At 44.1% G+C, this 57,671-nt stretch carries 46 protein-coding genes, 1 tRNA gene and 1 other RNA gene (1 of these 48 running past the window's edge); 28 read left to right on the top strand and 20 right to left on the bottom strand.

Annotation, left to right across the window (positions count from 1 at the left end):
• Positions 1-67: transfer RNA gene (locus R7044_RS03490), tRNA-Tyr, on the bottom strand.
• 292 nt (positions 68-359) lie between these two features.
• Between R7044_RS03490 and R7044_RS03495 the strand changes: the two genes are divergently transcribed.
• Both R7044_RS03495 and vmeF read left to right on the top strand, forming a co-directional pair.
• Complete coding sequence (locus R7044_RS03495) at positions 360-1,454, top strand: efflux RND transporter periplasmic adaptor subunit (protein WP_005378593.1); 1,095 nt, start codon at positions 360-362, stop codon at positions 1,452-1,454.
• Positions 1,454-4,567, top strand: coding sequence for a multidrug efflux RND transporter permease subunit VmeF (gene vmeF, locus R7044_RS03500; RefSeq protein ID WP_064353731.1), 3,114 nt, complete (start codon positions 1,454-1,456; stop codon positions 4,565-4,567). The genes R7044_RS03495 and vmeF overlap by 1 nt, the downstream gene beginning before the upstream one ends.
• An 80-nt stretch (positions 4,568-4,647) precedes the next feature.
• Here vmeF and R7044_RS03505 read toward each other — a convergent pair whose 3' ends face one another.
• Positions 4,648-5,223 (bottom strand): porin family protein, encoded by a 576-nt coding sequence (locus tag R7044_RS03505; RefSeq protein WP_053307492.1) that lies wholly within the window; start codon positions 5,221-5,223, stop codon positions 4,648-4,650.
• Positions 5,224-5,437: 214 nt separating this feature from the next.
• Between R7044_RS03505 and R7044_RS03510 the strand changes: the two genes are divergently transcribed.
• Positions 5,438-5,755, top strand: a complete 318-nt coding sequence (locus tag R7044_RS03510; protein ID WP_005378586.1) for a DUF1244 domain-containing protein — start codon at positions 5,438-5,440, stop codon at positions 5,753-5,755.
• 61 nt (positions 5,756-5,816) lie between these two features.
• On the opposite strand, the gene R7044_RS03515 is transcribed toward R7044_RS03510, so the two are convergent.
• Positions 5,817-6,911, bottom strand: a complete 1,095-nt coding sequence (locus tag R7044_RS03515) for a PLP-dependent cysteine synthase family protein (protein ID WP_005389952.1) — start codon at positions 6,909-6,911, stop codon at positions 5,817-5,819.
• 140 nt (positions 6,912-7,051) lie between these two features.
• On the opposite strand from R7044_RS03515, the gene R7044_RS03520 reads away from it, so the two are divergent.
• Both R7044_RS03520 and R7044_RS03525 read left to right on the top strand, forming a co-directional pair.
• Positions 7,052-7,516, top strand: coding sequence for an Lrp/AsnC family transcriptional regulator (locus R7044_RS03520; protein ID WP_025998626.1), 465 nt, complete (start codon positions 7,052-7,054; stop codon positions 7,514-7,516).
• Between the two features lie 457 nt (positions 7,517-7,973).
• Positions 7,974-11,015, top strand: coding sequence for a cadherin repeat domain-containing protein (locus tag R7044_RS03525; RefSeq protein ID WP_182039600.1), 3,042 nt, complete (start codon positions 7,974-7,976; stop codon positions 11,013-11,015).
• Between the two features lie 68 nt (positions 11,016-11,083).
• Here the strand turns inward: R7044_RS03525 and tesB are convergent, their stop codons facing one another.
• Positions 11,084-11,944: an acyl-CoA thioesterase II gene (gene tesB / locus R7044_RS03530; protein WP_005378575.1), complete on the bottom strand. Its 861-nt coding sequence runs from the start codon at positions 11,942-11,944 to the stop codon at positions 11,084-11,086.
• Between the two features lie 240 nt (positions 11,945-12,184).
• Between tesB and R7044_RS03535 the strand changes: the two genes are divergently transcribed.
• Positions 12,185-12,619 (top strand): YbaY family lipoprotein, encoded by a 435-nt coding sequence (locus tag R7044_RS03535; protein ID WP_005378572.1) that lies wholly within the window; start codon positions 12,185-12,187, stop codon positions 12,617-12,619.
• A gap of 30 nt (positions 12,620-12,649) precedes the next feature.
• On the opposite strand, the gene R7044_RS03540 is transcribed toward R7044_RS03535, so the two are convergent.
• Positions 12,650-12,952 carry a DNA base-flipping protein gene (locus R7044_RS03540; protein WP_033905036.1) on the bottom strand — a complete coding sequence of 101 codons (303 nt, stop codon included), beginning with the start codon at positions 12,950-12,952 and terminating at the stop codon, positions 12,650-12,652.
• A 257-nt stretch (positions 12,953-13,209) separates the two neighbouring features.
• Here R7044_RS03540 and R7044_RS03545 point away from each other — a divergent pair, with 257 nt between their 5' ends.
• The 7 genes from R7044_RS03545 to udp all read left to right on the top strand — a co-directional run bounded on the left by R7044_RS03545 (position 13,210) and on the right by udp (position 21,509).
• Positions 13,210-13,953 carry a hypothetical protein gene (locus R7044_RS03545; RefSeq protein ID WP_005389942.1) on the top strand — a complete coding sequence of 248 codons (744 nt, stop codon included), beginning with the start codon at positions 13,210-13,212 and terminating at the stop codon, positions 13,951-13,953.
• Positions 13,954-14,105: 152 nt separating this feature from the next.
• Entirely contained in the window at positions 14,106-16,109 is a 2,004-nt protein-coding gene (locus tag R7044_RS03550; protein WP_017634751.1) for a GGDEF domain-containing protein, read from the top strand.
• A 137-nt stretch (positions 16,110-16,246) separates the two neighbouring features.
• Positions 16,247-16,343: signal recognition particle sRNA small type (gene ffs, locus R7044_RS03555), an RNA gene on the top strand.
• 212 nt (positions 16,344-16,555) lie between these two features.
• Positions 16,556-17,290, top strand: coding sequence for an RNA methyltransferase (locus R7044_RS03560; protein ID WP_005378485.1), 735 nt, complete (start codon positions 16,556-16,558; stop codon positions 17,288-17,290).
• 247 nt (positions 17,291-17,537) lie between these two features.
• The gene (locus R7044_RS03565; protein WP_005378483.1) at positions 17,538-17,957 is read left to right on the top strand and encodes a CBS domain-containing protein; all 420 of its coding nucleotides are present in this window, start codon (positions 17,538-17,540) and stop codon (positions 17,955-17,957) included.
• Positions 17,958-18,129: 172 nt separating this feature from the next.
• The gene (locus R7044_RS03570; protein WP_053307489.1) at positions 18,130-20,436 is read left to right on the top strand and encodes a zinc/cadmium/mercury/lead-transporting ATPase; all 2,307 of its coding nucleotides are present in this window, start codon (positions 18,130-18,132) and stop codon (positions 20,434-20,436) included.
• A gap of 314 nt (positions 20,437-20,750) precedes the next feature.
• Complete coding sequence (gene udp / locus R7044_RS03575; RefSeq protein WP_005378479.1) at positions 20,751-21,509, top strand: uridine phosphorylase; 759 nt, start codon at positions 20,751-20,753, stop codon at positions 21,507-21,509.
• A 157-nt stretch (positions 21,510-21,666) separates the two neighbouring features.
• Here the strand turns inward: udp and R7044_RS03580 are convergent, their stop codons facing one another.
• Positions 21,667-22,827, bottom strand: a complete 1,161-nt coding sequence (locus tag R7044_RS03580) for a DUF1887 family protein (protein ID WP_005378476.1) — start codon at positions 22,825-22,827, stop codon at positions 21,667-21,669.
• Between the two features lie 163 nt (positions 22,828-22,990).
• Positions 22,991-24,982, bottom strand: coding sequence for a methyl-accepting chemotaxis protein (locus R7044_RS03585; RefSeq protein ID WP_225455360.1), 1,992 nt, complete (start codon positions 24,980-24,982; stop codon positions 22,991-22,993).
• 269 nt (positions 24,983-25,251) lie between these two features.
• Here R7044_RS03585 and hinT point away from each other — a divergent pair, with 269 nt between their 5' ends.
• The 7 genes from hinT to R7044_RS03620 all read left to right on the top strand — a co-directional run bounded on the left by hinT (position 25,252) and on the right by R7044_RS03620 (position 31,465).
• Positions 25,252-25,602, top strand: coding sequence for a purine nucleoside phosphoramidase (gene hinT / locus R7044_RS03590; RefSeq protein WP_005378473.1), 351 nt, complete (start codon positions 25,252-25,254; stop codon positions 25,600-25,602).
• Positions 25,603-25,671: 69 nt separating this feature from the next.
• On the top strand, positions 25,672-27,069 hold the full coding sequence (locus R7044_RS03595) for a COG3014 family protein (RefSeq protein WP_025766940.1): 1,398 nt from the start codon (positions 25,672-25,674) through the stop codon (positions 27,067-27,069).
• Positions 27,069-27,461: a YcfL family protein gene (locus R7044_RS03600; RefSeq protein ID WP_064353738.1), complete on the top strand. Its 393-nt coding sequence runs from the start codon at positions 27,069-27,071 to the stop codon at positions 27,459-27,461. The genes R7044_RS03595 and R7044_RS03600 overlap by 1 nt, the downstream gene beginning before the upstream one ends.
• Before the next feature lie 66 nt (positions 27,462-27,527).
• Positions 27,528-28,118: a penicillin-binding protein activator LpoB gene (gene lpoB, locus R7044_RS03605; RefSeq protein WP_005378467.1), complete on the top strand. Its 591-nt coding sequence runs from the start codon at positions 27,528-27,530 to the stop codon at positions 28,116-28,118.
• A gap of 24 nt (positions 28,119-28,142) precedes the next feature.
• Positions 28,143-29,024, top strand: a complete 882-nt coding sequence (gene thiK / locus R7044_RS03610; RefSeq protein WP_213870119.1) for a thiamine kinase — start codon at positions 28,143-28,145, stop codon at positions 29,022-29,024.
• 75 nt (positions 29,025-29,099) lie between these two features.
• Entirely contained in the window at positions 29,100-29,642 is a 543-nt protein-coding gene (gene ycfP / locus R7044_RS03615) for an alpha/beta hydrolase YcfP (RefSeq protein WP_213969462.1), read from the top strand.
• Positions 29,643-30,175: 533 nt separating this feature from the next.
• Positions 30,176-31,465, top strand: coding sequence for an NAD(P)/FAD-dependent oxidoreductase (locus R7044_RS03620; RefSeq protein WP_005378463.1), 1,290 nt, complete (start codon positions 30,176-30,178; stop codon positions 31,463-31,465).
• Between the two features lie 76 nt (positions 31,466-31,541).
• On the opposite strand, the gene R7044_RS03625 is transcribed toward R7044_RS03620, so the two are convergent.
• The 4 genes from R7044_RS03625 to R7044_RS03640 form a co-directional block, all read right to left on the bottom strand.
• On the bottom strand, positions 31,542-32,090 hold the full coding sequence (locus R7044_RS03625; RefSeq protein WP_005378462.1) for a GNAT family N-acetyltransferase: 549 nt from the start codon (positions 32,088-32,090) through the stop codon (positions 31,542-31,544).
• Positions 32,091-32,250: 160 nt separating this feature from the next.
• Positions 32,251-33,018 (bottom strand): peptidoglycan binding protein CsiV, encoded by a 768-nt coding sequence (locus R7044_RS03630; protein ID WP_021707672.1) that lies wholly within the window; start codon positions 33,016-33,018, stop codon positions 32,251-32,253.
• A gap of 7 nt (positions 33,019-33,025) precedes the next feature.
• Entirely contained in the window at positions 33,026-36,487 is a 3,462-nt protein-coding gene (mfd, locus tag R7044_RS03635) for a transcription-repair coupling factor (RefSeq protein WP_033905041.1), read from the bottom strand.
• Between the two features lie 5 nt (positions 36,488-36,492).
• Positions 36,493-37,062 carry a hypothetical protein gene (locus tag R7044_RS03640; RefSeq protein ID WP_017634743.1) on the bottom strand — a complete coding sequence of 190 codons (570 nt, stop codon included), beginning with the start codon at positions 37,060-37,062 and terminating at the stop codon, positions 36,493-36,495.
• 249 nt (positions 37,063-37,311) lie between these two features.
• Here R7044_RS03640 and lolC point away from each other — a divergent pair, with 249 nt between their 5' ends.
• From lolC to lolE, 3 genes are read left to right on the top strand one after another with little or no spacing between them, the layout of a single operon-like run.
• Positions 37,312-38,520 (top strand): lipoprotein-releasing ABC transporter permease subunit LolC, encoded by a 1,209-nt coding sequence (gene lolC, locus R7044_RS03645; protein WP_031778997.1) that lies wholly within the window; start codon positions 37,312-37,314, stop codon positions 38,518-38,520.
• On the top strand, positions 38,513-39,220 hold the full coding sequence (lolD, locus tag R7044_RS03650) for a lipoprotein-releasing ABC transporter ATP-binding protein LolD (protein ID WP_054700735.1): 708 nt from the start codon (positions 38,513-38,515) through the stop codon (positions 39,218-39,220). Before lolC ends, lolD begins: the two co-directional genes overlap by 8 nt.
• Before the next feature lie 2 nt (positions 39,221-39,222).
• Positions 39,223-40,467 carry a lipoprotein-releasing ABC transporter permease subunit LolE gene (gene lolE, locus R7044_RS03655; RefSeq protein WP_186584400.1) on the top strand — a complete coding sequence of 415 codons (1,245 nt, stop codon included), beginning with the start codon at positions 39,223-39,225 and terminating at the stop codon, positions 40,465-40,467.
• A 148-nt stretch (positions 40,468-40,615) separates the two neighbouring features.
• Here the strand turns inward: lolE and R7044_RS03660 are convergent, their stop codons facing one another.
• Complete coding sequence (locus tag R7044_RS03660) at positions 40,616-41,125, bottom strand: DUF2062 domain-containing protein (RefSeq protein WP_005387834.1); 510 nt, start codon at positions 41,123-41,125, stop codon at positions 40,616-40,618.
• Positions 41,126-41,133: 8 nt separating this feature from the next.
• Between R7044_RS03660 and R7044_RS03665 the strand changes: the two genes are divergently transcribed.
• Genes R7044_RS03665 through kdsB form a run of 5 tightly spaced genes read left to right on the top strand, consistent with a single transcriptional unit; the run spans position 41,134 to position 47,097 of the window.
• Positions 41,134-43,389, top strand: a complete 2,256-nt coding sequence (locus R7044_RS03665) for a DNA internalization-related competence protein ComEC/Rec2 (protein WP_042522133.1) — start codon at positions 41,134-41,136, stop codon at positions 43,387-43,389.
• A gap of 31 nt (positions 43,390-43,420) precedes the next feature.
• Positions 43,421-45,169 carry a lipid A ABC transporter ATP-binding protein/permease MsbA gene (gene msbA / locus R7044_RS03670; protein WP_042522131.1) on the top strand — a complete coding sequence of 583 codons (1,749 nt, stop codon included), beginning with the start codon at positions 43,421-43,423 and terminating at the stop codon, positions 45,167-45,169.
• 5 nt (positions 45,170-45,174) lie between these two features.
• Positions 45,175-46,182, top strand: a complete 1,008-nt coding sequence (gene lpxK / locus R7044_RS03675) for a tetraacyldisaccharide 4'-kinase (protein ID WP_054729263.1) — start codon at positions 45,175-45,177, stop codon at positions 46,180-46,182.
• Entirely contained in the window at positions 46,163-46,342 is a 180-nt protein-coding gene (locus tag R7044_RS03680; RefSeq protein ID WP_005378451.1) for a Trm112 family protein, read from the top strand. The genes lpxK and R7044_RS03680 overlap by 20 nt, the downstream gene beginning before the upstream one ends.
• Positions 46,342-47,097 (top strand): 3-deoxy-manno-octulosonate cytidylyltransferase, encoded by a 756-nt coding sequence (gene kdsB / locus R7044_RS03685; RefSeq protein ID WP_053349434.1) that lies wholly within the window; start codon positions 46,342-46,344, stop codon positions 47,095-47,097. Before R7044_RS03680 ends, kdsB begins: the two co-directional genes overlap by 1 nt.
• Before the next feature lie 78 nt (positions 47,098-47,175).
• On the opposite strand, the gene R7044_RS03690 is transcribed toward kdsB, so the two are convergent.
• The 8 genes from R7044_RS03690 to pflB all read right to left on the bottom strand — a co-directional run.
• A complete protein-coding gene (locus R7044_RS03690) occupies positions 47,176-48,735 on the bottom strand; it encodes a SpoVR family protein (protein ID WP_005378449.1) in 1,560 nt (519 codons plus the stop codon).
• A gap of 11 nt (positions 48,736-48,746) precedes the next feature.
• The gene (locus R7044_RS03695) at positions 48,747-50,018 is read right to left on the bottom strand and encodes a YeaH/YhbH family protein (RefSeq protein ID WP_005378448.1); all 1,272 of its coding nucleotides are present in this window, start codon (positions 50,016-50,018) and stop codon (positions 48,747-48,749) included.
• A 47-nt stretch (positions 50,019-50,065) separates the two neighbouring features.
• Positions 50,066-52,000, bottom strand: a complete 1,935-nt coding sequence (locus R7044_RS03700) for a PrkA family serine protein kinase (RefSeq protein ID WP_005378447.1) — start codon at positions 51,998-52,000, stop codon at positions 50,066-50,068.
• A gap of 493 nt (positions 52,001-52,493) precedes the next feature.
• Positions 52,494-52,994, bottom strand: coding sequence for a YfbU family protein (locus R7044_RS03705; RefSeq protein ID WP_005378446.1), 501 nt, complete (start codon positions 52,992-52,994; stop codon positions 52,494-52,496).
• Positions 52,995-53,130: 136 nt separating this feature from the next.
• On the bottom strand, positions 53,131-53,796 hold the full coding sequence (locus R7044_RS03710) for an energy-coupling factor ABC transporter permease (protein WP_005378445.1): 666 nt from the start codon (positions 53,794-53,796) through the stop codon (positions 53,131-53,133).
• Between the two features lie 154 nt (positions 53,797-53,950).
• Entirely contained in the window at positions 53,951-54,691 is a 741-nt protein-coding gene (gene pflA / locus R7044_RS03715; protein ID WP_005378444.1) for a pyruvate formate lyase 1-activating protein, read from the bottom strand.
• Positions 54,692-54,902: 211 nt separating this feature from the next.
• Positions 54,903-55,880 (bottom strand): lipid A deacylase LpxR family protein, encoded by a 978-nt coding sequence (locus R7044_RS03720; protein ID WP_053303245.1) that lies wholly within the window; start codon positions 55,878-55,880, stop codon positions 54,903-54,905.
• Between the two features lie 153 nt (positions 55,881-56,033).
• Positions 56,034-57,671 carry the 3' portion of a formate C-acetyltransferase gene (gene pflB, locus R7044_RS03725; protein WP_005378442.1) on the bottom strand. Its footprint extends 639 nt past the window's final position, so 1,638 of the gene's 2,277 nt are visible here — the last part of the coding sequence; its start codon lies beyond the right edge, outside the window; the stop codon is at positions 56,034-56,036.

Genomic DNA, 57,671 nt, shown 5'->3' on the forward strand with positions numbered 1-57,671 from the left:
GGACGGATTCGAACCATCGAAGGCAGTGCCGGCAGATTTACAGTCTGCTCCCTTTGGCCACTCGGGAACCCCTCCAGAGGATTTTTATACTTAGTAAGATGTTTTCCCAACTCATCTCCCAAGTGCGGAGCGAATCATAGCAAACTCGCTCAGGCTGTAAAGCGTTTTTCTTACGTTTTTACGTTGAATGCTGTCTTTTTGGGCAAAGATGGTAGAAAGTCAGCGTTTTGTTTGTCCTTTGAACAGAAGAGAAGCGCGCTTTTTACTTGAATTTACACTACTTGACGTTAAACACCGTATCTACTGATAAACTGTAAGCAGTTTAATGACATAAGTTTATTCGTTTAGAAGTCAATATCATGAGCATGAAAGCCACGTTATCGTTATCTGTTTTAACGCTTTCTATATTACTGAGTTCTCCATCGGTTTGCGCTGCGATGCGAGGAGGCTCAGCGGTTACCGTTGTGACTGAACAAGTAGAAACGCACGAGATCAATCAATCCTTAACTCTTATCGGCAAATTAAAGGCAGCGGAGTCTGTGGTTGTCGCATCGGAAGTCGCCGGCAAAGTGAATCAAATCGCTGTTAAAGCGAATCAAAATGTCCAGCAAGACCAGCTATTAATTAAGTTAGATGACGATAAGGCTCAAGCCGCTTTGATTGAGGCAAAGGCGTACCTTAAAGATGAACAGCGTAAGTTAAAAGAGTTCCAACGTTTGGTTAAGCGGAATGCGATTACTCAAACTGAAATCGATGCACAAAAAGCCAGTGTTGAAATAGCACAAGCGAGGCTTGATGCTGCTCAAGCCAATTTAGCTGACCTCCATATTACTGCCCCATTTTCTGGCACTGTTGGTTTTATCGATTTTAGCCGCGGCAAAATGGTCAGTGCGGGTACTGAACTTTTGACGTTGGATGATCTTTCCGTCATGGAACTGGATTTACAAGTACCGGAGCGCTATTTATCGATGCTTTCTATTGGTATGGAAGTCATCGCTAAAACCAGTGCATGGGGTAGCCAGACCTTTACTGGTCAAGTCACAGGTATTGATACGCGGATCAGCGCCGAAACACTGAATCTTCGCGTGCGTATTGAGTTTGATAACCCAGAAAATCAATTGAAGCCGGGCATGTTGATGAACGCTTCACTAGCATTTCCTGCTATTAAGGCGCCAATCATTCCTGTTCAAGCACTTGAATACTCCGGAACTAAACGTTTTGTATATGTAATTGATGAAAATAACAAAGCTACTCGTCAAGAAGTGTCGCTAGGTGCTCGTGTTGGTAACGAGGTGGTGATCGAATCTGGTGTTGAGATTGGTGACAAGATTGTGGTTCAAGGCATTGTTAACATGCGTGATGGTGTCGAAGTGAAAGAAATTGTCGCGCCACTAAAAGCGAACACCACGGATGTGACACGCAATGACAGTGAATCGGATGAGGAAGAAAACTAATGTTACTGTCCGACGTTTCAGTTAAACGCCCTGTCGCGGCGTTGGTTCTGAGCATGCTGTTGTGTGTGTTTGGCTTTGTGTCATTCACCAAATTAGCCGTTCGTGAAATGCCTGATATAGAAAGCCCAGTCGTTTCTATCAGTACGCGTTATGAGGGTGCATCGGCGACTATTATTGAAAGCCAAATTACCTCTGTTTTGGAAGACCAGCTTTCTGGGATCAGTGGAGTTGATGAAATTAGCTCCACTACTCGTAACAGCATGTCGCGTATCACGATCACGTTTGAGTTAGGTTACGATCTCAACACAGGTGTGAGCGACGTGCGTGATGCCGTAGCTCGTGCTCAGCGCTCGCTACCTGATGAAGCGGATGACCCTATTGTTTATAAGAACAATGGCTCGGGAGAGGCGTCGCTCTACATCAATCTCAGTTCTGCAGAGATGGACCGTACTCAATTAACCGATTATGCCGAACGTGTATTGATGGACCGCTTTAGCCTGATCTCTGGGGTTAGCTCCATTGATCTCTCCGGTGGTTTGTACAAGGTCATGTACGTGAAGCTTAAGCCAGAACTAATGGCTGGACGTTCAGTTACAGCTTCGGACATTACATCAGCTTTACGAAGTGAGAACCTAGAAAGCCCAGGTGGTGAAGTTCGCAACGACTCAACAGTAATGTCCGTGCGTACGGCTCGTACTTATAACACGCCTGAAGATTTTCAATATCTTGTCATTAAACGCGCAAGCGACAATACACCTATCTATTTAAAAGATGTAGCAGATGTCTTCATTGGTGCAGAAAACGAAAACTCAACCTTCAAAAGTGATGGTGTAGTAAACATCAGTCTTGGTGTGGTACCGCAGTCAGACGCAAACCCGTTAGAAGTAGCGAAGCTGGTTAGGTCTGAAGTCGATAACATCCAGAAGTTCTTACCAGAAGGTACACGTCTTGCGATAGATTACGACGCGACAGTGTTTATCGAGCGTTCAATCGAAGAGGTGTACAGCACGCTATTTATCACGGGCGGCTTGGTGATTTTGGTATTGTACATTTTTATCGGCCAAGCTCGTGCAACCTTAATTCCTGCGGTTACGGTACCTGTTTCTCTGATTTCTTCGTTCATTGCCGCGTACTACTTTGGGTTTTCTATCAACTTGATCACCTTGATGGCGTTGATATTATCGATTGGTTTGGTGGTGGATGACGCAATTGTGGTTGTAGAGAATATCTTCCACCATATTGAACGCGGTGAATCGCCATTACTCGCCGCATATAAAGGCACAAGAGAGGTTGGTTTTGCTGTTATAGCAACAACATTAGTGCTGGTGATGGTGTTCTTACCGATCTCTTTTATGGATGGCATGGTAGGTCTACTATTTACAGAGTTTTCTGTATTGCTGGCTATGTCGGTCATATTCTCCTCTTTGATTGCCCTGACGCTGACTCCTGTATTAGGTAGTCAGATTTTGAAAGCGAATGTAAAACCAAATCGATTCAATGAAGCGGTTGATCGCTTGTTTAGCAAGCTTGAGAGTGGCTATCGCGCATTATTGAAAGGTGCATTGAAAGTACGTTGGGCTGCTCCGCTGGTGATTCTAGCTTGTTTGGGCGGTAGCTATTTCTTGATGAATCAGGTACCGGCCCAGCTGACCCCACAAGAAGATCGCGGTGTGATATTCGCGTTTGTGCGCGGTGCAGACGCTACGTCATACAATCGTATGTCAGCCAATATGGATATTGTCGAAGACCGATTGATGCCATTACTAGGGCAAGGTTATCTGAAGTCATTCAGCATCCAAACGCCAGCGTTTGGTGGCCAGGCAGGAGACCAGACAGGCTTTGTGATCATGATTCTAGAAGATTGGAACGAACGTGATATCACGGCTCAGCAAGCCCTTAACAAAGTACGGAAAGAATTGGCAGGTATCCCAGATGTTCGAGTGTTCCCATTTATGCCAGGTTTCCAAGGTGGTTCGAGTGAGCCAGTTCAGTTCGTATTAGGCGGCTCTGATTACGATGAGCTCGTTGTTTGGGCTGAAATGCTAAAGAACAAAGCAGAAGAATCACCAATGATGGAAGGAGCAGAGATAGATTACTCGGAAAAAACGCCTGAGTTATTGGTTACAGTTGACCGACAGCGTGCCGCAGAGCTAGGAGTCAGTGTTAAAGACATTTCTGACACCCTAGAAATCATGCTCGGTGGTAAAAGCGAAACGACTTATGTTGAACGTGGCGAAGAGTACGATGTGTATCTTCGCGGTGATGAAAATAGCTTTAATAATGCTGCAGATTTAAGTCAGATTTATCTGCGCACGAATAGCGGTCAGCTAGTGACGTTAGATGCGGTCACAAAAATTGAAGAAGTGGCGGCCTCTATTCGTCTTTCTCACTACAACAAACAGAAGTCCATCACTATTACTGCCAACCTGTCGGAAGGTTATACATTAGGAGATGCGCTGAATTACCTAGACCAGGAAGCCATCGACAACTTACCGGGTGACATTTCGGTGAGTTATTCGGGGGAGTCGAAAGACTTTAAAGAGAACCAAGCGAGTGTTGCTGTTGTGTTTGCATTGGCACTACTAGTGGCGTATCTCGTGTTGGCGGCTCAGTTTGAAAGCTTCGTAAACCCGTTAGTGGTCATGTTTACGGTGCCGATGGGTGTATTTGGTGGCTTCCTTGGTTTGGTTATTATGGGCCAAGGTATGAATATTTATAGCCAGATCGGCATGATCATGTTGATTGGTATGGTGACGAAAAACGGTATTTTGATCGTAGAATTTGCCAATCAGCTACGTGATCGTGGCGTTGGGTTTGAAAAAGCGATCATTGATGCAGCTGCGCGACGTCTACGTCCAATCTTGATGACTGCGTTTACCACACTTGCTGGCGCAATTCCGTTGATAGTATCGACAGGGGCGGGTTATGAGAGCCGTATTGCCGTGGGTACGGTAATCTTTTTCGGGATGGGGTTTGCGACATTGGTGACCTTGTTTGTTATCCCGGCAATGTACCGATTGATTTCGGCGAAAACACAAGCACCAGGTCATGTAGAAGCAGAGTTAAAAAAAGCAATTAGCCATGATACGAAGGGCCGTATAGCGCACCCTTAAATCAAACGTTAAAACATAAAAGCCGAGGTAATAACCTCGGCTTCTCTTTATCGGTTTAAAGTTAGCTCGGAAGCGTTCGATTAGAAGCGTTTCCCTAGGCTGATTTGTACACCTTCGTAGCTGTCGTAAAAATCTTCAAAACCCATATCCGCGACATTATAAATGTACTCTGCGCGTAACCAGATATCTTTGCTCATATCCCAATGGACACCAGCACCGATGTTGAATAGCGCGCCTGAATCATCTGTGACTTTTTGTTCGTTTGGAACATACATTTCAGCTTGAGTGCCAAGCGCAGTTACGCGACCAAACAGTGACAGCGGCGTATCGCCTAAGTTATCACTTGTTACAACAGCAGACATACCTGCTTGGTAATAGTGAAGATCTAAGTCAGTTTTTAGAGCATCGTTCTTAAGTTCATTTTGTGAATAGCGCAGAACCCCTTCAAACGCGAGGTATTGGTTTATATGGTAACCCCAGCCAACTGTGATATGTGGTGTTGACCACTCATTGTCTCTATCCGAGCCGAAATACGGTGTATCAAAACCAACGTTACCAGTACCCAGATAAAAATAAGATTGATGAGCTTGTTCTTGAGCAGCTAAAGTTGGCACGCTAATGGTCAAGGCAGACAATAATAGAATGGCGTTTTTCATAACTAGACGATAACCTTGGTAAAAGACCGTTGTAATGATTTGTTTAAATGTTAATTTAATCAATAGGATGGATGGTAATTATCATATCAGCTTTTATCAAAGGTAGTGATTTTAGAATGGGAATTGTTGCGCTAAAGCATACTTCTTACTCATGACTACCGACTAACTAGATATGGTGACGAAAGCTAGCTAAATAAGAGAGAAGGAAAGGAAAGTGGCTGAATTCAAATACAAAAACTTGACTCAAGAAGAACAAGATAAGTTAGACGCGGCGACATTTCGCCGTTTATTGGCGCATTTAGATGCTAACAAAGACGTACAAAACATCGACCTGATGATCCTTGCGGGCTTCTGTCGCAACTGCTTTAGCAAATGGTATAAATCTGAGGCTGAAAATCTCGGTTTGGATTTAGATATTGATGACGCTCGCGAACGTGTTTACGGCATGACTTACGATGAATGGAAACAAAATCATCAACCAGCGGCAACGCCAGAACAATTGGCTGCGTTTGAAGCGCGCCAGAAAAAGTAAAACCCAGCGATAAAAACAGCCCACATGAAGTTGGGCTGTTTTTTAAAGTCCAGTTTGCACGTTAAGCGTTAGTTGAGCCGCAACAAGCTGGCTCAACGCAACCTTTTGCTTGAATGACTTCGAGTTGAGCTAAGTAAGGTTGAATATCGCCGATGTTCTCTTTTACCCATGTTAAGTCATAATACGTATCTAGGTAACGCTCTCCAGAATCACATAGAAGCGTCACGATAGAACCCTTCTCACCGCGTTGTTTCATCTCACAAGCCAATTGCAGCACACCGTAAAGATTGGTGCCTGTTGATGCGCCGACTTTACGCCCAATCAGCTGAGATACCCAATGGGCGGTTGCCACACTGGCTGCGTCTGGAATTTTGCGCATTTCATCAATGACACCAGCAATAAAACTTGGTTCGACACGTGGTCGCCCGATACCTTCAATTTTGCTGCCAGTATCGCCTTTCAATGAGTGATTTCCTGACTGGAAAGCATCGTAAAACACTGAGTTTTCAGGGTCTACCACGCAAAGCTTAGTGTCGTATTTTTGGTAACGAATAAAACGGCCAATGGTTGCTGATGTGCCGCCTGTTCCAGGACTCATCACTACCCAGCTAGGAATCGGGTGATCTTCTAACTCCATTTGGCTAAAGATAGAGTTCGCGATGTTGTTGTTACCGCGCCAGTCAGTAGCGCGTTCAGCATAAGTAAACTGGTCCATGTAGTGACCATTTAGTTCTTGAGCCAAGCGTCGAGACTCGTCATAAATCTGATCTGATCGTTCAACAAGGTGCGCTTTACCACCGTAAAATTCAATTTGTTCGATCTTTTTACGTGCAGTGGTTTTCGGCATGACGGCAATGAACGGTAAGCCAAGTAAACGCGCAAAATACGCTTCCGAAACGGCAGTGCTGCCTGAGGACGCCTCGATTACAGTGGTTTCAGGACCAATCCATCCATTACAAATCGCATAAAGAAACAACGAGCGTGCCAATCGGTGTTTCAGAGAGCCTGTTGGATGCGTGCTCTCATCTTTTAGGTAGATATCGATACCATCAAGAGAAGGCAGTTCAAGTTTAAATAAATGAGTATCAGCAGAACGTTGGAAGTCTGCTTCAATTTTACGCACTGCATTGTTGATCCAATTGTGGTCAGTACACATGGCGTCTCTCCTTGGGAAATCGATAGATAAGTATTAGATAGGGATAATTTATCTATAATTTTCGAGAAAAACTTTGCTATTGTTACTCTTAATAAAGATTTTTGTAGAAAAATTTTCTACATTTTATGGGTTTTATAGAAATGAGTTTAGATCGAATAGATAAGCAGCTGCTTGCTTTACTACAAACCGACAGCACCTTGTCATTAAATGACGTGGCTGAGCGAGTCAATCTTACTACAACACCATGCTGGAAGCGCTTGAAAAGGTTGGAAGAAGAGGGCTACATCGAAAAACGCGTGGCGTTGTTAAGTGCAGAAAAGCTCGAGCTATCTTTCATTGCATTTGTTCAGTTAAAAACGATTGATCATTCCGAAGGTTGGTATCACCATTTTGTTACAACTGTGAGTGACTTTCCTGAGGTAATGGAGTTTTATCGTATGGCTGGCGAGTATGACTACATGATGAAAGTACTAGTCAAAGATATGAAGTGTTTTGACGAATTCTATAAGCGGTTAGTTAATAGCGTAAAAGGGCTATCTAATGTGACTTCAACATTTGCTATGGAGTCCATTAAATACACAACAGAGTTACCAATCCTAAAATAACTCGCCCTATAAGAATTCTATCTAATGTTAATTCTACCTTTTAGTATTTTAAATATTAAAAGGTAGTTTGATTATGCTTTTAAAACTATTTCCTACCAGATATTTTATAAATATAAACGATATTTATTCTCTCTTCTATTTTTCATTAACCATTTGTTTTTGCAGTCCATTAATCCTATACATCATAATGAAAGAAAAAATAACGCAATTTTTTCTCTTTATTTTTCATGTTTTATTTTATTGAATATTAATTTTTACTAAATTAATGGAAGAGCTTGATTTAAACGTTTGCTTTTTGTGTTTTCATGTAATTTGGTCGCTATTTTTGAGTATTTATTTTTAGGATTAATACAGTAGCAATTACTTAAGTAATAAAGTACTCAAAAATGGGGATAGTGATTAATAAAACATCGTATTATTATCGCCCCATCTTGTATGTAACAAAGTATTACTAAAAATGAACAGAAATTACTATTTGCTTTTTCTCGCAGCTTTACTCGCTGGCTGTGGCGGTGGGGGAGACTCTAAGCCGAACAATACGAAGACACCAACTACGATAACAAAGCAGAACCGTCCGCAATTAAAAGTGGAAGACACGGTATTGAAGTTTGAAGGAGTGGGAACGGTTACTGAAGCAAAACTGAGCAATGTACATGGGTCGGTATCTTACCAAGTCATTGACTCTAATCCGCCAAATGTCGTGAAAATTAATGACTCAGGAATACTACAAATTCTGCGCCCAGGAACGGCGACTATTCTTGCTACAGATAGTAGCTCTGCTTATGAATCTTCTGAAGCAAGATTTTCTGTCACTGTAGAGCGAGGCATCAATACTGAACTTTCAGTGAGTGATCTGAATTTCAATGCGATTGAGTCAGAAGGAAAAGCGTTGATCGTCCGTGGCCAAAAAGGCGAACTGAGTTATGAGGTAGAAAGTGGTCATAACTTGATTCGTGTTGATGAGAACGGTTCGGTATATTCATTAGGTTCAGTTGGTCAGGCATCGGTGCTGATTACTGATTCAGGTAACGACTTTTACTTGCCGAAACAAGTTCGCGCTACGGTTAAACTGCATGCAGTAGCTCCGGGGCAATTACAGTTCGCTTTGCTTGAAGACGAGTATCGAGAAGGTTTGACGTTAGAACCAGTGCGTCTAGATAAAGCTCAAACGCAACGTATTTCTTACAAAATTATAAATAGCGTACCAGACAGCAAGGTGGCCGAGTTGCTAGATCCTGAAACGGGTTTGCTTCTTGTTCATAATGTTGGTCGATTAACGGTTGAAGCGACTGCAACTTACAGCGACGCGTTTCTGGATAAACAGCAAACAGCGCAATTTTTTGTGGATATAAAACAAGGCAAGCGTCAAGAAATCAGCGCAGCGGATATCGTCACAACTTATGAGGAAGGTGGACGAATTTTCCCTAAGGTGACGAACGCCTACGGTGACTATGAGCTGAGAATCATTCGTGGTGAAGACGTTGTCGCTAAAACTGAAAATGGTGAAGCATTACTGATCAAAGGTGTTGGTGCTGCTGAAGTGGAAATTTACGAGCATGACATGCGTAATTATCCTGCAAGCAAAACTCGCTTTGATCTTGAAGTTAATCGCGCGCCTCATCCCGTTATAAAAGACATTGAAATGCCGCTTACCTATCAACCAAATCTTTCAATCCCTCTGGCGTTTAAAGGGCAAAAAGGTAACGTAAATCTAGTTAGCAGCTTACCTAATGGCTTACGAATGACTGACGGCAAGTTGGAGGTAGTGACTGCGGGTGAGTACGACCTTAAGTTTGAAGACGATGGTGGGGAGTTCTACCAACCTATTCAATTTAATGTCGTCATTAAAGTTGCAAAGGCTGAAGGCCAACCCATGGCAACGCACGATTATGACGTTGTATACAGCAACAAATACAGTTTTGATCTTCACCGTGATTTTGGTTTGAGTGCTGACGAGCAAATTGAGATTGTAGATAACACCGCACCAGATGTTGTCGGTGGTTTTAGTGAAGGACGTCTCCATGTGTATAAAGCGGGTAAAGCGACGCTAACTGTGCGCAGAAAAGAGAGCGCGAATTATACTGTTGGTCCTGATCAAAAAGTCTACGTGACAATTTTGAGTGCGCCGAGCCGAATTGAAGTTCAATCCGATGTGGAAGAGATTTGGAAGGTTGGCCAAACATTTGTTGCGCCGAAAATCTCTGGTACGGTTGGGGAAGTTACGTACCGATTTGCAGACAACGCAGCAACAGATGTAGTTTCCTTAAACAGCCAAACGGGTGCCATGCAAATTCTTAACGCGGGTAGCACAAAAATTATTGTTTCGGATGCGGGGGACGACAAAGTGGATCCGGGTGAAAGTAGCTTCTCGGTCACGATTAAACAAGGCACAAACCCTGTATCGGTTACTTACCCAACGGTAGAATTCTCCGCTGGTAGTGTTATCTCACCAGTGATGAGTGGTGGGACTGCGAAGGCAAGTTACCGTCTTATTAACCAAAAAGATCCTGTGGTCGAGCTAGTTTCCCCTGATACGGGGCGTTTGAAGATTTTGCACGCAGGCGAGTACCAAGTAGAGGTTACTCTTACTGGACGCAACTACAAAGCTAAAACAATCGTCGTAAATGGCACTATTAACAAAGCGAATCACCCTGGTTTAAGTGCTTCTACAATGAAGGTGGAATTTGAACCATTTAAAAAGGTTAAGCTAGACTTTGGTACACCAATAGGAAACCGCAGCTATCAAATATCCAGCTCAACAATTAAAGGAGTCGCTTCATTAGATGTTGATAAGGAAGAGCTGACGTTACTTGACCTCCCGCCAGTAAAAAGACGTTGGATTTCTCTCGACGTTTCTGAAGGAGAATCTCGAGATTACAAAGCGTTGGAAAGTAAGAAAGTCCAGCTGTATCTAAGCTTTGCAGATGAAGGTGTTGCGGATCAATATACATTGCTTGAAACTGAACAAACAGTATTGTTTAGCACGCTAAATGCACGTGAGTTTTCTAACTTAGAAGAAAGTGAGTTTGGTTTGATGAACGTTCGTTCAGTGCGTGAGCCAACGGACGAAGAATTGAAACTATACGGCAAAGGTAAGATTGCACTACTTGCATTCAAGCCGGTGGGTAACGATGACCAAACTCTAATAAAAGGAGCGTGGGTACACTTAGCTCGATTTGATGGATGTACATCAGAGCTGTTCGAAGATGATCTCAAGCCTTTTGAAGCAATTGACTATGATGACCCAGGGTACTGCACCAACGGCAGCACGATTCGTATGACTCGGTTCTTAGTAATTGATGACTCGAAGATGGAAAAGGTAGAGTATGAGTTAGTAGCACCTGTGATTACTTACCGTCGTGGGGTTCGTGAATTTTTAGCAACGAATAAAGGTGGATTCTATGCCGACCCAAATGTCATTTACGGGAAAGGCGAATATGGTTACCCGAAATCACTTTACGAATGGTCGGTTGTTAACATGAAGTATCAACCAAATTAATCATCGTTTGATACCCATTAAAAAAGGAGTGCGGAACAGCACTCCTTTTTTCGTGTAACGAACACGAGCTATTTCGTGTAGCGCATCACCCCTTCTTGCACGGCGGTCGCCACTAAGTGACCTTGCTGGTTGTATATTTCGCCTCGGACCAACCCACGAGTATTGCTCGCCGTTGGGCTCTCTATCGCATATAGAAGCCATTCATCCATCTTAAACGGACGATGGAACCAGATAGAGTGGTCAATGGTGGCCACTTGAAAGTTAGGCGTCATTAATGAGACTTCATGTGGATGCATTGCTGTCACAAGGAATCCCCAATCGGATGCGTAGGCCAGAAGGTACTGGTGAATTAGCTGATTCTCTGGCATTTCACCATTAGCACGAATCCAAAGGTACTGTTTGGGTTCTGCTTTTTTGGGCTTCAAAGGGTTGATAACCGTAACGGGGCGAGTTTCGATTGGCTTTTCCCCGCAAAATGTTTTGCGTAAGCGTTTGGGTAGAAATTCTGCAATATGGCTTGCGAGCTCACTCTCTGAGGCAAAGTTTTCTGGACCAGGGATATCTGGCATTTCTTTTTGATGATCAAACCCAGGTTGATCGCCATGGTAGGATGCGGTTAGGTAAAAAATAGGGCGTCCATTTTGAATTGCTTTTACGCGTCTAGTGCTAAAGCTACGGCCATCTCTCAGATTTTCTACGTCATAAATAATAGGTTTTTCTGGATCGCCAGGGTACAAAAAATAGCTATGGAAGGAGTGTACCGTGCGTGTTTCTTCAACGGTGTAGCGCGCAGCAGAAAGTGCTTGCCCAATTACTTGACCGCCATAAACTTGAGGCAAACCTAGGTTTTCACTTTGGCCACGAAACAAGCCTTCTTCTAATTTTTCGAGTTGTAGTAGGCTGAGCAATTCTCGTAGTGGTTTACTCATTGTGTCTCCTCACCGTTGTCTTTCATTCCAAGTTACCTCAACAGCCTCACTCTTGTGAAGTGGCATAGTTAAGAACTATTGAGTAACTTAGAAATAGTATTGTTCCAATTATGAAACAAAATCAATTGTTTGATAAATTCTAACTCAGTCAAACTATTGTCAAATAAAATGACAGGAAGCAGACAGTTTTATATTCCACACCTATAATTGCTTCGGTTTAATGCTCTTTTCGAGGAATATATGAAAAAAACACTACTACTTGTTACTTCTCTACTCTTTGGGGCTGCGTTAGTGGGTTGCCAAACTTCTCAAAATACAGAAATGGAATCTACAGAGGCGTCAATGAAGACGATTACAGGTACAGTGGCTTATCGCGAGCGGATTGCCTTGCCACCAAACGCAGTGGTTACTATTGCGTTAGAAGATGTGTCCTTGGCGGATGCGCCAGCAAAAGTGTTGGCGAAACAGACATTCGAAACAGAAGGTAAGCAAGTTCCTCTTTCTTTTGAGTTGAGTTACGACAGCAATGAAATCAAACCAAACCATCGTTACAGCGTTCGTGCTCGCATTGAGGTAGATGGAAAGCTGCGTTTTATCAGCGACACACATAACGGTGTTATTACAGATGAAGCACAAACTCACCAATTAGATATTCGTCTAGTTGGAACACGTTAATACGACGTACTGAGAACAAAAAATGGCAGCTTAAGGCTGCCATTTGTATTTTTTAAGTGAAGTTTTGCCAACTTCCGATACTTCAATCCCTTCTGCTTCTAATTTCTTTTTTTGTCGCTCTAAGTCTCTGCCTTTTAAAGATATTTTTCCTTGGCTATTTACCACTCTAAACCAGGGGAGTTTGCTGTCTTCTGGTAGGTTACCCAGTGCTTTACCAACATGTCTCGCATAGCCCGGATAACCGGCCATTTTTGCAATTTCCCCATAGGTGGAGACTTTTCCTTTTGGAATTTGGTGAATTACAGCAAAGATTTGCGCTAAAAATTGGTCCATACTCAAAAGTGTCTATTTTGGATTACTAAGGAATGGTAAACCATTGGACTTGTATATTGCTAACGGTTCTTAACCCTTGTGTTTTCAGCGACTCACTTTGAAGAATTACATTTTCTGTTCTTTAGTGTCGTTGGTTGATGAGCCTTAAACAGCATGAAGCAAACGCAAGCTAAGCTTGAATCTAGACCCTCTCAACGACTTTCAATCCCAGTTTTTGCCGTTGAGTTACCAAGTAGGTGGGGAAGCCAGGAGGCGCTATGATTTTATCGACACTTCAATTTTTCGTTACGACCTTACTCGCTGTTGTCTGCGTTCGGGCGATGAGTTTGAGCGAGGGTGACATTCCCGTTCTTGCACTTATGATCCCCGCGCTGTGGGTTCTGCCACAAGGTGGGTTCGCTGGCTTAGTATTGCTGGGCGCGATGATGGCTTTTGGTGCGACACTCTCAATGCAGCCAATTGCTTTGTCGGTTGGTGTTTTGATCCTTTTCCCACTTTTAATGGTGGTGTTTTCTCGTAGAAGCTCTTTAGGCGTGTTGCTCACCGCTGGTCTTATTGTACTTACACTGCAAGTTGGTCTTATGGTCACACAGCAAGGCGGTAAGCTGGATGGGTCTGCTTGGGTTACAGTGGTTCAAACCATTGCGGTTATGGCGATGTGGTGGTCGGCTGCGCATTGGACGCCATCCAATAAACACAGCTGGTGGCCGTTGTTTTTGTTGCTCCCTTTGTGGATTGCAGGCCTACCGTACGCCGTTCTTATGGCGTTAAGTTTGACGGGAATGTTAGCGTCAATGGAAGCACTTGCGAAGCTTCAACATACCATTCGTTGGAGCAAATTATTATGTTGGACATTGCCGACTGTGGGTTTTGCCGCCTTAGTCGTCAGCCCGACCACGGATGTGCCAAACCCTGTTTTCGTGGTTTGGATCTGTTTGTTAGGGACGGCTTGGATGACTGACTATATTTTACGTAGTAGCGATGAACAGGCTGAATTATGAGTTTTTAGTCAGGTAAAAAGTGACATGTGCGGCAGAGTATCGAATTGGTTGTGGAACAAAATGGAGATTAGTATATGTTCTTCATTTCATATTTACTACACTTCCAATAATAATAACCACAATATAAGTGGTTGATTTAAGATAAGTTTGTCATGACAACTTTTGCTCGAACACTGTTGCTTTTTGCATGTTGCCTCTTGAGTTTGAATGTAAAAGCCGAAGCCCCTTTAATTGCTCATTATAAAGTCGCGACTGAAGCGGATGATGTCGTCACTCGTGTTCTTTTCAATGCTGCTTCAAAGGAGTTTGGCTTTACCGTTCAATACGTGAACTACTCCAGCTTTGATGCCATTCTAAATTCAGTAGCGAATGGGGAAGCGGACTTTGCTGCGAATATCACTTACACACAAGAACGTGCTCAACGTTTTAGTTATTCCCGCCCAACAAATATCGAATATACCTACCTCTTTGGTTTAAAAGATTCGACGTTGAGTGACATTTCGCGTGTTGGCGTCCCCAAAGATACAGTTTATGCCCAATTACTTAAACAACACTACCCTGAGCTAGAACAGATCTCTTATCAAGGTCACGAACAAGCAGTAACACTGCTACGTTCAGGTGCTGTGGATGGCGTTGTCGATGCCATTAACCAGCTCAAGCCGATGCTGATGGAGGGGTTTGACGCCAAGATGCTCAATGATCAGATTTCGATAAAGCCCGTATCCATCATCAGTAAAAAAGATCATCATCTTGAAGAGTTGGACACGTTCGCTACGTTTATTCACGGGGAAGCGGTGCAAAAGCAGCTTCGCGAAGAAATTTCCCAGTATCAATTTGAATTAAGGCGAGCAGCGTTGCGTGATTCTATTCGTTTATTACCCCTTGATTTTAATGAACCAATACGGATTAAGCTCGAATCTATCTTTCCATATGTTGTATACAACGCAGATGGTAGTGTCGAAGGGATGACGGCTGATGTAGTCCTGAGAAGCTGTGAGATCTTGGCTTTAAACTGCTTGATCATTAGTGAGCCTGGTGAAAGCTGGGGTTCTATGTACCATGAGTTTATCCAAGGTAATTTCGAAATTTTGGCGCCGTTAACGGTCAGCCGTGAGCGGCGCGCATTTAGCTACTTTCCAAAGCCCCATTACGCGCCAGCATCGGTGATGGTCAAGCGTTTAGGTTACAAACCGAGCACATACTCTCATGTTTCACAGTTGATATCTGAGCGGATTGGCGTAGTTAAGGATGACTTTTTCGATCAAATGATGACGCAACTGTTACCGCTAAAAGAACTCAAACGTTATCGTACCCAACAAGAGCTCATTCAGGGGCTACTAAATGAAGAAGTCGATTACATTCCGATGGATACGGCGATGCTCAATCATTTTTTACGTCTCAGTGAATTGGTTCCGATAGAGCAGGATACCGCTATTGGCGAGTTTTATGAGTCACAACTCTCTGTTGGATTGGTCGCGAATGAAAAAGGAGCCATGCTTGCGCCTTTCTTCAGTCGAGCGATAGCGATGTTAGAAGTTGATAAGATCATTGCTCAGTACGATGTACGCCCAGATTGGCGTACCGCACTTGAATATGAGATTCGATTAGCGACGCAAACACAAGCTGTGTTTATCTTTGTATTATTGTTTGCTATTTGTGTTTCGCTTTATCTTTACCGTCAATCGAACACTGACAACTTAACAGGGTTAAGGAATCGTCGTGCGTTGCAAGTAAAGTATCGAAAAGGAGTAAACAAAGATCTATCCATACTTTACTTAGACATTAATCATTTCAAACGAATCAATGACACTTATGGTCATCGCGCTGGGGACGAAGTTTTACAACTACTGGCGCTAAAAATTCATTATGTCTGGTCGGGAAGATGTTATCGAATTGGAGGGGATGAGTTCATATTACTGGGTTATCCTACGCAAGCCGAGTTAACTAGAGCAATGAGAGAGCTCAGTAGAATCGATGTGAAAGGCAAATTATGTAGTGATTTGGAGTCTATAAGTATTTCTATTGGTTTCTCTGCAAAAAGGGAACGGCACATGAGCTTAGAGCAAGCGATGCATTTGGCTGATGAAGACATGTACATGAGTAAGCAGTCCTCACGGCACGACTCCTCTTATCGTGACTGCACGGTTTCATCATAAAGGAATGAATTGATCGAGTTTTGTTCAAACGGTAATGAAATGATGAAATTCAAGGTTTTTGCTCTTGCATTATGAGAGCTGATACTGAATAATCGCCCCATCGATTGAGGCAAGACCTCTCGAAAAGAACTATGGGGCTCTGGTCCTCTCGCAACAATAGCTCGTGAACTCGGTCAGGTCCGGAAGGAAGCAGCCGCAGCGTGTGACTTGTGTGCCGGGATGTGGCTGGGGTCCCACCCTTTGAAAGCCCTGCGTTATCGCAGGGCTTTTTTCGTTTTTGAGCCTTCTTTTATTTTGGCTACGCTTGGTGTTCAACGTCTTCTGATGATCAAGCTTCTTGAGGTTATTTAGGTATAATTTATAATCTCATCCGCTCGATACCGAACTTTCGTGAAGATTGTTTAGGGTACACTCGCCGAATAACCATTTTCACCTGGGATACTTTAATGATTTCAAAAAACCAATTAAAACTGCTTCGTGCTTTAGGTCAAAAGAAACAGCGTAAAGCGCATGGCTTATTCCTAGTTCAGGGTGAAAAGAACGTACTAGAGCTAGCAAGTAGTTCATTGAAGGTGAAGCAGGTTTTTGCAACAGCGGCATTTCTCGAACAAAATGCTGGTACGCTAAATCGTTTTGATTGTGTTGAAGCATCGCTTGATGAATTGACCAAAGCGAGCACGCTTGTGAGCAATAATGCGGCCATTGCTGTGGTTGAAATTCCGAGTGTAAAAGAGCCTCAAGCGAAAGGCTTGATGATTGCGCTAGATGGTGTATCCGACCCTGGTAATCTAGGTACGATTATTCGTGTTGCAGACTGGTATGGCATCAAGCACATTATTGCGAGTACAGATTGTGCTGATCCTTATAATCCTAAAACGATCAGTGCGACCATGGGCAGCTTTGGCCGCGTACAAGTGAGTTTGGTGGATTTGCCAAGTTATTTGGAACACGCCAAATTGCCAGTATATGGCGCGTTTTTGGAGGGAGAGAGCGTTCATAAAACGGATTTCGCTGCTGAAGGTATTTTGTTGATGGGCAGCGAATCTCATGGTGTGCGCGAAGCCGCAGCAAAATTCGTGACAGATAAGATCACGATTCCGGCGTTTGGCGGTGCCGAATCACTGAATGTCGCGATGGCGACTGGCATTATTTTAGACAACATGCGCCGCCAACATAGCTAACGCAACAATTACTTAATAACAAAGCCAGTCAATTTGACTGGCTTTGTTGTATTTATTGCCTAGAAAAATCAGCCTGGCTGAATCTTGCGTTTAACGAAATACAGTGAATGTTGTTCGGTGAGTTAATTTTGTTTTAGTTCAATAGGCTGTGCCTATAAATAAAATTACTCCTTTCCATTTAGTAAAATCAGGAAATTAGGCGACACTTATCTAAAGGCCGCAATAAAATGCCCTTAAGGAGATAAGAATGCATTCATTAAAAGTAAAAGATTACATGACGTTGCAAGCGGTGACTTTCACGAAAGATATGTCACTTTCGGCAGCTTTAAACAAAGTAATGCAAAGTGTCACACTAGGTGGCCCTGTCATTGATGAAAATGAAAAAGTGGTTGGGTTTTTATCGGAGCAAGACTTATTAGATAAGTTGGTGAAAGCAAGTTATCACTGCCAAGATACACATACGGTACAAGAGTGTATGCATGATGATGTCTTATCTGTTTCTCCAGAAATGTCAGTAATTGAACTGGCTGACATGATGAAAGTTGGAAAGCCGAAAATGTATCCAGTGGTGGATGGCAAAGGTAAGTTGGTTGGTGTTATCACAAGAAGAGACGTGCTGCGTGCCATCGGAATGACATTAAATGAGTGTTTTAAGCATCCCGTTTAACCTCTCTGTTTAAATTTTACGGAATATTGCTTTTAAACTGGTTTGGAAAGACGCTTCGGCGTCTTTTTTATTTTCTATCGCCGAACTGTACAAATTTATCTTGACCTTGGAGCTTACTCTAAGGTTTATCCTTAGCAATAGGTAAATCACCGATACCAATAAGGAAAAAATTATGTGTACAAAACATCAAGGTTGCCAATCTAGCAAAATCAAAACTGCGGTGCCGCTTGGTGCAAGCGAGTCATGCTGTGCGCCAGTAAAATCTTCCCTCAATATCTCTCAGGCCAGTGTTGATGTTTCTGAAAGCTCTTGCTGTAGTGGAGGAGGCTGCAGCGTTGACACAGGCGAGGAAGACGATCCCACAAGGGAGAGTAATTCCTCCGTTCGGAACGCTTGGCTTGTGTCAGGTATGGATTGCCCATCTTGTGCGCAAAAGCTTGAGAAAGCCATTACGTCTTTACAAGGCGTCAGCCAAGCCAAGGTTTTGTTTGCAACAGAAAAACTGGTCGTCGATTTTGATGGTCTAGAGCTGATAGCTACGATAGAGCAGACAGCCCAAAAAACGGGTTTCCCGCTCTCTTCACTGGATGCTCCAAAACCAAGCACTACAAAGAAAGGCTGGCTTGGCGTCATAAGAGACAACATCCAAATTCTCTCGATTGCTGGTGCAATGGCTACTGCGGCAGTAATTTCTAAGATCGACCCTCAAATAAGCGCTTGGTTATTCACTTTGACGTGTTTACTTGGTTTATACCCAATCGCGCTCAAAGCATTTAAGTTGGCGCGTAGCGGTACGCCTTTTGCGATTGAAACGTTAATGAGTGTAGCGGCGCTCGGCGCTTTATATTTAGGTGAAACCGCCGAAGCCGCAATGGTGTTATTGCTTTTCCTTATTGGTGAAAAGTTAGAAGCATATGCATCATCTCGCGCGCGAAGCGGTGTCCAGGCGTTAATGGACTTAGTCCCAGAAAATTCAATTTTAATAATTGATGGTGAACGTAAAGAAGTACCAGCTGCTCAGCTTAAACCAGGGGATATCATAGAAGTCGCCCCCGGAGGTCGTTTGCCTGCCGACGGTGTTTTGCAAGATGCGCTTGCGAGTTTTGACGAAAGTGCGTTAACGGGAGAATCTGTTCCCGTTGAACATCAAACCGGTGGCAAAGTGATGGCCGGGGCTGTGGTTGTCGATAAAGTGGTTCGCTTACAGGTGACTTCCCGTCAGGGCGAGAATGCGATAGACCGAATTCTTCATTTGATTGAAGAAGCAGAATCCCGTAAGGCACCATTAGAACGCTTTCTTGATAAATTTAGCCGTTGGTATACGCCGCTAATGATGCTGGTGTCTCTGATGGTTATCGTTACGCCGCCATTACTATTTGCCCAACCGTGGGAAACGTGGATCTATCGAGGACTCGCCCTGCTGTTGATTGCTTGTCCATGTGCATTAGTAATTTCAACGCCTGCGGCGATCACTTCTGGCTTGGCGGCAGCTGCTAAGCGGGGCGCATTGATCAAAGGTGGTGCGGCGCTTGAGTTGCTTGGCAAGGTTGAGTCTGTCGCATTTGATAAAACTGGGACACTGACGCAAGGTAAACCAGAAGTGACTGATGTCTTTGCTTTTGATATGGATGAAGACAAGTTACTTAGCCTAACTGCGTCAATCGAGGTTGGTTCAAGTCATCCTCTAGCGGTTTCTTTAGTTACCAAAGTGCAAGAGCAGGGGCTTACTATTCCTGAAGCGTTGGATAAAACCGCGCAAGTAGGCTCTGGTGTCACTGGTTACGTCGATGGAAAAATGGTCCAAGTGGTCACGCCTTCAAAGGCAGACTTTCCACTTTCTCAGGAAGCCATAGAGCAAGTAGTTACGTTGGAACAACAAGGTAAAACGGTTGTCATTGTTCGTTACGATGACGAGGTCATTGGCGTGATCGCATGGCAAGACACATTGCGCTCAGATGCCCAGCAAGCCATCGCAATGTTGAAGGAACTTGGGGTCACGTCGGTGATGCTAACGGGTGACAACCCGAGAAGTGCAGAAGCAATGGCAAATAGAATAGGCTTGGATTATAAAGCGAGTTTGTTACCTGCAGACAAGGTGCATTACGTCGAGAAGCTATCACAACAACACACCGTTGCGATGGTGGGAGACGGTATCAATGATGCTCCAGCCATGAAAGCTTCGAGTATCGGCATTGCGATGGGAGGCGGTACGGATGTTGCGCTCGAGACTGCTGATGCGGCGTTAACACACAACCGTTTGATTGAGCTACCTGCCATGATAGAACTGTCGCGTGCGACGCTAAGTAACATTCGTCAGAATGTCGCGTTAGCGCTAGGTTTGAAAGGTGTATTCTTAGTGACAAGTTTACTTGGTGTTACTGGGTTGTGGGTTGCTGTATTAGCCGACAGTGGTGCAACAGCACTGGTGACATTGAATGCGTTGAGATTACTTCGTTTTGAGTCCAAGCAGATCAAATAACTGACCTAACCATTGATCCCACTCATTAATAGCCCGAGGCATTCGTGTATCGGGCTTTTTTTAACCGTATTCACCTGATGCGATCAGACGTTTTTCTCGTCCTTGAAATCACGCATTGCTATGCAACAAAATGATCTAATGCCCCTTAAAGTGTGATCAATACCAGTTTTGTTTGAAATTTCATTTTCATTACATTTTGTCATTGTGATTGTGATCACTCTATGTTGGTGAAAGGTTCGCTACAGTGCATCTGTACCCAATAACTGATTAATGAGCTTATTGTTCATAAAATAAGCCACAATAAGGAGCGACTTATGTCTCAAGCTGTATTCCATTTAGGTGTTACTGAAGCTGATCTTAATGGTGCGACTCTAGCGATCATTCCTGGTGACCCAGCGCGTGTTCAAAAAATCGCAGAACAAATGGAAAATCCAGTATTTCTAGCAAGCCATCGTGAATACACGCTATACCGTGCAGAGCTAGACGGTAAACCTGTTGTGGTTTGTTCTACAGGTATTGGTGGTCCTTCTACCTCTATCGCAGTTGAGGAATTGGCACAGCTTGGTGTTCGCACTTTCCTACGTGTTGGTACAACGGGTGCAATTCAACCGCATGTAAACGTGGGTGACATGATCGTAACGACGGGGTCAGTTCGTCTTGACGGTGCGAGCCTACACTTTGCTCCTATGGAATTCCCAGCAGTTGCTGACTTTGAAGTAGCAACCGCAATGAAAGCAGCGGTAGAAGAGTCTGGCGCTACAGTTCACATGGGTGTGACTGCATCAAGCGACACGTTCTACCCTGGTCAAGAACGTTACGATACGTTCTCTGGTCGTGTTGTTAAGCGTTTCCAAGGCTCTATGCAAGAATGGCAAGACATGGGCGTACTTAACTTCGAGATGGAGTCTGCAACACTGCTAACAATGTGTGCGAGCTCTGGTTTAAAAGCGGGTTGTGTGGCTGGTGTTATCATCAACCGTACACAAAAAGAGATTCCAGATCATTCAACTCTGAAAGAAACGGAAGCGCGTTCAATTAAAGTGGTTGTAGAAGCAGCGCGTAAAATGCTTTAAGCCGCTATAGTTGGCATTTAAACAAACAGAAAAAACCAGAGGCTAACCTCTGGTTTTTTTCTACTTATAGAAATGCGTACAGCTAAAATTTAGGTATAAAAAAAGCAGCATTAATGCTGCTTTTTATCGTTGTGAATTTTAGCTTTTCTTAATGGCACTATATCTCGTCTGAACCGCCCGCGTCTTTAAACCAAGCCGTTAAGTGCGTTCTTAAATCTTTAAGCTCATCAGGGCCAATCAGGGCTAGCCCTAAGTCTTCAGCACGAGTAATGTCATTGTGACGAAGAGGACGGAAGCTCACCAACATTGCGCGCGCTTGTAAGCCACCTAATAGATCGCGAAGCGATTCTAACTTATATAAAGTATCGTCGCCGTCATCTCTCATGCCTTTGGTTTTGCACTCGATGATGTGCAGCTTGTTGTTTACAACTGTTGCGACATCTAACTCATTGCGTACTTCACTTTCACCAAGTTTACGATAAACCTGAACATTTAACGATCGATCTTGGATCGTCGGCATGGTGTCTTGGATTTGCTTCACGGTGCTGTGAACCAAAGTTTCTAACCACTCACCGTTTGAAAAGCGTCGAGCATCTTCATCTGCAAACGTTAAAACGCCATTCTCATAGGTGGCGATTTCTGCTTCTACTAAATCTGAAAGCAACATGTTGAGCTCACGGTAGCCCTGCTGTTTTTCGGAGAGCTCGACATCAAGCTTTTGTTCTTTGCGGCATGTGGTTGCAAGGTAGTTAAGTGTTGCTAGACCTGGCCCAAGCTCAAGCGCATTTGAGGCCCATCGTTCACCAAGTTCATACAATTTTTTATCAAGAAGAGGTGGTAAATCAACGTGGTGAAACTCGCCGCGTGCACCAAAGATAGTGAGGTAATCTGCAATCGTAATGTGATCTTCGACTTGGGTATCTTCTTTGCCATCAGGGTATAACCAACAAAGCTTATCGCTACTAGGCTCAACCACAAAAATTGGCCAGCGATAGGTACGGAAAACTTCGTACACCGACAACAAGCGATGACGAAGACCACAGCTCGCGTTCAATTTTACATCTTCGCCGCGTTCATGAAGGTCTTTTGCCAGTTTTTGAATTGCTTGTTTGATCAGCGATGTATTAACAGCGGATGGAATTTCAAAAAATTCAGAAGTAATTTCTCGTTGATCTAAAACGGCACTCAGTCGGTCAAATATATCTAACTGGCTCTTGTCTCCGATGAAGACGATATGTGTGCTTAGCGTACGATTATCTAATAGAGGAGTGACCAATCTCACTGGGTCTTGGTCGATAATACCAACATGAACAGCCATAGATTTTCCTTTTTATGAGGCCGCTCGAAAAGAGTTGTGCAAGGGGATGAGCTGGCCTTATTTATCATATGTAGACATGGCCGACAAAAAACAAGGGCGACTTAACAAAAAGTCGCCCTTATACAGTTGATTGCACTAATTAATGCTCTTAGTTATAAAGTATTTATAACTTAAAGCGGTGGACCAATTCATTTTGCTGATGAGCCAAGTGGGTCAGTGATTCACTGGTTTGTGCGATACTCGACATGGCTTGGAAACTTTCATCGGCGATACTGTTGATATCTTCAATGCTGCGAGCAATGTCTGTTGATGTTTCACTTTGCTCTGCTGCTGCTTGTGAAATGTGCGTACTCATTTGGCTGATTTCGATGATTAGCGCCTGGATCTCTTCCATTGAGCTGTTCGCTTTTGATGCTTGCTCAACCGACATCTCCATATCGCTCATACAGCTTTGTATGACTTGGTTCGCCGATTGCGAGCTAGCTTGCAGATTACTGAGCATGGATTCAATTTCAGTGGTTGATTGAGTCGTTCTTGATGCGAGTACTCGTACTTCATCTGCCACTACCGCGAAGCCGCGACCTTGTTCACCAGCGCGAGCCGCTTCAATTGCCGCGTTCAATGCCAGTAGGTTGGTTTGCTCCGCAATGTTGCGGATCACATCAAGGATAGATCCAATTTGACCACTCATCTTTTGTAGCTCAGAAACTGCGGAAACCGATTCGTTCAAACGTGTTTCTAGTTGATTAATGGTTGAGATGTTACTGCTCATAACATTTCTGCCTTCTTCAGAGGCAGATTCGACGCGTTGCACCATTTCTAGCGAGCCTTGCGCACTTTGCGCGACTTCTTGCACTGAATGAGACATTTCTGTCATCGCAGTAGCGACGTTTGCCGTTTGTTCGCGTTGAGAGCTCAATTTAATTTGTGCTTGCGAAGAGGTGCGTTCGTTGGTTGTCGCGGTTGACGATAGGTTTTCTGACGCTTCGTTGAGTTTCACCAAGATCTCGTGAAGGTTGTCGGCGAGTGAGTTAATGTGTCCACTCACACGGCTGAATTCGTTGTTATAGCGAATATCGATACGCTGTGTCATATCACCTTCAGTCAGGCTTTCTAACACTTTTAGAATACGAGTCAACGGTTCGCGAACGCTTTGTGCGATGTGGTAGCCAATCGCTGTCGCGAGTAAAACGACAATAACGCCAATGATGATGGCTTTCGTTACACCCGCCGAATATATGTCACCTGCGTCTGCCAATGATTCATTGAGCTTATCTGTTGCGGTTGTCGTGAATTGCTCAAGAATCGCCATGGTTGAATCCACTTTATTTGCTAGGTTGGCGATATTGTTATACAAAGCGGCGCGAGCATTGAGGTAATTATTATGTTGGTCTAGCACACCGCCACGCATACCAACGTCACGAGTAAATTGCTCTACAGATTCGCCAAATGCTTTTTCTAGCTCAGGAAGCTGAGTCACCAACCCGCGGAATGCGTAATTCAAGTGTGTTACTGCTTTGCGGTTTTTAGCCACGGCTTGCGTAACAAACTCAGGGTTGGAACTGGCGAGGGCATCAGAAGTAATCACTTCGGCATCTTTTAACTTGATAAAGTAGCTCTTTGCCATGACTTTGACAGAAATGCTGGTTTGATCTGCCACATATTCTTTAAGACCAACCGACAGTTCGGTATTCAGTTTTTGGAAGCGGCGTGAGGATTTTTGCACTTCTTCTTGAGCCGCGAACATTGCTTCGTAGTTGTCCATGGCCTCTAGAGCTTCTGTAAAATAGCTCTGCTCTAACGTTTTTAACTCTGAAAACGGTTCGGCAAGAGAAGGGTAGATTTGGCTTGCGGTTTTCAGTTGAGCCAATGTGGATTCGAAGCGCTGTTGAGATCTAGCAAATTCCTGACGCATTTCATCCATGCGTTGTTTATTCTCTGTCGTCAGGAAGTCTTTAAATGATTTGTCGGCAGAAAGCAGCTCAACACTGGTTTGATTAGATAACGATACCAACGGTAGGGATGATTTAGAAACCGTGCCAAATTTTCCGTGAATATCACTCATTCCTCCCATCATAATGGCAATTGTGACGGCAAATAGGATGATGATCAGTGCAAAGCCGGCATACATCCTTTTAATAACTGAACCTCGCATAAGTGAGCTTCCTCTCCCAAAAATAGACAAGCTACCCAAGTATTTTTGAATTTACTTGGGTATAAAAATAATAATTGTCTTAAAAAAGTAACAAAATTCATTGGATTGTATTCAGTTTGTGATGCGCATTTTATGACGCACACGACAAAAAAAGCTTCGTTAATTAGCATTTGATTAATAATGTTAAGTGAACACTGTTTTTATTGAGCTCCGCTTTTGGTTGGCGCATACTAATTGGGGTCTAATTACGTTTATAAAATGGAGTCCTCATGGCGGAAGAAACGATCTTTAGTAAAATTATTCGCAAGGAAATCCCTGCCGATATCCTTTATCAAGATGATTTGGTGACTGCGTTTCGCGACATTAACCCTCGCACACCAAGCCATATTCTCATTATTCCGAATAAACTGATCCCAACAACGAATGATGTAGAAGCTGAAGATGAAGCAATGATGGGGCGTTTGTTCACTGTTGCTAGAAAGTTGGCGAAAGAAGAAGGTATTGCTGAAGACGGCTATCGCCTGATCGTTAATTGTAATCCACATGGTGGCCAAGAGGTTTACCATATTCACATGCACCTACTAGGCGGTCGCCCTCTAGGTCCAATGGTATTGAGCTAAGCTTTTAAAAGTGGGTGGCGATTCACCCACTTCTTTTTCCTGTCGAATGACACATTTGTGGAGATAAATGTGAAACTAGGTGTAAAGCTGTTAGGGCTGATGAGCTGGGCTTTAATGGCCTCTGGCTGCGCGAATTTATCTGCGGGCAATCTGTTTAGTCATTACAGCAACCAGAATCAAGAAGTTTATCAAGCCGTTGTTGCAGGGGAATATGCCAAAGCAAAACAACTTCAATCAAGTGAAGTGGGTGGCGAGATACTTGGCAATTTTGAAAAAGGTCGCATCTCTTTTCTTGCTGAAGATTACCCAACAAGTTTGAATGCGCTAGAAAGCAGCGATCGTGCTGTACGTGTTCAACAAGATCGTGCGACGATATCTGTGTCAGACACGGCAACGAGCGTCGGCTCTCTCGCAGTGAACGACAATCTCCAAGACTATCATCCCGCCGATTACGAACTTGGCTTTTTGCACCTGTATCTAGGACTAAATTACTTACAGAAAAACGATTTAGAAGGGGCACTAGTTGAAGTGCGTCGAGCTAATCAAGTTCAGGAAGCAGCAAGAAAGGCGCGTGAAAAAGAGCTAAAAGCAGCAGAGAAAGACCTTAACAAGCAAGGCATGTCTGCCAATTTAGGCAGTGTGTTAGCGAACTACCCTGATGCTGGTAAAAAACTAAGCGCGGTACAAAATGGTTATCTGTTCTATCTTTCTGGCTTGTTATATGAAGCGTCGCGAGACTTAAACAGTGCTTATGTTGATTACCGACGAGCACTCGCTGTAATGCCAGACAACAAGCAAGTTGTGGAAAGTACCTTATACGCTGCTAAGAAGCTGGGCATGCGTGAAGACTTGCGCATGCTAGAGAAGCGGTATGGCAAAGCACCTTCTGGATTAACTCAGTCACAAGGGCGAGTCATCGTTATTGATGAGCAGGGTGTTGTTGAGGCGATGAAAGGGTGGCGTATTGATTTACCGATTTACGACAGTCGCGATAATGGCGCGATTTATTCGTTGGCGCTTCCTTATTATCAGAACCGAGGTGCTCAACGTTTTAGCGATGTTGTTTTAAATGGTCAGGTATTGCCTTCCAGTACGCTGACTGATGTTAATGCGATGGCGCAAAACGATCTTAATGAACGTCTTACTACAATAGTGATCCGTCAAGCTCTTCGTGTTTGGGCAAAAGATCGAATCCGAAAAGAGGCGGCGAAAAAAGGCGATGATGTGGGCAACATACTTTTCAATGTATGGAACACATTGACCGAACAGCCAGATACAAGAAGTTGGCAAACATTGCCAGCGCAAGTGAAAACGGCTTCAAAAATCGTGAAACCGGGAACACAAAGTTTAAACTTGGGTGATCAAACCTATCAGTTTGAAGTGCCTGCACAGCAGACTACATTGGTATGGGTATCTCGTCAGGGAGCACACTCAACCGTGTGGCATAAACAGCTAGGGAGACTGTAATGAAAGCATGGCTTGTTTGTTTAGCAATGGCTATTGGTTTAGTTGGATGCGCCGAAAACACGGCTGGTATTCGAATTGATGGCCAAACGCAAAAAGTATTTTTTAATGATAACGTTTTAGGTAGTCGCTTATTAGTTGACAACATCACCACCACTTACGTTGATGATCGCCCACGAGGAGTCGTGCTGCTGAGTAGCAATTACAAAGGTGATCAGCACATTCTTTACCGATTTTATTGGTATGACAACAATGGTTTAGAAGTGAATACCAAACCTGGTCCGTGGCGAAAAATGATTGTGCGAGGATTTGAGCAAGTCACGTTATCTGAAGTTACTGTGAATCCAAATGGCACAAAATTCCGTGTGCAAATTAGAGAAGCACAAGACGATTAATCTTAACGGCTCTGCCGAAGCTGCCGCGCTAACGATGCGCTGGTATTGAAAAACTAAGGAACTCTCATGAAAAAAAGTATTATTGCTCTTTTAGGTCTTGCCGTCATTTTAGGTGGCTGTTCTAACAAAGTCTCTTACGGCGATGCGCAAGCAACAGAAACCACGACTATCGATTTTGGCTCAACAGATTTACAAAAAATCGCGGCTGAAATGGTGGATAGCATGATGATGTCGGGCTCTGTAGCAGCAATTACTCGTGACCAACGTCCTATCGTTTTTGTTGAGCGAATTAAGAACAAAACCAGTGAACATATTGACACTGAATCCATTACTGACACGATCTCTACTAAGATGTTGAACTCAGGTAAGTTCCGCTTTGTTGATATGGATCGTGTTGAGTCTGTGCGTGAACAACTTAACTTCCAAAACACGGATGAGCTTGTTAACCAAAGCACAGCGATCCAATTTGGTAAAATGGTTGGTGCTCAATACATGCTTTACGGCAACCTATCTAGCATTGTGAAAAATGCAGGTAGCGATAAAGATGTATACTACAAGATGACCATGCGCCTAATGGACCTAGAAACAGGTTTGATTGAGTGGGCGGATGAAACTGAAATTCGTAAAGCGCAATCTAAGAGCCTATTCGGTCTTTAATCGAACAGGGTGGAGAAGTCATCAATGGCATGGTTTTCTTGGCAACAAGCAAAACAGTTAGATCCGAGTCTTAACGCTCTCGATGGCTTCTTTACGGAGCCTCCGGTAAAAGTACAAACTGTTACCGGGGGGCTAACCAACCGCTGTTGGCGGTTGGAATCTTCTCAAGGCCTTGCATACATCTGGCGACCGACCAGTCATGTCTGCAAGGCTTTTTCAATTTCTCGTCACAGTGAATATCAAGTGCTGAATGCAGTCTCTTCATTGGAAATTGGCCCCAAGCCAGTTTTTATTCATGAGCAAGGGTTGCTGGTGGAATGGATAGAAGGAGAGGCACTGACGGAGTCAGGCTTAGCACTAAGCAATTTATTATCCATTGCGGCGAAGATTCATCAATATCCGATAAGCGCAATTCCTTTGGTTCCATTTTCATATATTTCTCGCATCGATCATTATTGGCTTGAGCTTGATGGTCAGTATGTGGGTACGGAGTTTGATGCTTTGTACATGAAATGGCGCACGGAACCGAACGTTGAACTTGTTCCGCTTGCCCTATGTCACTTCGATCTGGGGTGTTATAACCTAGTGCGAGGGGAGAGTGGGGTGAAAGTCATTGATTGGGAGTATGCCGGGATTGCTGACCCTAGGCTAGATTTGACCTTAACTATTCAGGTCGCGAATGCGCCTGTGGAAGAAGCGGTAAAGCAGTATTGCCAAATTCGAGGTATCGAAGATGTGTCTCTTTGGCTGAGAGGTGTACACGCTTGGCAACCAAGAACCTTGGTGATGGCGATGCTCTGGTATCTACTTGCCTATAAATTGTGGGGAGATGAACAATACTTAAACAGTGCGTATGAGTTGAAAGGCTCATTGTGTATGGAAGATCACTGTTTTGAGAACTCGTGATATTTTCCCCTTTAACAGTAAGGAAATAGTGGTAGTTTTAATAAAAGTACCAGATACACACAGGGAGAGGTACACATGATTATTTACTTACACGGCTTTGACAGTACAAGCCCGGGTAACCACGAAAAAGTTCTTCAACTGCAATTTATCGACGACGACGTTCGTTTTATCAATTACAGCACCCTTCACCCAAAGCACGACATGCAACACTTGTTAAAAGAAGTGTCTAAAGTTATCGATCAATCTGATGACCCAAGCCCGTTAATCTGTGGGGTAGGTTTAGGTGGTTACTGGTCTGAGCGAATTGGTTTTCTATGCGGTATCAAGCAAGTGATGTTCAACCCGAACTTGCACCCAGAAAAAACGATGGCTGGTCGAATCGATCGCCCAGAAGAGTACGAAGATATCGCAACAAAATGTGTTGATCAGTTCCGAGCGAAAAATCAAGCGCACTGCTTAGTGATTCTCTCTAAAGATGATGAAGTGCATGACAATTCGAAAACGGCAGCTGAGCTAGAAAAACACTATCAAATCATTTGGGATGAAACTCAGTCTCATAAGTTCAAAAAAATCTCTCATCATTTACAAGCGATAAAGGTATTTAAAAATACTTATTAATGTTGAGTGTAGACAGTAAAGCGGCGTTTTTATCGGCTGCTTTGCTGCGATTCCTTCTCTTGAGTATGCCGAGCCACTGTCTCTTTGAAAGGCACATTTTCTTGGTTTAACGCTTTGAATATTGTGTTCTCCTTACCGTTTTCTTACTTCCCTCCTATGTAGCACGAACACCTTGTTGTAGAGTAGTCGAAAAGTAGTCAATCCGTACTCGTTACACGGATTTTGGTTGCCTTCAAAGTTGGTCTCTATATAATGAACCGGACTAAAATAATTTGATAAATATCAAAAAAAATTGAGAGCGAGTAATAAACTTGCCCAAAAAATTCTGGCGTCGTATGCGTGCCAGATAAACATGCCAAACCCTGACAAGTCATTGATAGATAAAGAATCAAAGTGGGTGGTAGTTTTTTAATCCAAGTAATTGAGACACCTCTAAGAACCAAGAATTCATCGGTTGGATGGATGCCACAAATGTTTGTGAGTCATGCATCGAGCTGAACCCCATATATTCATTTTTGTAGAGGAAAATCATTGTGACACGCATTATCGTTGTAGGCGGCGGTGCAGGTGGTCTTGAGTTGGCAACTAAGCTTGGTCGAACTCTAGGTCGCAAAAACCGTGCGCAAATTACGCTAGTCGATCGAAAAGCGAGCCACTTGTGGAAGCCATTATTGCATGAGGTTGCTACAGGTTCTTTGGACGAAGGAGTAGATGCACTGAGCTATCGAGCTCATGCAAAAAACCACAGCTTCGACTTCCAAATGGGTAGCCTTCAAGACATCGACCGTGAACGTAAAGTGATCATCTTAAGTGAGCTTAAAGACGAACACGGTGAACTTCTTATGCCAAGCCGTGAGCTAGAATACGACATTCTAGTGATGGCGATTGGCTCGACATCAAACGACTTCAACACGCCTGGCGTTCGTGAAAACTGTATTTTCCTAGACAGCCCTGAGCAAGCACACCGTTTCCGTACAGAAATGAACAACGAGTTCCTAAAGCTGCACGCGAAAAACGGTAACGGTACGGTCGATATTGCGATTGTTGGTGCTGGTGCAACTGGCGTTGAACTATCAGCTGAGTTACATAATGCTGTTAAAGAGCTGCGCACTTATGGCTTCGGTGATCTTGATTCTAGCAAGTTGAACGTCAATCTGATTGAAGCAGGTGAGCGTATTTTACCAGCGTTACCTCCACGTATTTCTTCTGCTGCTCATCAAGAGTTGGTGAAGTTGGGCGTAAACGTGCGCACCGCCACTATGGTGACTAAAGCTGAAAAAGATGGCCTTACTACAAAAGATGGTGAGAAAATCCCAGCTCAAATCATGGTTTGGGCTGCAGGTATCAAAGCTCCAGACTTTATTAAAGATATCGCTGGCTTAGAAACGAACCGTATCAATCAGCTTGTAGTGAAAAACACACTACAGACAACACGAGATGATGACATCTTTGTTATTGGTGACTTAGCACAATGCACCCAGTCTGACGGTTCGTTCGTGCCGCCACGCGCTCAAGCTGCACACCAAATGGCAAGTCAGGCATTTAGTAACATCGTCGCGAAGATCAACGGGCGCGAGTTGAAAGACTATGTATATAAAGATCACGGTTCATTAGTGTCTCTAAGTCGCTTCTCAACCGTTGGTAGTCTGATGGGGAACCTAACTAAAGGGTCGATGATGGTAGAAGGCCGTATTGCTCGTGTCGTTTACATCTCATTGTATCGCATGCACCTAATGGCGTTGCACGGTGTATTCAAAACCGGTCTGATGATGCTCGTCGGCCGCATTAATCGCGTGCTGCGTCCAAACCTTAAGCTGCACTAAGGTTTTAAATCCACTCTGTGTGGATGTGTTGTATCTTAAAAAATGGAGAAGCCACCGCAAGTCGGTGGCTTTTTGTTTATGTTAGATCTGTCGGTAAAAGTGAGAACACAACGCCATCTTTAGGCTTACCATGAAAAATAAACCGGTTTCTGGCGATGGCTTCTTTTTGTGCACCGACGGACTCAATTAAGGCTTGGCTAGCTTCGTTGTCGGGGTCACAAACAATCTCTAGTCGAGTTAAACTTAGCTTTGCGAAGCAGAATTCTGCTAAGGCTTTAACGGCTTCTTGGGCATAGCCTTGCCGTTGATAGCGGTCGGCAACCCAGTAACCAATACTCGCCATATTAAACGTATGATATAACTCATTAACCGCTGCCATTCCAACCAAAGTGTTACTTTGCCGCTCATAGATACCGAAACCAAAAGCCTCAGTTTTGACCCAGTTAAGACGGGTTGCCAACAGAAAGTCCTGCGCGGTTTTCAATGTGACGTTTTTATCACACCAGTCAAGCCATTGGTGCAGCGAAGGGGATTCTGCAAGTAATCGTTGTAGTGAATGTGCTTCTTCAGCAGGGATGAGCTTGAGCGCTAAGCGGGGCGCAATGATTTCAAAGTCTGGACTCATGAACTAATACGACTTCCATGTTGAGTGTAAGTAAATTGAAAGCTGTCTATTTATACTTGAACGCAGCTATTTTCCTTGCTCTGCGTTGGTTAGGAATAACTGAGGTATAGCAGATAAAAACAAAGCGCAGCTTTGCTGCGCTTTGTCGAACCGCTCGTGCTTATCGAACCCGACGAACTTGAATGATCATACCCATCAACGGGTTATCTAGGTAATGAGTCTCGCTGCTACGCATACGACGTTTTTGATCCATTCGATAACTCTTCAGGAATTTCTCTTCGGTTACTGTCGGCGATATTTCTGCCAAGTTACCTACTTGGACGTTACCATCTACTTCACCTAAGTCATCCGCCAATTGCTCAGTTGAGGTTGGTTCAAAACGCACCTCTCTAACACTTGGTTCGCGCAGATCTAGTGTTGTTTCGGCGAAGAGGTAATGCTGTACGTATATTTGGAATCGACCATCTAGTTCATATAAAGGACCATTGACCGTCTCTTCACTGTAACCGTCGCTGGAAAATGTTTGATTGCCATTGATTGGGCGGCCATCTGCTTGATAAGAATCAGAGAAATCTCGCCCGCCGACGATGCGGAAAATTGGGGCGCTAGATTTACCTCGGTCACCTTGACGCCAGGCTACGTGTTTAAGCACTTTAAAGCCGGCATGATTATTTAGTGCCGCTTCTTGCGCGTTGAGACGGAAAGAAGAACTTGGCAAAAGTGTCACGCCTTTAGAGCGGCGGTAGGATTCACTCTCTAGGCTACCGACATTTTCCATATCGATTTTTGGCAGTTGATTCGGCCAAGATTCTGTTGTGCTTTCAGCGTCGACTGCTCGCTTGAAAATGATCACTTCAATATCAAATTGGCGCTGTGCCCAAGAGGGCATTGAGACACATAGAAGCAATAACGGGATCAGTATTCTCATTCGACTATTAGCTCGTTGGTAATAAATTCTGTTTAAAATCATTCAGTAAGTCTTGAACAAACTGAATGCGTTTACGTCGGTCCACCAATGGTACGCTAAACTTGAACTTAGTTGGACCTTCCATTGCAAATTTTTGCGGCTGTGATTGCAGCAGTTTAACTAAATACGCTGGATTTATGTCAGCATCAGGGTAAAACTCGATAAATCCACCTTTATCATGGGCTTCTATCTTTTTCGCTTTTAAACTACCAGCCGAAATTTTCAATTCTGAGACGGCAAGTAAGTTCTTTGTTGCGTCTGGAAGCAGACCAAAGCGATCAATCAGTTCCACTTTTAGCTCTGATAGTTCATCACTGCTTGTGACACTCGCAATGCGTTTGTACATCGACAGTCGTGTGTTTACATCTGGAATGTAATCATCTGGTAAGAGCGCTGGGATTCGCATTTCCACTTCAGTTTGCTCACGAAGCAGCTCATCCAAAGATGGCTCCTTGCCTTCTTTTAATGCTTGCACTGCTTGTTCCAGCATTTCCATATAAAGTGTAAAACCAACGGATTGAATTTGCCCACTTTGCTCATCACCAAGCAGCTCACCAGCACCACGGATTTCTAAATCGTGGGTTGCTAACGTAAAGCCAGCACCTAAGTCTTCCAGTGAAGCAATCGCATCAAGACGCTTGATGGCATCTTTGGTCATGGCTTTTGGATGTGGCGTTAATAAGTAAGCATAGGCCTGATGGTGCGAACGTCCAACACGGCCACGCAATTGATGCAACTGCGCCAAGCCAAGATTGTCCGCACGATCCATGATTATGGTATTTGCCGTTGGTACGTCGATACCGGTTTCGATGATGGTTGTACACACCAACACATTAAAGCGCTGATGGTAGAAGTCATTCATGATTCGCTCAAGTTCGCGCTCGCGCATTTGACCATGAGCCACGGTAATGCGTGCCTCTGGGATGAGTTTCTGTAAGTCTTCTGCCGTTTTTTCAATGGTTTCAACCTGATTGTGCAGGAAGTAAACCTGACCACCACGCATAATTTCACGCAGTACCGCTTCACGGACCACTGGCTCTTCTTTTTGTCGAACAAAGGTTTTAATGGCTAAACGGCGTGCAGGAGGTGTCGCGATGATCGACAGGTCTCGCATGCCACTCATTGCCATATTCAGTGTGCGTGGAATTGGTGTTGCGGTGAGGGTAAGAATGTCCACATCCGCACGCATTGCTTTGACCTTTTCTTTTTGACGAACCCCGAAGCGGTGTTCCTCATCAACGATCAACAAACCTAAATCTTTGAATTTAATGTCGCTCGAAAGCAGCTTATGCGTACCAACGACAATGTCTACTTTACCATCGGCAACGTCTTGCAGAATGACTTTTTGTTCTTTGGCAGATTTAAAACGAGACAGTACTTCAACTCGGATTGGTAAGTTGGCAAAACGGTCACGGAAGTTTTCGAAATGCTGCTGAGCAAGCAAGGTTGTTGGTACGAGTACGGCGACCTGTTTACTGTTATCCGTTGCGACAAATGCTGCGCGCATAGCGACTTCCGTTTTACCAAAGCCCACGTCACCACACACTAAGCGATCCATCGCTTTTGCCTGGCACATGTCTGACAATACGGCATTGATGGCCATCGCTTGGTCATCTGTTTCTTCAAACGGGAATGTTGCTTTAAATGTTGCGTATTGCCCACGATCTAGCTCAAATTTGAAGCCAGGTTTTAATTCTCGTTTAGCATACACATCCAGCAATTCTGCTGCGACATCACGCACTTTTTCTGCCGCTTTACGACGTGCTTTTGCCCACGCTTCACCACCTAATTTATGCAGTGGCGCACTCTCTTCAGCGCCGCCAGAATAACGGCTGATAAGATTCAGTGATGAAACTGGCACGTAGAGCTTGGCATCGTTTTGATACTCAAGGGTGACGTATTCCGTTTTCATGCCACCGGCTTCAAGTGTTTGTAAACCGATGTAGCGGCCAATACCGTGATCAATATGAACCACAGGTTGACCGGGTTTTAGTTCCGCAAGATGGCGAATAACGGTGTCACTGTTGACGGCTTTTTTATCTTTGCGGCGTCGCTGGATAACACGGTCACCGAGTAGATCACTTTCACAGATCAGAGCGAAGTTCAGCTCTTCGTGAATGAAACCATGCTCTGCTGCGCCTAAGATCAAGCTGAATCGATCACCCGAGTCTAGAGCTTGGTAAAGTGAGCCATGTACGACCGGCCGAACTTTGATGCCTTGCAACAGCTCCGTTAGTGCTTCACGACGACCTTCTGACTCTACCGAGAAAACGATTTTGCCGCTGAATTGCTCACTAAACTGACGAAGGCGCGAGAGCGGCTCTTTATTTTGTTGTTGAACGCCAAGCTCGGCTAACGATTGTACTGGTAGGTTTTGACGACCGGCACGCTTAACCACTTTATCTAGGCTCAATTGAGCGATAGGGAGCTGTTTTAGTTGACTGAAAAGTTCGTCTTTTTTCAACCAAAGCTGTTCAGGAGTCAAAAGAGGACGCAGCGGATCAACTTTTTTCTGGTCGTATCGATATTCGACATCGGTTAAGAAAGTATCGACCGCAGATTCGATATCACCATATGTGATGACTTGAGAGTCTTCTGGCAAATATTCAAATAAAGTCTCGGTATGGTCAAAAAACAGCGGCTGCCAATACTCAATACCAGCGGGCCACGTGCCTTTGGTCACTTGCATGTAGATTGATTCAGGCTCGCGGCGTGCGTCGAACTGGGTGCGCCAACGTGTACGGAAATCTTCAATCGCTTCTTTAGTGGTTGGGAACTCATGTGCAGGCAGCAATTGGATTTGCTGAATATCGTCGATAGAGCGTTGGTTCTCTGGATCAAACGTGCGAATGGTATCTATTTCATCATCAAAGAAGTCGATGCGGTACGGGTCATTGCTGCCCATAGGAAAGAGATCCAGAATAGACCCACGACTTGCATATTCACCTGGTCCAAAGACTTGATCTACATGGCGGTAGCCAGAATTTTCAAGTTGTACACGTAACTTCTCTAGCGAGAGCCGATCACCAGTTTTCACCATTAAAGTGTGTTGCAACAGAAAATCACGTGGCGATTGGCGTTGCAATACTGTACTGACCGGGACGATGGTTATGCCATCACGTTGACTTGGCAGTTGGTATAGGCGTGCGATACGTTCAGAGATGATTTCTTGATGCGGAGAAAAGTTATCGTAAGGCAGCGTTTCCCAGTCGGGGAACAGGCTTACCGTTTGGTCGGTGAATTGCTCAATCTCTGCCTGAAGCTTTAAAGCGATTTGCGGGTCAGGCACAACGAGTAGCGAGTGACTCGAATGCTGCTTGGCTAGCTCTGCAATGGCTAGAGGTAGAGCTGCGCCCGGCAAATTACCTAGCTGTTTTTTGTCGCCACGCTCTGAAGGGTTGGTGACGGAAAGAATCGTTGCTTTTGTCATAGGAATTATTTTTTATCTCGCTCCATCGAGCGCTGACGTAAAAGTTTTTGTTGTTGATACAGTGCCGCCTTTATCAGTAAATCTTGATCAGATTCTCGGAGCATCTTGTATCTAAGCGTGATAATGAAATCTTGCTCTGAAGCATCACATTCTTCTACTTGAGCGTAACAATAAATCGCCGCAGCAGGGTGATCGAGGAACAGTTTAACACGAACGAGTTGTTGAGTAGTTAACGCTGTATCTGAGCGGAAACTGAGTTGACTAGCACCAAACTGCGTCGTTTGATATCGAATGGAGGCGTCATCTTGTTGTGAAAGCATAAAGCTCAACAAGAGGTTAAGTTTCGCGTTTTGCGTATCAAGCAAGTTGATCACATGCTTTAACTCTTTGTTTTTCAGCTCTAGACGCGCGTTGTCTGCCAACATATCTAAGTGACTAAATTCACTGGCGACAATAAATGGTGCTGGAATTTCGGAGGCAAATGTTTCTTCATCTGGCAAAGCAAAGTCCGCACTCAACGTTTCGACGTTGATGGTGAGGTTATGATGGACGGTAAAGTATTCTTGCTCTGTCATATAGTCGATCCTTTTGCCAGTGAGCGCTCCCTGTTCACTCAACAAACAAAGAGAAATAGGGCACTGATTATCGCTAACTGAATGAAGTTATCAAGTTTAGCCGGTTTGTCCTTGAACTTTTTGCCCTAAATACAGACTTATTGCATGTCGTTGACAAATTTAGCGATTCTCTTGTCTTCTTAATGAGAAGAGTAAGGTAAGATAATCCGCTAAAGCTTTATATCAAAACAACCAGTTGGTTTGTCTTATATGTATCATCCTATCTCATTGTTTATTGGCTTAAGGTATCTTCGGGGACGCTCTGGAGATAGGTTCAGCCGATTTGTTTCTTATATGTCGACGGCGGGTATTACGATCGGTGTAATGGCGTTGGTGACGGTTCTTTCTGTGATGAACGGGTTTGAATCGCAGTTAAAAGAACGCATTTTAGGTGTGCTACCTCATGCCGTTGTTTCGCAACACGATGGAAAAACGCCTATGACCGAGTCTGCCCCTCCATTTGTTCAAGCGATGTCGAGTGAATCTCAGCCGGAACCTATCGTTAGAGGAGAGGCTGTTATTCAGAGTTCTGCACAGCTGACGGCTGGTTACCTCATCGGTATTGAACCTAAGAAAGGCGATCCGATTAGCAACCATTTGATTGCCGGACGATTATCGTCACTTCAAGCAGGTGACTACAATGTATTTTTGGGTCACAGTTTGGCGCGTTCACTAAAGGTCTCAATCGGGGATAAAGTGCGCTTGATGGTGACCAACGCAACGCAGTTTACCCCACTTGGCCGTATTCCTAGCCAGCGAAACTTTACTGTCTCAGGCATTTTCAATACGGGATCGGACGTTGATGGTCAATTAATGATTGTGAACATGACGGATGCATCTAAGCTGATGCGTTTCCCTAAAGACACGGTTTCTGGTTGGCGTGTCTTTTTCTCTGACCCATTTATGGTGACGGATTTTGCTGACCAACCCATGCCTGATGGATGGGAATGGAGTGATTGGCGCGAACAGCGTGGTGAGCTTTTCCAAGCGGTGAAAATGGAAAAGAACATGATGGGACTTATGCTAGGTCTAATTGTGGGTGTCGCTGCATTCAATATTATCTCCGCTTTAATCATGGTGGTAATGGAGAAGCAATCAGAAGTCGCAATATTGAAAACTCAAGGCATGACTCAATCTCAAGTGATGACCATTTTCATGGTGCAAGGTGCAAGCAGTGGTGTAATTGGCGCGATTGTTGGTGGCGCTGCGGGCGTGATCTTGTCACTTAATCTAAATGCGATTCTTGAATCTGCTGGTGTGGCGCTATTCAGCTTTGGTGGTCATCTACCCATCTTGATTGATTCACTGCAAATTCTTTTAGTGGTGGTATTGGCGATTGCTCTTAGCCTTGCTGCTACGCTTTATCCTTCTTATCGAGCATCTTCTGTTAAACCTGCTGAGGCACTTCGCTATGAATAAGCTATTAGAATGTCGTGATATTCGTAAAGTCTACCGAGAGGGTTCGTTAGATACGGAAGTGTTGAAAGGCGTAAGTTTCGATATCGACAAAGGGGAGTTGGTTTCTATTGTTGGCTCTTCTGGTTCGGGAAAAAGTACCTTATTGCATATTTTAGGTGCGTTAGATGACGCAACTCATGGTGAAGTTGATTTTCTAGGGCAAAACCTATCAGCTTTGAGCTCGAACAAACAGGCGGCATTACGCAACAAGCACCTTGGTTTTGTATACCAGTTTCATCACTTGTTGGCTGACTTTACTGCGCTTGAAAATGTGGCGATGCCACTGATGATTGGCGGTGCTAAAGTAGCGGATGCAAAACAGGCGGCTAAAGCGCTGTTAGATAAAGTTGGTTTGAATCATCGGATGCAACATAGACCCTCCGAGTTATCGGGCGGTGAGCGTCAGCGTGTTGCGATTGCGCGTGCATTGGTGAATAAACCTGACCTGGTCTTGGCTGATGAACCTACGGGGAACTTAGATCACAATACGGCACTGTCTATCTATGATTTGATGCGCGAGCTCAATAAAGAGTCAAACATTGCATTTTTGGTTGTCACGCATGACAAAGAGCTGGCAGCAAAAATGGATCGTCAAATGCACATGCAAGATGGTTTGCTCGTAGATCGTTTTGTGACTGATACAGCATCTGCGGAGGGCTAGTTTTGTTTACCTCTTTAGCTTTGATGATTGGTGGTCGCTTCAGTCGAGCGAAAAAGCGCAACAAGATGGTGTCTTTCATATCGCTTTCTTCGACTATTGGTATTGCGGTTGGCGTTGCTGTGATCATTATCGGTTTGTCTGCAATGAATGGCTTTGAGCGCGAGCTGCAATCGCGTGTGTTGTCTGTGATCCCACACGGCGAGTTAGAAGGTGTTAATGGACCACTTCAGGACTACACCAAAACGATGAATCAAGCTCTAAAACATGAACATGTTGTTGCGGCAGCACCGTATGTTCGTTTTACGGGTTTGGCAGAAAAAGGCAGTAAGCTAAAAGCGATAGAAGTTCGTGGTGTAGAGCCTACTTTCGAGCAAGCGGTGTCGAGTTTGTCGAATTTTATTGACCAAGCTGCTTGGCAAAACTTTTATGCTGGTCAGCAGCAAGTGATCTTAGGCCGAGGTGTAGCAAACGAGCTAAATGTCGGCGTGGGGGATTATGTGACGTTAATGATTCCGCAAACAGGCGGCGCAAATAAAGTGCAGGCTCCTAAGCGTGTGCGCGTGAAGGTGTCAGGGTTCTTAACGTTGAATGGCCAAATCGACCACTCTCTAGCGTTAGTACCATTAGCTGATGCGCAGCAATACGCGAGGTTAGGGGAAGGGGTCACAGGCATTTCACTAAAAACTGACGATGTTCTCAATGCGCCTTCTATTGTTCGCGAGGTTGGTAGCATGGTTGATGTTTACGTGTATTTGAAAAGCTGGCAGCAAAAGTTTGGTTTTTTGTATCGCGATATTCAGCTCGTGCGCACCATTATGTACTTGGTGATGGTACTGGTGATTGGCGTGGCATGTTTTAATATTGTGTCTACGTTGATGATGGCAGTGAAAGACCGAGCGGCGGAAATTGCAATTTTGCGAACAATGGGAGCAAAAGATAGCCTAATCAAACGCATCTTTGTTTGGCAAGGTGTATTCTCTGGTGTATTTGGTAGTCTCGTCGGCAGTGTTATCGGTGTCTTAGTGGCGTTAAACCTGACTCCGTTAATTAAAGGGTTAGAGAGCTTAATTGGTCATCAGTTTTTATCGGGTGATATTTACTTCGTCGACTTCTTACCATCACAACTACACTGGCCAGATGTGGCATTGGTGTCAGTGACGGCGATAGTGCTTAGTTTACTTGCGACGTGGTATCCTGCTTCGCGTGCCGCAAGGTTGAATCCGGCGGCTGTACTGAGTTCTAAATAGCGGATTGTTTTACAATATGCGAAAAACAAAAAGGACCGAATTCGGTCCTTTTTTGTATTTATCCTACTTGAGTAACATCGCGTTTCATTCTAACTGTTAGATGCCCCTCAACTGATAGCTCAAATGCTGATTTTTACGCAGTAAGGTCTTATCTTATTTTGCGTTTTTGCCAGCTCCGTACCACCGAGTAGCGCCAAAGCCCTCGAATTCCGAAGTAGCCAATAATCGCGGATACAACCCCACAAATTGCGCAGCCCAATAGAAATGGAGGTCCAATGGTGCTCATTTGCTGCATGATGAATTCCCACGATAGTTCAAAGTGAAAAGGTTGCGGGGGAAGACGCATCACTAGAGCACCTAGCTTGTACGCAAAGTAAAATAGCACAGGCATAGTGATAGGATTGCTGATCCATACCAAAGCGACGGAGAGGGGCAGATTGACACCCAACATAATGGCCAAACCAGCGGCCATGATCATTTGGCTCGGCAGCGGAACAAAAGCCATAAATAACCCGACAGCAAAAGCCCCTGATGCCGAGCGGCGGTTTAAGCACCACAAGTTTGGGTTGTACAACACATTGCCGAAGACCTTCAATGCTTTTTGGCGTTTGATCAATTCATGATCTGGCATGAAGCGTTTTATCAGCTTTCTAGGCATAGGACAGCATGACTCTCTCAGAAAAAAGTTGGACCTTGGCGTTATTTGTAGCGAGCGTAATCTCGTCAGCTTGGTGGCCGACAATACCAGATTGGCGTTGGTTGCTGCTGGGAATAATAACCACTGGCTCAATAATCAAATTACGTCGTGGCTTAATTAGCATAGGCGCAATTGCGGGCTTTATGGTTGTCATCGTCCACGGCAATGTATTGGAGTCTCAGAGACAAGCCCTTTTTCAAGCAGGGGAGAATATTACCATAATTGGTAAAGTTGACAGCCCTTTTACGCAAATAAGTCACGGTTATGAAGGTATTGTCGCTATAGAAGCGGTAAATTCTCAAACTCTGTTACCTTTTCTTAAACCTAAAATCCGTCTTATTACGCCTTTTCCACTCGATGTTAACAGTGAGTTTACGACATCCATCTCGTTAAAGCCGATTACAGGTCTACGCAACGAAGCTGGCTTTGATGCTGAAAAGCACGCGATGGGTAAAAATATTATCGCCCGAGCGGTTGTTAACAAAGATGCTAAGTGGATTGTTCGTTCTAATGTATCTCTGCGTCAATCCATTATTGCCGATGTCGCTGATGATGTGTCTTCCCTTCATCATTTCTCGTTAATAAGTGCGTTAGTTTTTGCTGACCGTTCTTGGTTGTCTAAGGAAGATTGGCAAGCGCTCAGGGACAGTGGTTTACTGCATTTGGTCTCCATTTCTGGTTTACATATTGGTATGGCGTTTACTTTTGGGCTAGTCGTGGGCGGTACCGTTCGTTATCTATTACCCCAATACCAGTTGTTACCTAGCTTATATGGGCTGATCTTCGCTGTTGCCTACGCTTGGTTAGCGGATTTCTCTCTGCCTACTACGCGAGCAGTGTCGGTATGCGTTGTTTACGTTCTCCTGAAGTATACTCTGGTGCACTGGACTTCTTGGCGAGTTCTTTTGCTTGCAGTATCTCTACAACTGCTTGTCCAACCTTTTGCATCCTACAGTATGAGCTTTTGGTTATCGTACCTCTCCGTTTGTGCGGTATTGTTCGCAATTAATTTGATTCGACATCAAAGGGGAGGTTGGAAAGCGCGATTAAAAGCGTTATTGCTTACTCAATTGATGTTGAGCGCTTTAATCGTACCTGTTAGTGGCCATTTCTTCTCCGGTTTTAGTTTGTCCTCAATAGCCTACAACTTGGTATTTATTCCTTGGTTCGGATTTATCGTTGTACCTTTGATGTTTCTAGCCCTGTTCTCATCTTTGTTTCTTGAAATGATAGCGAAGCCTCTGTGGCATTTGGTGGACTGGTCATTACAGCCATTGAGCACGTCAATACAGTACGCAGTAGGTTCTTGGCAACCCATTAGCATGGAAATGACAATGCTGGTTATGGTGATAGTGGTTTGCTTAATATTTCAACGGTTCATGTCTCAGTACGCGTGGTATTTGTTACTCGGCATCGTTATTAGTATCAAGTTTGCAGCGGAGTATGAACCGCATTGGCGTATCGATGTATTAGATGTAGGTCATGGCCTTGCAGTGGTTGTAGAAAAAGACGACAAGGTGTTGCTGTATGACACTGGTAAAGCATGGCAAAGCGGCAGTATCGCAGAGCAGGTCGTCACTCCGGTTTTGCATCAACGAGGTTATGAAAGCATAGATACACTGATTCTAAGCCATTCCGATAATGATCACGCAGGCGGCCGCTTTTTCATTGAAGATGCCTTTTCTCCACAGCGTAAACTTAGTAGTCAATTCTTTATCGAATATGAGCCTTGCACTAGAGGCGACCAATGGAAATGGCAAGGATTAAACATGGAAGTGCTCTGGCCTCCTGCACTTGTTCAACGTGCGTATAATCCGCACTCCTGTGTATTACGACTTACTGACCCTATTTCTAACTTTAGTATGCTTTTTACTGGTGATATTGAGGCCATTAGCGAGTGGATTTTGCTTAGAGAACCCGGAAAGTTACAAAGCGATGTGATGCTAGTCCCTCACCACGGGAGTAAAAGTTCATCGAATCCTCGATTTATCGAGGCGGTGAGCCCGAGTGTGGCGGTTGCTTCTTTAGCAAAAAACAATCGATGGGGAATGCCAGCGGAAAATGTCGTTGCTTCATACCGAAAGCTTGGCGTTACTTGGCTTGATACTGGTGAGGGTGGTCAGGTAAGCTTCTTTATTCACCGTGATAATTGGCGCTCAGAAACCAAACGTAGCGATACATTTGAGCCTTGGTATAGGCAGATGCTGCGTAAGGGAGTAGAATGAGAGTCTTAATGTAAGAAAATAAAGCACTTCTATGTCGATAAATACTGATGAAACGACTTGGCAGACGTTTAAGCGTCTATGGCAATTTATTCGCCTTTATAAGTCAGGTCTTGTCGTTGCAGTCATTGCATTAGTTATTAATGCTATATCAGATACCTATATGATTTCCCTGCTAAAACCACTACTCGATGAAGGTTTTGGGAACGCTGAATCTGATTTTTTACGCACGCTTCCATTGATTATTTTTGCCATGATGTTCATCCGTGGCATAAGTGGATTTGTCTCCACCTACTGTTTGAGCTGGGTATCTGGCAACGTAGTTATGCAAGTCCGTCGCATGGTGTTCAATCACTTTATGCATATGCCAGTGTCTTACTTTGATAAGGAAAAGACGGGCAACTTATTGTCGCGTATAACCTACGACTCAGAGCAAGTATCAGCGGCAACTAGCCAAGCGTTGGTGAGCATTGTGCGTGAAGGCGCAAGTATCATTGGTCTGTTAGTCTTGATGTTTTACAACAGCTGGCAATTGTCGCTAGTGCTGTTTGCTGTTGCTCCCGTTGTGGCATGGGGTATTGGTGTTGTTTCTAAACGTTTTAGAAAAATATCCAAAAATATGCAGACCATGATGGGTAACGTAACTGCATCAGCAGAGCAGATGCTGAAAGGCCATAAAGTTGTGTTGAGCTATGGCGGCCAAGACATCGAACGTAAACGATTTGAAAAAGTCAGCAACCAAATGCGTCAACAAAGCATGAAGTTGGTGACGGCTCAAGCGGCGGCTAACCCTATCATCCAAATGATTGCATCACTTGCAATTGTTGCCGTTCTTTATTTAGCAAGTATTGATTCGATTAAAGAGCAACTGACTCCAGGTACATTTACTGTTGTGTTCTCTGCAATGTTTGGTCTGATGCGCCCACTTAAAGCGCTGACTAACGTTACTTCTCAGTTCCAACGTGGTATGGCCGCGAGCCAAACGCTCTTCGCGTTAATTGACCTCGAGCCTGAGAAAAACGAAGGTAAGTTGACAGTTGAACGCGCAAATGGCGATGTTTCAGTTAAAAACGTAAGCTTTACTTACACTGGTGCAGAAAAACCAGCATTGGAAAATGTCAGCTTCGATATTCCAAGAGGAAAAACGGTGGCGCTAGTTGGCCGTTCTGGCTCAGGTAAAAGTACCATCGCGAACTTGTTCAACCGCTTCTATGATGTTGACAGTGGATCTATCACATTAGATGGGCATGATATTCGTGATTACGAGCTAAAGAATTTACGTCAGCAATTTGCACTAGTATCGCAAAATGTTCATTTGTTTAATGACACGATAGCAAACAATATTGCGTACGCAACGGATGGCCAATACGAGCGCAGTGATATCGAGAAAGCGGCAACACTCGCGCATGCGATGGAGTTCATCGGCAAAATGGATGATGGACTTGATACCATGATTGGTGAAAATGGTGCTAGCTTGTCTGGTGGTCAACGCCAACGTGTTGCGATTGCGCGAGCTCTATTGCGTGATGCTCCAGTGCTGATTCTTGATGAGGCAACTTCGGCTTTGGATACCGAATCCGAGCGAGCTATTCAAGCTGCACTTGATGAGCTGCAAAAAGACAAAACGGTACTTGTAATAGCGCACCGCTTATCCACAATCGAGAAAGCCGATGAAATTCTTGTGGTTGATGATGGTGCCATCATTGAACGTGGCAACCACGCTGAGCTTATTGAGAAAAATGGTGCGTATGCACAATTGCACCGTATTCAGTTTGGTGAATAAGCGCGGTGATTGAAAAAATCTGGTTTGAAAGCCATCCAATAAAATATCTCTTGTGGCCGCTTTTGTGGCCACTGAGTTTATTATTTGGAGCGATAAGCAAGTCAAAGCGAAAGCAATACCAAACTGGCCGCAAGCAAGCTTATAATGCGCCTATACCTGTTGTTGTGGTTGGCAATATCACTGCTGGTGGCAATGGTAAAACACCAGTTGTTGTGTGGCTTGTTGAGCAACTACAGCAAATGGGCTTTAAGCCGGGGGTTGTTTCTCGTGGTTATGGGGCAAAGGCTCCTGCCTATCCGTTAGTGCTAAAAGAAGATACGCCAGCGAAGCATTGTGGCGATGAACCTAAGTTGATTCATCGCCGTACAGGAGCACCTGTTGCGGTAGATCCTGTGCGTTCAAATGCAGTGAAAGCACTGCTAGATTTGGATGTGGATATCATAATTACGGATGATGGATTACAACATTATGCGTTAGGCCGTGATATTGAGTTAGTGATTGTGGATGGGAATCGCCGGTTTGGGAATGAAAGCCTGATTCCATTAGGTCCTTTACGTGAAGGTATTGAGCGACTTAAAGAAGTCGACTTTATCATCACCAATGGCGGTCAAGCGCATACGGGCGAAATCGCAATGGCTTTAGCACCCTCTAAAGCTATTAATCTTAAGACTAAGCAACATGTGGATGTCTCGGAGTTGAAAGATCTCGTCGCATTTGCGGGCATTGGGCATCCTCCGCGTTTTTTTCATACACTAAACTCGATGAACGCAGATGTTAAAGTCACAAAAGGTTTTGCTGACCATCAAGACTTTGATCAACAAGAATTAGAAGCATTGGCTCAACAAGGGACCAATGTGATTATGACCGAGAAAGATGCCGTCAAGTGCAGCCATTATGCGCAAGATAATTGGTGGTATCTGCCTGTATCTGCCCAGTTTGAATCAAACGATGCAGAGCAAATTTTAAATAGAATAAAAGAGGTTAAAGCGGCTTATGGATCACCGTCTACTTGAGATTGTAGCTTGCCCTGTTTGCAAAGGTAAGCTGACGTACGATAAAGATAATCAAGAGTTGATCTGCAAATTGGATCGCCTTGCTTACCCGATCAAAGAGGGTATTCCAGTTCTGCTAGAGCCTGAAGCTCGCACTATGAGCATGGATGAGGGACGCTAATGTCTTTTACGGTTGTCATCCCTTCGCGCTACGCATCGAGCCGTTTGCCTGGTAAACCGCTAGCGGATATTGGTGGTAAGCCTATGGTTCAGTGGGTTTATGAACAAGCGCTACAAGCGGGTGCGGAAGATGTCATCGTTGCAACTGATGACGAGCGTGTTGCGAAAGCGGTTTCGTCATTTGGTGGTAAAGTTTGTATGACTTCTCCCCACCACGAATCAGGTACGGAGCGTCTTGCCGAAGTTGTTGAAAAGATGGCTATTCCGTCAGACCACATTATTGTTAATGTGCAAGGGGATGAGCCTTTGATTCCGCCGTCCATCATTCGTCAGGTTGCTGATAACTTATCTGGGTGTGAAGCCCCGATGGCGACGTTAGCTGTAGAAATAGACTCGGAAGAGGAAGTGTTCAACCCGAACGCTGTTAAAGTTGTCGCAGATGAGCAAGGCTATGCGATGTACTTTAGTCGAGCAACCATCCCTTGGGATCGCGATAACTTTGCTAAACAAGACAAAACCATTGCCAACCCATTAATGCGTCATATTGGTATTTATGCTTATCGAGCTGGTTTCATTAATACGTATGTCAACTGGGCACCAAGTGCATTAGAGCAGATTGAGTGTCTTGAGCAACTGCGAGTGCTTTGGTACGGTGAAAAAATTCATGTGGCGGTAGCGAAAGAAGCACCAGCGGCAGGGGTTGATACGCCCGAAGACCTAGAAGCCGTGCGCGCGATTGTTGCAAAGCAAGCGTAACAAATGCTCATATAGATTTAAGAATAAACAAGGCTCCTGAATTAGGAGCCTTTTGTTTTACTTGTATCGCGGTATTAGTTAAATGTTAGTGTCGTATTGGTTCCGTTTAGGGCAGGTCGCTAAGACCTCTCGGTGACCGGTGTCTTTCACTTCTTGGAGAATGACATCAAAGCCCCATAATCGATACACGTGCTTTAGAACTTCTTCGTAACTATCATCAAGTGGGATGCGGTTGTGAGGAACGTACTGCAACGTAAGCGATCGATCACCACGGACATCGACATTAAACACCTGAATGTTTGGCTCAAGATTAGATAAGTTGTACTGAGCGGCTAGGGTTTCTCTAATGCGTTTATAACCCATCTCATCGTGTATCGCAGCGACTTCAATAAAGTTCTTATGATCATCATCGTTGATCGCAAACAACTTGAAATCACGCATTAATTTCGGAGAAAGGTATTGGCTAATAAAGCTTTCATCTTTGAAATTATGCATCGCGAAATGCACTGCATCTAACCAGTCGGTTCCTGCTAGGTCTGGAAACCACTCTTTGTCCTCATCAGTTGGTTCTTCACAGATACGCTTAATATCTCGGAACATGGCAAAGCCTAACGCGTAGGGGTTAATGCCATTAAAGTAAGGACTGTTATAAGGCGGCTGAGCCACGACACTGGTGTGGCTATGTAAGAACTCTAGAATGAATTTTTCAGACACCAAGCCCTCATCATAAAGATGGTTGAGTATGGTGTAGTGCCAGAACGTTGCCCAGCCCTCATTCATGACTTGCGTTTGTTTTTGCGGATAAAAATACTGACTGATCTTACGGACGATCCGAACAACTTCACGTTGCCACGGCTCTAGCAACGGCGCATGTTTTTCGAAGAAGTAGAGCAAGTTTTCCTGAGGCTCGCTTGGGAATCGCTCTTTAATGTCTTCCTCTTTCGTCTTGGCTGTCGGTACGGTGCGCCAAAGCTCATTAACTTGAGATTGTAGGTATGCTTCGCGTTCTTCTTGTCTTGCTTTTTCCTCTGTAATTGAGATTTTCTCTGGACGCTTGTAGCGGTCTACACCAAAGTTCATTAACGCATGACAAGAGTCGAGCAGCTTTTCCACTTCTTTTACGCCATACCGTTCTTCACACTCGGCTAAATACTTTTTCGCGAACAGCAGATAGTCGATAATAGAGCTGGCGTCAGTCCACGTTTGGAATAGGTAATTACCTTTGAAAAAAGAGTTATGGCCGTAACACGCGTGCGCTATCACGAGTGCTTGCATTGTTACCGTATTTTCTTCCATCAAATAAGCAATACAAGGGTCGGAGTTAATCACAATCTCGTAGGCTAACCCCATTTGACCATGTTTATAGTTCTGCTCTGTTTGAATGAATTTTTTACCAAATGACCAGTGGTTGTAATTGATTGGCATGCCGATACTTGAATAGGCATCCATCATCTGCTCTGAAGTAATCACTTCTATTTGGTTAGGGTAAGTGTCTAGGCGATAATGCTCCGCGACACGCTTAATTTCTTTGTGGTATCGCTCTAACAGCTCAAATGTCCAATCTGGTCCATCTGGCAACACTTTACTGTTACGCTTCTTAGGCGCCTCTCCTGAGAGGTTTCTCGTTGCGGTATTCATCGCTAGCCTCCTTACGCCGTTTCTTTTTGGAATAGTTCACGAAAGACTGGGAAAATATCCTCCACAGAGCGAATGTTTTTCATTGCGAAATTAGGAAACTCTTCAGTGAGTTTTTCGTACTCATGCCATAGAGTTTGGTGCGAGCGCCGCGTGATCTCTATGTAAGAGTAGTACTGACAGTTTGGAAGTAATTTGTTCACTAACAGATCCCGGCATCTTGGCGAATCATCTGCCCAGTTGTCACCGTCGGATGCTTGAGCTGCATATATGTTCCACTGACCAATCGGGTATCGCTCTTTTACTATTTCATCCATTAACTTGAGCGCGCTAGATACAATGGTACCCCCGGTTTCTTGTGAGTAGAAAAATTCGTGCTCGTCCACTTCCTTCGCTTGGGTATGGTGGCGGATAAAGACGACTTCGACATTCTCGTAGGTACGAGTTAAGAACAAGTACAAAAGAACATAGAAGCGTTTTGCGATGTCTTTCGTTGCCTGATCCATCGAACCGGATACGTCCATTAGACAGAACATGACCGCTTGGCTCGATGGTACCGGGCGTTTCTCATAGTTCTTGAAGCGTAAGTCGAAGGTATCGATGAAAGGCACGCTTTCGATTTTCTTGCGCAGTTCTTCAATTTCAGCCTTCAAGCGGTTCTCTTCAAACTGCTGAGCAGGTTCAATATTTTTGATGCGAGCAAGTTCGTCTTCTAACTCTTTAAGAAGTCGTTTCTTACCAGCAGTCATTGCAGTACGGCGCGCAAGAGATTGTTGCAGAGAACGTACTACGGCGATATTGGAAGGGATACCGGCAGTTTGAAAGCCTGCACGGTGTGTTTTCCATTCAGTGATTTTGGCAATTTGGTTTTTTTCTAGATTAGGCAGCTCGAGATCTTCGAACAAAATATCGAGGTACTCATCTTTTGATATTTGGAATACAAATTCGTCTTGGCCTTCTCCATCTGGACTGGCGTTCCCTTCTCCTGAGCCGCTACCCTGACCGCCACCTTTGGGACGCTCAATTTTATCACCAGTAATGAATTGGTCGTTACCGGGATGAACTCGTTCGCGAACACCACCTTTGCCTTGATGAAATATAGGCTCGTTGATGTCTTTGTGAGGGATAGAGACGTCTTCGCCCGTTTCCGTATTCGTAATCGAGCGTCGATTCACTGCGTCTGCTACCGACTCTTTTATTTGCTCTTTGTGGCGCTTCAAGAAGCGCTGTCGATTAACAGCGCTCTTGTTCTTGCCATTGAGCCTTCGGTCTATAAATTGCGCCATGAAATAGCCCTCTTCATGTTTCACAAGCGACCTAACTCAATACTGGGTTAGGATGACTTACGTACTCGTAGGTACCACTCAGAAAGTAGGCGAACCTGTTTCTCGGTATAGCCTTTTTCCATCATGCGAGCGACAAAGTCGTCGTGCTTCTTCTGATCTTCAGAAGAGGTTTTCGCATTAAATGAGATAACCGGAAGTAGCTCTTCGGTATTGGAGAACATTTTCTTCTCGATTACTGTGCGCAGTTTTTCGTAGCTGGTCCAAACCGGGTTTTGACCATTGTTATTCGCTTTCGCACGAAGCACAAAGTTAACGATTTCGTTTCGGAAATCTTTCGGGTTAGAAATACCAGCTGTTTTTTCGATCTTCTCTAGCTCAGCATTCAGTGAAGAGCGATCAAATAGCTGACCAGTTTCTGGATCTCGGTACTCTTGGTCTTGAATCCAGAAGTCTGCATAGGTGACATATCGATCGAAGATGTTTTGGCCGTATTCAGAGTAAGACTCAAGATAAGCGGTCTGAATCTCTTTACCGATAAATTCAACGTATCGAGGTACTAGGTAGCCTTTCAAGAACTCGAGATATTTCTCTGCTGTTTCAGCAGGGAACTGTTCGCGCTCAACCTGTTGTTCAATCACATAGAATAGATGTACAGGGTTGGCTGCCACTTCGGTTTGGTCGAAGTTAAATACGCGTGACAAAATCTTAAAGGCAAAACGTGTTGAGAGACCGTTCATGCCTTCATCGACACCAGCATAATCACGATACTCTTGATAGCTTTTTGCCTTTGGATCCGTATCTTTCAGCGTTTCACCGTCGTATACGCGCATCTTAGAGAAGATGGACGAGTTTTCAGGCTCTTTAAGTCTAGAAAGAATACTGAATTGTGCCAGAGTCTCGAGCGTGCTTGGTGAACAAGGGGCTTGAGACAACTCACTGTTTTCAAGAAGTTTTTGGTAGATTTTGACTTCTTCTGAAACACGTAGACAGTAAGGTACTTTCACAATATAAACACGGTCTAAGAACGCTTCATTGTTCTTGTTGTTACGGAAGGTCTGCCACTCAGATTCGTTTGAGTGAGCCAGAATCATACCGTCGAATGGAATCGCAGAAAGGCCTTCTGTACCGTTGAAGTTGCCTTCTTGCGTTGCTGTTAGCAGCGGGTGAAGCACTTTGATTGGTGCTTTGAACATCTCAACGAATTCCATTAAACCTTGGTTTGCTTTACACAGCGCACCGGAGTAGCTGTAAGCGTCTGGATCGTCTTGCGAATAGTGTTCAAGCTTACGAATATCGACTTTACCAACCAATGATGAGATATCTTGGTTGTTTTCATCGCCTGGTTCAGTTTTGGCAATACCGATTTGGTCAAGGATAGAAGGGCGTACTTTCACTACTTTAAATTTGGTGATATCACCACCAAACTCGTGAAGACGTTTAGCGGCCCAAGGAGACATGATCGAGCGAAGATAACGGTGCTCGATGCCATACTCTTTTTTCAAAATATCGCCATCTTCTGTGGCTTTGAATAGGCAGAATGGATGGTCATTCACTGGGCTGCGTTCGCCGTTAGCAGTAAGAACATAAATAGGCATCTGTTCCATCAGAGCCTTAAGCTTTTCTGCAAGCGAAGACTTACCGCCACCTACAGGGCCGAGTAGGTAAAGAATCTGCTTACGCTCTTCTAGGCCTTGCGCCGCATGTTTTAGGTAAGACACAATTTGCTCTATGGCATCTTCCATGCCATAAAAGTCTTTAAAGGTTTCATAACGAGAGATAACACGATTCGAGAAGATTCGGCTTAGTCTCGGATCCTTTGCCGTATCGATTATCTCTGGTTCACCAATCGCCATCAGTAGGCGTTCTGCTGCATTAGCATAAGCGCTTTTGTCATCTTTACACAGGGCTAAAAACTCCTGTAACGACATCTCTTCATCTTTTGCAGCTTCATATCTTGATTGATAGTGGTCGAAAATACTCATGTCGCTTTCCCCTTTAATAGTCAGTCTACCGACGAACGTTGATTCAGGCTTTCCACCAACAGTTATGCTCGTTGTTGTTTGAATATACGTCCTGTTATCACATTTGGTTCGTACAGAATGTAAGATTGGCGACACCAAAGACTTTGCTTTATGGACGGTTTTTTCGTTACAACGGTGAGCGGTGGATATGAATTTTTCAATCACAGCCTTTCTCTACTTAAGCCTAGTCGGGGATTTGCAATTTTGCTTAACAATTATGAATTTATTGTAAAAGTGACATTTGAATCACTCTTTTATTAAGGACGAATTTATGTCGTGAATAGGTGCAATAGAAATCAAATATTTGGCAAAGACGGAAGAGTCTCAGTGATTCGTTGTTCTACATTGAGCAAGGCAAGTGAAAGAGGTAGGAAGAGAGCAAAGTCTTAGATAAGTTTGTGACAGGGTAAATAACAAGGAGAGCGGGCGCTCTCCTCATTCTTAGACGACCATTTTATGCGCTGAAGATTTGCGCTAGTTCGTTTTCACATAAATGATACTGACGAGGGCAGTTACGCCAAGTTTGCAGCATACGGCGGTATTTATCTAGCATCGGCATCTGGCTGTTAAAGTGATGATCTGCCTTGTCAAACTGAGGGTACAAACCTTCAGAATCGATGAGAAAACGTACGTAATGTACTTGTTGCGCTTCTGAAGCGATATCAAATCCCAAGAACTTCAAGCGACGTTGATCCACGTTGCTGCGATCTTCATCGTCTAGCATGTTGTAAGACTCTTGCATCGCATGATACATCTCCATAACGTCGATGATCTCACGACACTCTGCTTCTGAGAGGCAGCCGAAATCTTTGTTCAACTCTCGCATTTGTAGTTCATAACCACGTTCAACGATCGTTTGTAAGCGTTTGTATTTGGCCGCATTACTTGGATCAAGTTGAGACATAAGGTTGTATTGGTTTGATAGAATCAAACGTTGAGCGTTTGACATTTCCATGGTGACCTCACTAGATATCTAATACATTTTTAATGTGCTTAGGTTAACGCTTAAGACATGAGTGAAACATGATCTCAACACATATTTAATACTAAAAAATGGCAAGAACTGTCACTTTTGACCAGTTTGAAAACACTTATTTATGGTAATGATTGTATATGTAGTCTCGGTCTGAAAATACTCTCAGCCACTCTGGCTTGAATACGGTTAAAACCGCCAGTGCCATACCATTTAATAGACCTTCTGGAAAGGCGAGCAACGGCACAAAAACAAAGTAGTTATGTTGAATGGTTTCCCAATCGTAGTGACCAACTGATAGGTGATAAAAAGAGTTAATGATGAGGTGCAGACTTCCTGTTATCGCGCCATTGAAAAATCCAGCAACGAAGATGAAAACAAAAATGTTTCGTGGCAAGTAGTGGTAACTCAGAAGAAACACTAAGTAACTAATGAAAATCGGAATTAGGGCAGATAGAACTAACGACGTGGGTAAGAGTAGCAAGGACACATCATGTAGTAGGTGGTTGACCAGCATTGCAGGGATACTGAGTAGAAATGCCATACGCCAACCATACATCATCGTCAGCGTTGTTAGCGCAAGAAAATGAATCTGTAATCCTTCTTTTACACCTGCTTGAGCTGTCCATAAAATACTGAAAAAGAAGAGCGTTGCAAAAACGAGGTGCTGAAATCCTTTCTCTTTTTCCAGTTTGGGCCAAACGACTTTTTTCCAATCTGGTAGGCAGTAGACTACTACTATCCAAATTGAGACAACAAGAGAGCCTAAGTTAAACAAATCCATGTTACTTCCTTCCTATGCGAACATGACGCAATCATTTCTATCGTTCTTTTTCTACCTAAATGACCGCAGAGAAACTCACTGATAAGGCTTAGATATAATCAAAAAAATACCAGCAATAAGCTGGTATTTTAAAGAGGTTAGTCTTGCGGTTCACTTAGTATTTTACGTTATCGTTGTATTGAGCAAGAATGGATTGAATTTCATCCATGGTTTCTTTCGGTGGCGGGTTTACGCCTTCGAGTGGGTATTCTAAGCCTAACGCTTCCCACTTATGAGCCCCTAATTTGTGGTAAGGAAGTAACTCGACCTTTTCGATGTTATCCATGTCTTTAATAAATTCACCAAGCATGTGTGCTGCTTCTGGGTCATCTGTGTAACCAGGCACGACGACATAGCGAATCCATGTTTTCTTTCCGATTTTTTGTAAGTAACGAGCAAAGTCCAATGTGCGTCGGTTGGATACACCGATGAGATCTTGGTGCACTTCGTCTTTCATGTGTTTGATGTCAAGCATGACTAAGTCTGTTGCATCCAGTACTTCATCGATAACATCAGTGTGCTTACGAACATAACCGTTAGTATCTAGACATGTATGAATGCCTTCGGCTTTAGCAGCGCGGAAAAAATCACGTACGAATTCCGGTTGAAGCATCGCTTCGCCGCCAGAACAAGTAACGCCACCACCTGATGCATTCATGAAGTGGCGGTAACTTTTCGCTTCGGAAATGATTTCTTCAACCGTGACTTCTTTGCCATCATGCGTGTCCCAAGTATCGCGGTTATGGCAATACTTACAGCGCATTAAACAACCTTGCAAGAAGACGATAAATCGAATACCAGGTCCGTCTACGGTACCACATGACTCAAATGAGTGAATACGACCAGCTGTTGACATCTTTTGCTCTCATTACTAGTAAATTCTAGCTGTTATTTTATTACAAAAAGCAGGGTTAAAACAGCTTTGTCGGTACTAAAGGCAAGGTTATTTGAAGAAAGAAAATAGATGGAGCCAATCTACATAAACGCTTGAACACGAGGTGGTTAATACCTACCCCGAGAACTTGCCGTGTATCTAGATTGACTTCGATGCTGGGATAATCCAGTTTTTAGAAAAAGGCGAACACGGAGAACGAGCCTGTCCCATAAACATCGGTTTGGGCTTCTTCATAATCCGGTGTTTTAATTGTAAAGGTGATGCTTGCACCGTAATTTTGGTTGTACCAAGATACCCCCGCGACGGCACTTGCTTGCCAATTTTGCAGTGTGACGTCGTATGGCGCTGACGGTTCAGGAATGCCAGGACGATCTCCTTCGATAGTCATGTCATTAAAGCGGTAACGACCTTCAAACCCGGTGAACAAGAACCAACTCGACGTATTCTGAGCGATCATACTTGCTGAAAAAGGGCTTTCGACACTGATATTGGCGGCTCCGATGCTATTCGCTAGGTTTGTACCCCAACGAAACATGACGCCTTGAGAGACATCACTACGGAAGTTACCCGCATTGATGTCGTTAATGTTGGTGATCTCCCATTGTGTTTTTTGTTCTTCGCTGCGCATCAATTTGTTAAATACGCGGTAACCAAGGCTGAACGCAACTTTATCTTCAATCTGGTAATCCCAACCTTGAGGGTCCGTCGATCCTGTTATGCCGTGAACGATTTCTTGCGCCTTTTCTGATAGCGAACTTTCACCCGTAGCTCCTATGGTGAAATTGTACCGTACAGCTTTGTCACTCGTTAGGGAAAGGTAGTTGATTTCGGTGTGTAGGTAACCGGCATATGGGCGATCATTGATTAGTGGATAATCGGCTTCAATGTCGCTTGGAGTCCACATTTTGTGGCCAAGAACCAACTCTATTTTATCGATATTGGCGTGCTCTGAGTTAGCTAGACTCAGCCATTTCCATTGGCTTTCTTGTATCAGTTGGTCTGTCGCGTACGAAAGGAAAACACCATTCGTATAGTCTTGATCGACGCCAAAAATACCATCGTTGTCGATGGTAAAAGAAACCGTAGACTTAGTGGATGCTATTGCAACTGGAGAAAGAAGGGTAAGAATAATTAATTTACTAAATCTCATAGACTTTATTTGCTAACTTTTTTCGCATCATACGTAAGAATGCGGGCAAAAGTCTTTCGCGATATCACAACTTTCATTCAAGAAATAAAAAAAGGCTGATGCTACTTAGCATCAGCCTTTGTTGTATTACTAGAACGTTATTTCGCTATAGTCTTATAGAGACTCAGTGAATGTACGCGCGATTACGTCAGCTTGTTGCTCTGCAGTTAGAGAGTTGAAGCGAACAGCGTAACCAGATACACGGATTGTTAGCTGAGGGTATTTCTCTGGGTGCTTAACTGCGTCTTCTAGAGTTTCACGGTTAAGAACGTTCACGTTTAGGTGTTGACCACCTTCGATACCCGCTTCGTGGTGGAAGTAACCATCCATCAGACCAGCAAGGTTAGCGCGTTGTGAGCCCTCATCTTTACCTAGTGCGTTAGGTACGATAGAGAATGTGTAAGAGATACCATCTTGTGCGTCAGCAAACGGCAGTTTAGCAACTGAAGTTAGTGATGCTACAGCACCTTTCTCGTCACGACCGTGCATTGGGTTTGCACCTGGAGCAAATGGAGCACCAGCACGACGACCGTCAGGCGTGTTACCAGTTTTCTTACCGTAAACCACGTTTGAAGTGATAGTAAGAATTGACTGAGTAGGGATTGCATCACGGTAAGTCTTAAGCTTACGGATTTTGCCCATAAATACAGAAACAAGTTCACATGCAATGTCATCAACGCGTGGGTCGTTGTTACCGAATTTAGGGTAATCGCCTTCGATTTCGAAGTCGATTGCTAGACCGTCTTCGTCACGAATTGGCTTAACTTTTGCGTATTTAATTGCAGATAGTGAGTCAGCCGCAACAGATAGACCAGCAATACCACAAGCCATAGTACGTTTAACGTCACGGTCGTGTAGAGCCATTAGTGCCGCTTCGTAGCTGTACTTATCGTGCATGAAGTGGATAGCGTTTAGTGCAGTCACATATTGTTTCGCTAGCCAATCCATGAAGTGGTCCATTTTCTCCCACAGTTCATCGTAGTTAAGAACATCACCTTCGATCTTAGGCATTTGCGGGCCAACTTGGATTTTTAGCTTCTCATCCACACCACCGTTGATGGTGTAAAGCATTGTTTTCGCAAGGTTCGCACGAGCACCGAAGAACTGCATTTGCTTACCAACAACCATTGGAGATACACAACATGCGATCGCGTAGTCGTCAGAGTTCATGTCTGGACGCATTAAGTCGTCATTTTCGTACTGAATAGAAGAAGTATCGATAGATACTTTCGCACAGAACTTCTTGAAGCCTTCAGGTAGTTGCTCAGACCAAAGAACAGTGATGTTTGGCTCTGGAGAAGGACCCATAGTGTATAGTGAGTTTAGGAAACGGAAGTTTGTACGAGTAACTAGCGTACGACCGTCAAGACCCATACCACCCATAGACTCAGTTGCCCAGATAGGGTCGCCAGAGAATAGGTCATCGTACTCAGGAGTACGTAGGAAACGAACCATACGTAGTTTCATTACGAAGTGGTCGATCATTTCCTGAGCTTGTTCTTCAGTTAGCTTACCAGCCGCGATATCACGTTCGATGAAGATGTCTAGGAACGTAGAAGTACGACCTAGAGACATAGCCGCACCGTTTTGAGATTTAACAGCAGCTAGGTAACCGAAGTAAGTCCACTGAATAGCTTCTTGCGCAGTTTCAGCAGGACGAGAAATATCACAACCGTATTTTGCAGCCATTTCTTTGATTTGACCTAGAGCACGGTGTTGCTCTGCGATCTCTTCACGAAGCTGCATTGTCAT

This window comes from Vibrio sp. 1402, assembly GCF_033340275.1.

What these genes read in the sequence shown, in the direction of transcription:
- R7044_RS03630 (WP_021707672.1), bottom strand. Translation starts at nt 33,018, where the DNA reads ATGAGAATACTGATCCCGTTATTGCTTCTATGTGTCTCAATGCCCTCT.
- vmeF (WP_064353731.1), top strand. Translation starts at nt 1,454, where the DNA reads ATGTTACTGTCCGACGTTTCAGTTAAACGCCCTGTCGCGGCGTTGGTT.
- R7044_RS03540 (WP_033905036.1), bottom strand. Translation starts at nt 12,952, where the DNA reads ATGGACCAATTTTTAGCGCAAATCTTTGCTGTAATTCACCAAATTCCA.
- hinT (WP_005378473.1), top strand. Translation starts at nt 25,252, where the DNA reads ATGGCGGAAGAAACGATCTTTAGTAAAATTATTCGCAAGGAAATCCCT.
- R7044_RS03640 (WP_017634743.1), bottom strand. Translation starts at nt 37,062, where the DNA reads ATGACAGAGCAAGAATACTTTACCGTCCATCATAACCTCACCATCAAC.
- R7044_RS03625 (WP_005378462.1), bottom strand. Translation starts at nt 32,090, where the DNA reads ATGAGTCCAGACTTTGAAATCATTGCGCCCCGCTTAGCGCTCAAGCTC.
- R7044_RS03495 (WP_005378593.1), top strand. Translation starts at nt 360, where the DNA reads ATGAGCATGAAAGCCACGTTATCGTTATCTGTTTTAACGCTTTCTATA.
- msbA (WP_042522131.1), top strand. Translation starts at nt 43,421, where the DNA reads ATGTCGATAAATACTGATGAAACGACTTGGCAGACGTTTAAGCGTCTA.
- R7044_RS03535 (WP_005378572.1), top strand. Translation starts at nt 12,185, where the DNA reads ATGAAAAAAACACTACTACTTGTTACTTCTCTACTCTTTGGGGCTGCG.
- R7044_RS03700 (WP_005378447.1), bottom strand. Translation starts at nt 52,000, where the DNA reads ATGAGTATTTTCGACCACTATCAATCAAGATATGAAGCTGCAAAAGAT.
- R7044_RS03505 (WP_053307492.1), bottom strand. Translation starts at nt 5,223, where the DNA reads ATGAAAAACGCCATTCTATTATTGTCTGCCTTGACCATTAGCGTGCCA.
- R7044_RS03515 (WP_005389952.1), bottom strand. Translation starts at nt 6,911, where the DNA reads ATGTGTACTGACCACAATTGGATCAACAATGCAGTGCGTAAAATTGAA.
- R7044_RS03520 (WP_025998626.1), top strand. Translation starts at nt 7,052, where the DNA reads ATGAGTTTAGATCGAATAGATAAGCAGCTGCTTGCTTTACTACAAACC.
- R7044_RS03600 (WP_064353738.1), top strand. Translation starts at nt 27,069, where the DNA reads ATGAAAGCATGGCTTGTTTGTTTAGCAATGGCTATTGGTTTAGTTGGA.
- R7044_RS03565 (WP_005378483.1), top strand. Translation starts at nt 17,538, where the DNA reads ATGCATTCATTAAAAGTAAAAGATTACATGACGTTGCAAGCGGTGACT.
- R7044_RS03545 (WP_005389942.1), top strand. Translation starts at nt 13,210, where the DNA reads ATGATTTTATCGACACTTCAATTTTTCGTTACGACCTTACTCGCTGTT.
- R7044_RS03550 (WP_017634751.1), top strand. Translation starts at nt 14,106, where the DNA reads ATGACAACTTTTGCTCGAACACTGTTGCTTTTTGCATGTTGCCTCTTG.
- R7044_RS03705 (WP_005378446.1), bottom strand. Translation starts at nt 52,994, where the DNA reads ATGGAAATGTCAAACGCTCAACGTTTGATTCTATCAAACCAATACAAC.
- kdsB (WP_053349434.1), top strand. Translation starts at nt 46,342, where the DNA reads ATGTCTTTTACGGTTGTCATCCCTTCGCGCTACGCATCGAGCCGTTTG.
- pflA (WP_005378444.1), bottom strand. Translation starts at nt 54,691, where the DNA reads ATGTCAACAGCTGGTCGTATTCACTCATTTGAGTCATGTGGTACCGTA.
- lolD (WP_054700735.1), top strand. Translation starts at nt 38,513, where the DNA reads ATGAATAAGCTATTAGAATGTCGTGATATTCGTAAAGTCTACCGAGAG.
- mfd (WP_033905041.1), bottom strand. Translation starts at nt 36,487, where the DNA reads ATGACAAAAGCAACGATTCTTTCCGTCACCAACCCTTCAGAGCGTGGC.
- tesB (WP_005378575.1), bottom strand. Translation starts at nt 11,944, where the DNA reads ATGAGTAAACCACTACGAGAATTGCTCAGCCTACTACAACTCGAAAAA.
- R7044_RS03560 (WP_005378485.1), top strand. Translation starts at nt 16,556, where the DNA reads ATGATTTCAAAAAACCAATTAAAACTGCTTCGTGCTTTAGGTCAAAAG.
- R7044_RS03585 (WP_225455360.1), bottom strand. Translation starts at nt 24,982, where the DNA reads ATGCGAGGTTCAGTTATTAAAAGGATGTATGCCGGCTTTGCACTGATC.
- R7044_RS03660 (WP_005387834.1), bottom strand. Translation starts at nt 41,125, where the DNA reads ATGCCTAGAAAGCTGATAAAACGCTTCATGCCAGATCATGAATTGATC.
- R7044_RS03690 (WP_005378449.1), bottom strand. Translation starts at nt 48,735, where the DNA reads ATGAATACCGCAACGAGAAACCTCTCAGGAGAGGCGCCTAAGAAGCGT.
- R7044_RS03570 (WP_053307489.1), top strand. Translation starts at nt 18,130, where the DNA reads ATGTGTACAAAACATCAAGGTTGCCAATCTAGCAAAATCAAAACTGCG.
- R7044_RS03665 (WP_042522133.1), top strand. Translation starts at nt 41,134, where the DNA reads ATGACTCTCTCAGAAAAAAGTTGGACCTTGGCGTTATTTGTAGCGAGC.
- lpoB (WP_005378467.1), top strand. Translation starts at nt 27,528, where the DNA reads ATGAAAAAAAGTATTATTGCTCTTTTAGGTCTTGCCGTCATTTTAGGT.
- R7044_RS03680 (WP_005378451.1), top strand. Translation starts at nt 46,163, where the DNA reads ATGGATCACCGTCTACTTGAGATTGTAGCTTGCCCTGTTTGCAAAGGT.
- thiK (WP_213870119.1), top strand. Translation starts at nt 28,143, where the DNA reads ATGGCATGGTTTTCTTGGCAACAAGCAAAACAGTTAGATCCGAGTCTT.
- lolC (WP_031778997.1), top strand. Translation starts at nt 37,312, where the DNA reads ATGTATCATCCTATCTCATTGTTTATTGGCTTAAGGTATCTTCGGGGA.
- R7044_RS03720 (WP_053303245.1), bottom strand. Translation starts at nt 55,880, where the DNA reads ATGAGATTTAGTAAATTAATTATTCTTACCCTTCTTTCTCCAGTTGCA.
- R7044_RS03580 (WP_005378476.1), bottom strand. Translation starts at nt 22,827, where the DNA reads ATGGCTGTTCATGTTGGTATTATCGACCAAGACCCAGTGAGATTGGTC.
- R7044_RS03710 (WP_005378445.1), bottom strand. Translation starts at nt 53,796, where the DNA reads ATGGATTTGTTTAACTTAGGCTCTCTTGTTGTCTCAATTTGGATAGTA.
- ycfP (WP_213969462.1), top strand. Translation starts at nt 29,100, where the DNA reads ATGATTATTTACTTACACGGCTTTGACAGTACAAGCCCGGGTAACCAC.
- udp (WP_005378479.1), top strand. Translation starts at nt 20,751, where the DNA reads ATGTCTCAAGCTGTATTCCATTTAGGTGTTACTGAAGCTGATCTTAAT.
- R7044_RS03695 (WP_005378448.1), bottom strand. Translation starts at nt 50,018, where the DNA reads ATGGCGCAATTTATAGACCGAAGGCTCAATGGCAAGAACAAGAGCGCT.
- R7044_RS03525 (WP_182039600.1), top strand. Translation starts at nt 7,974, where the DNA reads ATGAACAGAAATTACTATTTGCTTTTTCTCGCAGCTTTACTCGCTGGC.